The 42,631-nt window shown below is 63.1% G+C and carries 39 protein-coding genes and 1 pseudogene (1 of these 40 cut by a window edge); 14 read left to right on the forward strand and 26 right to left on the reverse strand.

Features of this window, described 5'->3' with window-relative positions; translation table 11 throughout:
• On the reverse strand, positions 1-172 hold the beginning of the coding sequence (locus tag ABIE35_RS19610; RefSeq protein ID WP_354517542.1) for a TetR/AcrR family transcriptional regulator. 491 nt of this gene lie to the left of the window's left edge; the window shows 172 of its 663 coding nt (coding positions 1-172); it begins with the start codon at positions 170-172; its stop codon lies off the left edge, out of view.
• Positions 173-271: 99 nt separating this feature from the next.
• Between ABIE35_RS19610 and ABIE35_RS19615 the strand changes: the two genes are divergently transcribed.
• A complete protein-coding gene (locus ABIE35_RS19615; protein ID WP_354517543.1) occupies positions 272-583 on the forward strand; it encodes a putative antibiotic biosynthesis monooxygenase in 312 nt (103 codons plus the stop codon).
• Positions 584-652: 69 nt separating this feature from the next.
• Here ABIE35_RS19615 and ABIE35_RS19620 read toward each other — a convergent pair whose 3' ends face one another.
• Genes ABIE35_RS19620 through uriH form a run of 3 tightly spaced genes read right to left on the reverse strand, consistent with a single transcriptional unit; the run spans position 653 to position 4,076 of the window.
• Positions 653-1,609, reverse strand: a complete 957-nt coding sequence (locus tag ABIE35_RS19620) for a ribokinase (protein ID WP_354517544.1) — start codon at positions 1,607-1,609, stop codon at positions 653-655.
• Positions 1,606-3,051 carry a uridine transporter UriT gene (gene uriT, locus ABIE35_RS19625; RefSeq protein WP_354517545.1) on the reverse strand — a complete coding sequence of 482 codons (1,446 nt, stop codon included), beginning with the start codon at positions 3,049-3,051 and terminating at the stop codon, positions 1,606-1,608. The genes ABIE35_RS19620 and uriT overlap by 4 nt, the downstream gene beginning before the upstream one ends.
• Complete coding sequence (gene uriH / locus ABIE35_RS19630) at positions 3,051-4,076, reverse strand: uridine-preferring nucleoside hydrolase UriH (protein WP_354517586.1); 1,026 nt, start codon at positions 4,074-4,076, stop codon at positions 3,051-3,053. The genes uriT and uriH overlap by 1 nt, the downstream gene beginning before the upstream one ends.
• Positions 4,077-4,265: 189 nt before the next feature.
• Between uriH and ABIE35_RS19635 the strand changes: the two genes are divergently transcribed.
• The gene (locus tag ABIE35_RS19635) at positions 4,266-5,309 is read left to right on the forward strand and encodes a LacI family DNA-binding transcriptional regulator (protein WP_354517546.1); all 1,044 of its coding nucleotides are present in this window, start codon (positions 4,266-4,268) and stop codon (positions 5,307-5,309) included.
• On the opposite strand, the gene ABIE35_RS19640 is transcribed toward ABIE35_RS19635, so the two are convergent.
• The 3 genes from ABIE35_RS19640 to ABIE35_RS19650 form a co-directional block, all read right to left on the reverse strand.
• On the reverse strand, positions 5,293-5,658 hold the full coding sequence (locus tag ABIE35_RS19640; RefSeq protein WP_354517548.1) for a hypothetical protein: 366 nt from the start codon (positions 5,656-5,658) through the stop codon (positions 5,293-5,295). The genes ABIE35_RS19635 and ABIE35_RS19640 overlap by 17 nt on opposite strands.
• Before the next feature lie 36 nt (positions 5,659-5,694).
• A complete protein-coding gene (locus ABIE35_RS19645; protein WP_207595145.1) occupies positions 5,695-6,318 on the reverse strand; it encodes a LysE family transporter in 624 nt (207 codons plus the stop codon).
• A gap of 145 nt (positions 6,319-6,463) precedes the next feature.
• Positions 6,464-7,324 carry a hypothetical protein gene (locus ABIE35_RS19650; RefSeq protein WP_354517549.1) on the reverse strand — a complete coding sequence of 287 codons (861 nt, stop codon included), beginning with the start codon at positions 7,322-7,324 and terminating at the stop codon, positions 6,464-6,466.
• A 337-nt stretch (positions 7,325-7,661) separates the two neighbouring features.
• On the opposite strand from ABIE35_RS19650, the gene ABIE35_RS19655 reads away from it, so the two are divergent.
• The gene (locus ABIE35_RS19655) at positions 7,662-8,735 is read left to right on the forward strand and encodes a DNA polymerase IV (RefSeq protein ID WP_502921400.1); all 1,074 of its coding nucleotides are present in this window, start codon (positions 7,662-7,664) and stop codon (positions 8,733-8,735) included.
• Between the two features lie 29 nt (positions 8,736-8,764).
• Here the strand turns inward: ABIE35_RS19655 and ABIE35_RS19660 are convergent, their stop codons facing one another.
• The 5 genes from ABIE35_RS19660 to ABIE35_RS19680 all read right to left on the reverse strand — a co-directional run bounded on the left by ABIE35_RS19660 (position 8,765) and on the right by ABIE35_RS19680 (position 12,804).
• Complete coding sequence (locus tag ABIE35_RS19660; RefSeq protein ID WP_354517550.1) at positions 8,765-9,748, reverse strand: aldo/keto reductase; 984 nt, start codon at positions 9,746-9,748, stop codon at positions 8,765-8,767.
• 18 nt (positions 9,749-9,766) lie between these two features.
• Positions 9,767-10,987, reverse strand: coding sequence for an RNA polymerase sigma factor (locus ABIE35_RS19665; RefSeq protein ID WP_354517552.1), 1,221 nt, complete (start codon positions 10,985-10,987; stop codon positions 9,767-9,769).
• Between the two features lie 3 nt (positions 10,988-10,990).
• Positions 10,991-11,350, reverse strand: a complete 360-nt coding sequence (locus ABIE35_RS19670; protein WP_354517553.1) for a YciI family protein — start codon at positions 11,348-11,350, stop codon at positions 10,991-10,993.
• A gap of 102 nt (positions 11,351-11,452) precedes the next feature.
• Positions 11,453-12,268 carry a methyltransferase domain-containing protein gene (locus ABIE35_RS19675; RefSeq protein WP_207595141.1) on the reverse strand — a complete coding sequence of 272 codons (816 nt, stop codon included), beginning with the start codon at positions 12,266-12,268 and terminating at the stop codon, positions 11,453-11,455.
• A 29-nt stretch (positions 12,269-12,297) separates the two neighbouring features.
• Positions 12,298-12,804, reverse strand: a complete 507-nt coding sequence (locus tag ABIE35_RS19680; protein WP_354517554.1) for a MarR family winged helix-turn-helix transcriptional regulator — start codon at positions 12,802-12,804, stop codon at positions 12,298-12,300.
• Positions 12,805-12,968: 164 nt separating this feature from the next.
• Here ABIE35_RS19680 and ABIE35_RS19685 point away from each other — a divergent pair, with 164 nt between their 5' ends.
• Positions 12,969-15,140, forward strand: a complete 2,172-nt coding sequence (locus tag ABIE35_RS19685; protein WP_354517556.1) for an MMPL family transporter — start codon at positions 12,969-12,971, stop codon at positions 15,138-15,140.
• 977 nt (positions 15,141-16,117) lie between these two features.
• Here ABIE35_RS19685 and ABIE35_RS19695 read toward each other — a convergent pair.
• On the reverse strand, positions 16,118-16,975 hold the full coding sequence (locus ABIE35_RS19695) for a prephenate dehydratase (protein WP_354517557.1): 858 nt from the start codon (positions 16,973-16,975) through the stop codon (positions 16,118-16,120).
• 110 nt (positions 16,976-17,085) lie between these two features.
• On the opposite strand from ABIE35_RS19695, the gene ABIE35_RS19700 reads away from it, so the two are divergent.
• Complete coding sequence (locus ABIE35_RS19700; protein WP_354517558.1) at positions 17,086-17,598, forward strand: hypothetical protein; 513 nt, start codon at positions 17,086-17,088, stop codon at positions 17,596-17,598.
• Here ABIE35_RS19700 and ABIE35_RS19705 read toward each other — a convergent pair.
• Positions 17,575-18,291 carry an ArsR/SmtB family transcription factor gene (locus tag ABIE35_RS19705; RefSeq protein WP_354517559.1) on the reverse strand — a complete coding sequence of 239 codons (717 nt, stop codon included), beginning with the start codon at positions 18,289-18,291 and terminating at the stop codon, positions 17,575-17,577. The genes ABIE35_RS19700 and ABIE35_RS19705 overlap by 24 nt on opposite strands.
• Positions 18,292-18,357: 66 nt before the next feature.
• Between ABIE35_RS19705 and ABIE35_RS19710 the strand changes: the two genes are divergently transcribed.
• Complete coding sequence (locus tag ABIE35_RS19710) at positions 18,358-19,002, forward strand: flavin reductase family protein (protein ID WP_354517560.1); 645 nt, start codon at positions 18,358-18,360, stop codon at positions 19,000-19,002.
• Positions 19,003-19,052: 50 nt separating this feature from the next.
• On the opposite strand, the gene ABIE35_RS19715 is transcribed toward ABIE35_RS19710, so the two are convergent.
• A complete protein-coding gene (locus ABIE35_RS19715) occupies positions 19,053-20,465 on the reverse strand; it encodes an aldehyde dehydrogenase family protein (protein WP_354517562.1) in 1,413 nt (470 codons plus the stop codon).
• Positions 20,466-20,626: 161 nt separating this feature from the next.
• On the opposite strand from ABIE35_RS19715, the gene ABIE35_RS19720 reads away from it, so the two are divergent.
• Complete coding sequence (locus ABIE35_RS19720; protein ID WP_354517564.1) at positions 20,627-21,268, forward strand: LysE family translocator; 642 nt, start codon at positions 20,627-20,629, stop codon at positions 21,266-21,268.
• A gap of 210 nt (positions 21,269-21,478) precedes the next feature.
• On the opposite strand, the gene ABIE35_RS19725 is transcribed toward ABIE35_RS19720, so the two are convergent.
• Entirely contained in the window at positions 21,479-22,069 is a 591-nt protein-coding gene (locus tag ABIE35_RS19725) for a TetR/AcrR family transcriptional regulator (RefSeq protein ID WP_354517565.1), read from the reverse strand.
• A 123-nt stretch (positions 22,070-22,192) separates the two neighbouring features.
• Here ABIE35_RS19725 and ABIE35_RS19730 point away from each other — a divergent pair, with 123 nt between their 5' ends.
• Positions 22,193-24,160, forward strand: a complete 1,968-nt coding sequence (locus tag ABIE35_RS19730) for a primary-amine oxidase (RefSeq protein WP_354517566.1) — start codon at positions 22,193-22,195, stop codon at positions 24,158-24,160.
• A 20-nt stretch (positions 24,161-24,180) separates the two neighbouring features.
• Positions 24,181-24,630: a hypothetical protein gene (locus ABIE35_RS19735; protein WP_354517567.1), complete on the forward strand. Its 450-nt coding sequence runs from the start codon at positions 24,181-24,183 to the stop codon at positions 24,628-24,630.
• Between the two features lies 1 nt (position 24,631).
• Here ABIE35_RS19735 and ABIE35_RS19740 read toward each other — a convergent pair whose 3' ends face one another.
• The gene (locus ABIE35_RS19740; protein ID WP_354517568.1) at positions 24,632-25,531 is read right to left on the reverse strand and encodes a sigma-70 family RNA polymerase sigma factor; all 900 of its coding nucleotides are present in this window, start codon (positions 25,529-25,531) and stop codon (positions 24,632-24,634) included.
• 17 nt (positions 25,532-25,548) lie between these two features.
• On the reverse strand, positions 25,549-26,007 hold the full coding sequence (locus ABIE35_RS19745) for a carboxymuconolactone decarboxylase family protein (RefSeq protein WP_354517569.1): 459 nt from the start codon (positions 26,005-26,007) through the stop codon (positions 25,549-25,551).
• A 93-nt stretch (positions 26,008-26,100) separates the two neighbouring features.
• Between ABIE35_RS19745 and ABIE35_RS19750 the strand changes: the two genes are divergently transcribed.
• Complete coding sequence (locus ABIE35_RS19750; protein WP_354517570.1) at positions 26,101-27,138, forward strand: zinc-dependent alcohol dehydrogenase family protein; 1,038 nt, start codon at positions 26,101-26,103, stop codon at positions 27,136-27,138.
• A gap of 10 nt (positions 27,139-27,148) precedes the next feature.
• Here the strand turns inward: ABIE35_RS19750 and ABIE35_RS19755 are convergent, their stop codons facing one another.
• The 3 genes from ABIE35_RS19755 to ABIE35_RS19765 all read right to left on the reverse strand — a co-directional run bounded on the left by ABIE35_RS19755 (position 27,149) and on the right by ABIE35_RS19765 (position 30,819).
• Positions 27,149-28,384 carry a pyridoxal phosphate-dependent aminotransferase gene (locus tag ABIE35_RS19755; RefSeq protein WP_354517571.1) on the reverse strand — a complete coding sequence of 412 codons (1,236 nt, stop codon included), beginning with the start codon at positions 28,382-28,384 and terminating at the stop codon, positions 27,149-27,151.
• A 70-nt stretch (positions 28,385-28,454) separates the two neighbouring features.
• Positions 28,455-29,114 carry a hypothetical protein gene (locus ABIE35_RS19760; protein ID WP_354517572.1) on the reverse strand — a complete coding sequence of 220 codons (660 nt, stop codon included), beginning with the start codon at positions 29,112-29,114 and terminating at the stop codon, positions 28,455-28,457.
• Positions 29,115-29,226: 112 nt separating this feature from the next.
• The gene (locus tag ABIE35_RS19765) at positions 29,227-30,819 is read right to left on the reverse strand and encodes an alkaline phosphatase D family protein (protein WP_354517573.1); all 1,593 of its coding nucleotides are present in this window, start codon (positions 30,817-30,819) and stop codon (positions 29,227-29,229) included.
• A gap of 132 nt (positions 30,820-30,951) precedes the next feature.
• On the opposite strand from ABIE35_RS19765, the gene ABIE35_RS19770 reads away from it, so the two are divergent.
• Complete coding sequence (locus ABIE35_RS19770; protein WP_354517574.1) at positions 30,952-31,362, forward strand: hypothetical protein; 411 nt, start codon at positions 30,952-30,954, stop codon at positions 31,360-31,362.
• Here ABIE35_RS19770 and ABIE35_RS19775 read toward each other — a convergent pair.
• The 5 genes from ABIE35_RS19775 to ABIE35_RS19795 form a co-directional block, all read right to left on the reverse strand.
• Complete coding sequence (locus ABIE35_RS19775) at positions 31,344-33,776, reverse strand: HAD-IC family P-type ATPase (protein ID WP_354517575.1); 2,433 nt, start codon at positions 33,774-33,776, stop codon at positions 31,344-31,346. The genes ABIE35_RS19770 and ABIE35_RS19775 overlap by 19 nt on opposite strands.
• 79 nt (positions 33,777-33,855) lie before the next feature.
• Positions 33,856-34,869 carry a hydroxyacid dehydrogenase gene (locus ABIE35_RS19780; protein ID WP_354517577.1) on the reverse strand — a complete coding sequence of 338 codons (1,014 nt, stop codon included), beginning with the start codon at positions 34,867-34,869 and terminating at the stop codon, positions 33,856-33,858.
• Positions 34,866-35,816 carry a carbohydrate ABC transporter permease gene (locus tag ABIE35_RS19785; RefSeq protein ID WP_354517578.1) on the reverse strand — a complete coding sequence of 317 codons (951 nt, stop codon included), beginning with the start codon at positions 35,814-35,816 and terminating at the stop codon, positions 34,866-34,868. Before ABIE35_RS19785 ends, ABIE35_RS19780 begins: the two co-directional genes overlap by 4 nt.
• Positions 35,813-36,745, reverse strand: coding sequence for a carbohydrate ABC transporter permease (locus tag ABIE35_RS19790; protein WP_026547885.1), 933 nt, complete (start codon positions 36,743-36,745; stop codon positions 35,813-35,815). The genes ABIE35_RS19785 and ABIE35_RS19790 overlap by 4 nt, the downstream gene beginning before the upstream one ends.
• Positions 36,746-36,829: 84 nt before the next feature.
• Positions 36,830-38,143: an ABC transporter substrate-binding protein gene (locus ABIE35_RS19795; protein ID WP_354517579.1), complete on the reverse strand. Its 1,314-nt coding sequence runs from the start codon at positions 38,141-38,143 to the stop codon at positions 36,830-36,832.
• Between the two features lie 289 nt (positions 38,144-38,432).
• On the opposite strand from ABIE35_RS19795, the gene ABIE35_RS19800 reads away from it, so the two are divergent.
• The 3 genes and pseudogenes from ABIE35_RS19800 to ABIE35_RS19810 form a co-directional block, all read left to right on the forward strand.
• Positions 38,433-40,454, forward strand: a complete 2,022-nt coding sequence (locus tag ABIE35_RS19800; RefSeq protein ID WP_354517580.1) for a hypothetical protein — start codon at positions 38,433-38,435, stop codon at positions 40,452-40,454.
• A 129-nt stretch (positions 40,455-40,583) separates the two neighbouring features.
• Positions 40,584-41,663: a substrate-binding domain-containing protein gene (locus tag ABIE35_RS19805; protein WP_354517582.1), complete on the forward strand. Its 1,080-nt coding sequence runs from the start codon at positions 40,584-40,586 to the stop codon at positions 41,661-41,663.
• A gap of 46 nt (positions 41,664-41,709) precedes the next feature.
• Positions 41,710-42,475: pseudogene (locus ABIE35_RS19810) on the forward strand (PDDEXK nuclease domain-containing protein); the annotation flags it as partial.
• Positions 42,476-42,631: the final 156 nt, after the last annotated feature.

Raw genomic sequence — 42,631 nt, forward strand, 5'->3', positions numbered from 1 at the left:
CGGCGTCGAAAAGCGCATTCTTATTGCCGAAGTACTGGTAGATCCGCTCTTTGTTGACGCCGGCCTCTGCTGCGATGCGGTCGATGCGGGCTCCCGCAAGTCCGCGCGCGCAAAACTCGGACGTCGCTGCTTGGAGCAGCAGTCCCTTGGTTCGCTCTGTGTCCCACGCCATAGGGTCATATTACCAGTTTCCAACTGGATGGTTGTAATTGTGGGCGGGTAGGGATATTGTGATCTCAAGCCAAAAGCAACCGTTTAGTTGGAGAACGCCATGACCACCCAAACAACCTCCCAAACCGCCGTAGAACCCACAGCGCCGGCGGCCCGCCCACAAGGACCCTCCGTTCACATGCGGGCGCTGATTACCTGGCTCGCCATCTTCCCGCTAGTGTCCATCGGCATGCTGCTCCTCGGCCCCATCATGGAGCCGCTGCACCCGGTCCTCCGTGCGCTGCTGCTCACGGCACTCGTGGTTCCCGCTGCTGTTTACATCGTGGTTCCCCGGCTGATGGCCGGCCACGGCGCACTGTCCCGCAGGGCAGTGGAGCGCGCAGCACAACGGGCCGCCCGCACCTCCGCTTAACCCAACCGGGTCGCATTTGAGCGCGTTTTGAAGGCTCAAATGCGACCTCGGTTGGGTGCGGCGCCGGGACTAAGCGCCCAGCAGCTGCTCGACGTCGGCGATCCCCGGGTACGCGGTCTGCGTGCCCTTTTTAGTTGCAGCCAATGCGGCGGCAATCGAGGCGAAGGATGCGGCGTCGGCGAGGGATTCCCCGGCTGCCAAACGCGCAGCGACAGCGCCCGTGAAGGCGTCCCCGGCACCCGTAGTGTCAACCGCGGAAACACGAGTCGGGGCAATGCGGGTGATCTGGTCTTCAGTGCCACGCGCCAATGAATCCAACACCACGGAGCCGTGCGCGCCGAGGGTCACCAGGACCCGCTGCAGACCGCGGTCCGCGAACTGGCTCCGGACCGGTTCCCACGCTTCGGTTTGTGCTGCGGCGTCCGGAATGTCCGCTTCGGCGCCAAGGAACAACGACGCCTCGTGGGCATTGACCAACAACACGTCGCTAAAGCCAGCCAGAACTTCCGGTACCTCCGCGTAAGGCGAGAGGTTGAGCAGAACGGTTGCGCCGGCGTCGTGCCCTGCCTGGGCGGCGGCGGTCACCGTATCAATACCCACTTCCAGGCAGAGGCACACCACAGCCGCATCCTGGAAGGCGTCTGACGTGACGTCGGAGGGCCTCAGGGTGCCATTGGCGCCGGCCGAGATGATGATGCTGTTCTCACCGCTCGCGTCCACGGAAATGACGGCAACGCCGGTGGCGACGTCGGAGCGCCGGACGCGTGACACGTCCACTCCGGCACTGGCTGCCGAATCCAGGAGCATGGTGCCGTTGGGGTCGTCGCCCACGGCGCCGATCAGGCTGACCTGACCGCCGAGCTTGCTGGCAGCCACCGCCTGGTTGGCGCTCTTGCCGCCCGGGTTCACCGCGAAACCATTGCCGTGAACTGTCTCGCCGGGTTGGGGAAGACGGTCGCAGTAGATGGTGAGGTCTGCGTTGAGGGAGCCGACGACGACGATTCCCGCCTTGGGTGCGGTGGTCATGCCGTCACCTTCTGGTCCTCGGTCACTTCTGCGTCCACCGGCTTGGGGATCAACAGTGAGGCAGCGAAGGCGGCAAGGGTGATGGCGAGGCCCACCACCACAACGGTCAGGTATGAAGCCTTGGGATCATTAAGCGTGGCCGTGGCCACAAGGACCGCAGGGAGAACCAGGAAGCTCAGCCCGGCGCCGAGGTTAAAGGCGCCCGCGTTCATGCCCGGCAGGAAGCCAGGGTTGCCCTGCGGCGAGAGGACCACGCCCAATCCGTTCAGCATGATGTTGACCGTACCGGCGTACATGATGCCCAACAAGGCCGTGCCCACGATCATCATGGGCAGGTTGTTCAGGCCGAAGAACGCGATGATGGCCAGGGCAACGAGGCTGCCGATCAGGCCGATGCGCAGGACCTTGGTGTAGCCGAGGACGGGGGCCAAGCGGCCACTGATCGGGCCGAACAGCCAGCCCAGGAGCGCGTACGGGGTGAGGATGATCAGCGACATCTCGGTGGGGCCAACGCCGAAGCCGGGGTCGGCGGCCTGAACCCAAGCGGGGACGATGCCGTTGATGACTGCGAAAATGCCCGTCATCGTCAGGGTGGTCGTCAGCAGGGGTGCCCAGGTGGAGCGCTGGCGCAGGTGCACGGTTTCCACCATGGGCTGCTTGGCGCGCTTCTCCACAGTCCAGAAGGCAAAGAACGCGACGGCGGCAATCACCGTGAGCACGATCGCGAGAGTCAGCGTCCCGGCGTCGAAGGCTGTGGCCAGCTTGGCGCCCTCGTTCAGAGCCGTCAGCAGTGCACCAACAGCGACGACGATGAAGAACACGCCCAGCCAGTCCATGGTGGTGCCGGCGGCAGGCTTGCTTTCGCCGGCAAGGACGGCGATCAGGACGGTAGCAACCAAGGCCAGTGCAACCATGAGCCAGAAGATGCTGCGGAACCCGAAGTTCTCAGCGAAGTAGCCGCCCACGAACGAGTCGACGCCGGCCACTCCGCCGTTGACTGCCGTGATGAGGCCCATGAGCGTGCCGTACTTGCGGGGGTTGCTGACCGCTGAGCGGAGCATGATCAGGCACAGCGGAACCGTGGGGCCACTAACGCCCTGGATGATGCGGCCCACGAAGAGCCATGTAACGTCCGGAGCCATTGCAGCGATAACCGATCCAACGGCCATCAGGAGCATCATGCCGACGAGGATCTTCTTGCGGCCCACGATGTCGCTCAGACGCGGGAGGAAGAGTGAGAACAGCGCTGCGGCCGTGAAGAACCACGTTTGGGACAGGCCGATGGTGGCTTGGTCCGTGTTGAGTTCGTTGCCCATGGTGACCAGGGCCGGGCTGAGCATGGAGGCGTTGAGCTGGAAGGCCACGCAGGCCGCCAGCAACGCAACCATGAGGGCTGTGACGTTGCCGCGGGTGGACTTGGATTCGGTTGCGAGGGAGGACATTACTTTGCCTCTCCTGCCAGGATGGCCTCTACGGTGGCGTCCACTTCAGCGGTGGCGGCAGCAACGGCGTCGTGCGTTGGTTCTCCGATCCGTTCAATCGCATCGGTGACCAGGTCCCAGAACTTCTTGTGGTCCAGGTCCACGGCGACCGACGTGTGGCAATCCTCCGGAGCGGGTGCGCGGAAGTCGGCCACTGTCATGCCGAGGGTGAGCTTGCCCTGCAGCTCGATGTCCACAGGGACCTTGCGGGTGGTCATGACGGTGGGGTCGATGACGTAGGCCACGGCGCAGGGATCGTGGACCGGCGGGAAATCGAAGCCCTGGGCGTCCTTATAGGTCTTCTGGAAGAAGTCCATGAGCTCCATGACGAACTTGGCCGGCTTGGTGCCGATTTTTGCTATGCGGTTCACCACCTCGTCCGTGGCCAGCGCCTGGTGAGTGAGATCGAGGCCGACCATCACCACGGGCCATTTTTCGTTGAAAACGATGTGTGCGGCTTCGGGGTCGATGATGATGTTGAACTCCGCCACGGCGCTCCAGTTGCCCACGTGGTAGCCGCCGCCCATGAGGACAACTTCCTTCACCCGCTCCACGATGCGCGGCTCCTTGCGGGCGGCCATTGCAATGTTGGTGAGGCCCGCGGTGGGGACCAGGGTGACAGTGCCCGGCTCGTGTGCCATGACAGTTTCAATGATGAGGTCGACGGCGTGGCGCGGGTCCAGCTCGATGATGGACTCGGGCTGCTCCGGGCCATCCATGCCGGACTCGCCGTGGATGCTGGGAGCGGTTTCGATGGTGCGGACCAACGGGCGGTCGCAACCGGCGGCGAACGGGACGCCCGTGATGCCTGCAATAGTGGCTACCGAGAGGGCGTTGCGGGTGACCTTTTCCAGGGTCTGATTGCCCACCACCGTTGTTACGGCCAGCAGTTCGATGTCCGGATTACCGTGCGCCAGCAGCAACGCCACGGCGTCGTCATGGCCAGGGTCGCAGTCAAGAATGATCTTCTTGCGTGCTGGTGTCATGGTGTTGGGATCCACGTTTCTCTCCACGTCATTGGGGCCTGCCTGGAACTTGCCCGGGGCAGGGCGCTAAGCATTCAGGGGAATTCTGGCACTGCTTTGTGGGCTACGTCAAACGCTTAACGTGTAGAGCGTCAAGCGCTTGATGCCTTGTCGCAGGTCAACGCGGTTTGGGACCGATACGATCGATGCATGGAATCCCTGGATCGGCGCCATGGCCGCGCGCCCCGCTCACCTCGCGTGACGGCTGCGATGGTGGCCGCCCGTGCGGGCGTTTCGACGGCGACCGTCTCCCTGGTGGCCAACGGAAAAACGCAAGGGCGCGTCTCAGAAGACAATATCTCGCGCGTGCGCTCGGCCATTTCAGAGCTGGGGTACGTCGTGGACAGCATCGGCAGTTCCCTGGCCCGAGGTGTTAGCTCCATTGTCATTCTGGTGACGCCGGATGTGTCCAACCCGTTCTTCGCCAACGTGATTGCGGGGGTTCGGGAATCGTTGGGAGCTGAATACCAGTTGCTGCTGTCCGTGACCGACGCCGGTGAGTCGCCCCAGGCTGACGATGTCCGCAAACTTCTGGCACTGCGCCCTGCCGGTTTGCTGGTGGGGGCGCCAAGCGCAGAGTTCCTGGAAGACCTGTCCGCGGCCGGCCCGTTGGTCCTGTTGGATGCGCCAGGCCTTGAGTCCTACGCGCCATCCGTGAACCTTGACGTTGCCCAAGGCGCGCGAGAACTGGCCCGGCATTTGGCGTCATCCGGTCATACCCGCGCCGCCTATGTGGATGGCGTGACGGGAACAACCACTTTCCAGTTGCGCCGCGACGCCTTCCTGGCGGAGGCTGTTTCGTGCGGACTTTCAGTGGCCCCTGGCCATGTCATCAGCACTCCGATCGACGTCGGTGCTGCCGCCGCCGCGTTCGCCGCCGCGTGGCCGGCGTGGCAGCGCGAGGGGGTCACCGCCGTCGTCTGTGGGACCGATACGCACGCTTATGGCGTGCTCCAGGAAGCCCGGGTGGCGGGGGTCCGCATCCCTGAAGAGTTGGCCGTAGCGGGCTTCGACGACCTGCCCTACTCGGCCACCAGCAACCCCGGCCTCACATCCGTGCACCTGCCCGCTACCCCGCTGGGGCGCAAGGCGGGGGAGCAGCTGCGAGGGCTCATGGAAGGCGTGCCGCTGGACGAACCACACGTGACGCTCGGGAGCTCCCTGGTGGTGCGGGGATCTACGTCTGCCGGGTAGGTGACAGTGGGCGAAGCTGGTCCTTCGAGACGGGGTTGGGCACCGTGAAGTAGATCTGGGGAGCGGTCATGTCGCCCCAGTCTTCCTTCTTCACCCGCACCGCAGACGGAGTCACTTCCGCTATCCGCACCCGCAGCCAATCGCCGTCGTCGAGTCTCAATTCATGGGGTTCGGCGAGGTAGCGGAGCCCGAGCTCGTCCAGGGTCTCTTCTGCGCTCATCCAATCCACGACATCCGTGCGCGGGCGTCCCAGCAGGTCAATTGCTACGAACCCGTCGTCAACGGGCTTCATCCACCCCACGTGCTCGCCGTCGTCTGTGCGTCGGTGTTCGATCCAGTCCGGCTCCATGGCCCTCGACGGTAGCACCATGGGTTGTCGCCGTGGCTAGTGGATGACTGCCAGCAAGATGCCCACAAGGACGAACAGGCAGCCAAAGATGCGGTTCAGAATTGTCTGGCCGCGTTGGTCGTGGGTGAACCGCTGGAAGGAACGCGCAGCCAAAGCGAAGAAGAACCACATCACCAGAATGTCGATAACCAGGACTGTGGCGGTGAGCACGGCATATTGCTGGAGCAACGGCTGGTCCGGCCTGATGAACTGCGGCATGAACGCCAGGAAGAAGACGATTGCCTTCGGGTTCAGCAGGTTTACCCAGATGCCTCGCTGGAACATGGACAAGGCCGACTCGTTCTTTTGGCTGTCCACCTTCTCTTTGTCCAGGTCAGGCTTGTGCAGGAACTGCCGGATGCCGAGGTACACCAAGTACGCGGCGCCCGCGTAACGAATGACGTTGAAGATGACCGGCGAGTTGGAAACCAGCACGCCGACGCCCAGCGCCACGATGACGATGTGGATAACCAACGCCACCTGTTGGCCCAGGATGCCCCAGATGGAGCGCCGAAATCCGGAATTGAGCGAGTTGCTCATGGTGAAGATGGCGCCGGCGCCGGGAGTGAAACTGATCAGGGTGCCGGCACCAACCAGGGCCAGCCAAAGTGAAAACTGCACGTCTCAGCTTATGCCCGGCGGGTCCGTGGTTTGGACCCGTTGCTTCCTGACCTTGTTTGGTCCTCGCGACAGCAGAATGAGCCTCAATGAGGTTGATTTCTGTGAACACTGAACCCAGAGCCGGTCAGGAAGTCACAATGCAAGACTAGGGGACCGGCTTTATCAGGCTCAGTACCCAATTAAGGGTCGCGACAACAATGGCTGATGAAGAGACGGCTGTGAACCATCTCTGAACTTTGCTCGGTATGACGTCGCCGATTCCTCTCCGCATCGTCATGGCATGGTCACCTGAGTACACCTCACACACTACCTTCGTGACTTGATTGACGAGGTTCTTATTCACCCTGCTGTGACGCTTACGTCCCTCGTCCGAGAGATGGCGCATGACCTTAGCTATGCGCGGATTTTCCGGCGATATCCCCAGGTCGATTGCGGCCGCAAGGAAAGCCTGACCGGAAGAAACTAAGGATCGCTGGTCGGCTCCGCTCGAGGCCGGGCCATAATTCCTTGCCCCTTGAGCGACAGCCATGGCCGCACGAAGGAGCCGTCTACGCCGAGATACAGTTACTTGTATTGCATAAGTCAGAACTGCTGCCAATACTCCCAAAACCGCTGAAAAGGCTACGGCCGATTCGAACCCGTTCCAGTTTTGAAGTTCTGAAAATTGCCATGCCAATCCAAGAAGTACATACCAGGCGAAAGCCGTCGTCAGGCCAAAGACGCAGGTGGCAAACGCCAGAGAAGTGTTCAGCTTAAGGTCGAGAACAATTTCACGTTGATCCCGAATGGTTCTGGGCATGAAAGGTGCAATCCTGGCCCCATAGCGGTTGCGTAGCCTCGGATAGAACTTCCAAGCGCTCTTGGACGCTTCGGAGCGCAAAACTGTCTGCTGAAGAAACCCCCACACAAAGCCAGCTAAGCCAATGGCCGCCGAGGTTACGAAGATTGCTACCGCAATCGAACTCATTACCTCACTGTCCGGTTGTGTGAGCTGAAGTGTAATCATGCTTATCCTGTCCTTTCTTCGTACCAAGGCACGAGATGAGTTCGTATGCGAAGCTAAAGCAGGGGGCCGACTTTTTAGTGGCTCGTCCTTGAGGGCAGAAACCGCCAATCACCTCCATCGAGGGCAAGGTGCGCCCGCGGAGGTTGGACCCTCATGATGTTCAGTGATGTTTTTGGCGGAGAAATGACGCTGGACCGTAGGGCGAGAAGCCCAGACATGTTGCTTCCTGACCTTGTTTGCGCGCCGCGAGCGGTAAATACGCCCGGAATGGGTTGATTTCAGCGGCGGTTAGGCCCAAAGAGGGTCAGGAGGCCGCTGCTTAGGGCAAACTGGTGCCGTGAGCGGAATCCCGTGGGTGCTGCACGTCGATCTGGACCAGTTCATTGCCGCTGTCGAGATACTCCGGCGGCCCGAGCTCGCGGGCAAACCGATCATCGTCGGAGGCCGGGGTGACCCCACGGAGCGGGCTGTGGTGTCCACCGCATCCTACGAAGCCAGGGCGTTCGGCGTCGGTTCAGGGATGCCGCTCAGGATTGCTGCCCGGAAAGTGCCCGACGCCATCATCCTGCCGGTAGATCAAGAGGCGTATCTGGCGGCCTCGGAGGTGGTGATGACCACGCTGCGCGCCCAGCCGGGAGCCACAGTTCAAGTGCTTGGCTGGGATGAGGCATTTGTTGGCGTCGAAACCGAGGACCCGGACGCCTATGCCCGCCAGATCCAGGCCGCCGTCCTCGAGCAAACGCAGCTGCATTGCAGCGTGGGCATTGGTGACACGTTGGTCCGCGCCAAGAATGCCACGGATTTTGGCAAACCCGCTGGACTTTTCAGGCTGACCAAGGAGAACTGGCTCGACGTCATGGGGGACAAGCCCACCAAGGAATTGTGGGGCGTCGGGAGCAAGGTGTCACAACGGCTGGCGAAGCACGGAATCACCACAGTGGCAGAGCTCGCCGCAACCGACCCCCAGGCTCTGGTCACGGAATTTGGCCCCAAGATGGGCCCTTGGTACGCGCAGTTGGGACGCGGTGAGGGTTCCAGCGAAGTGGACGACACTCCGTGGGTCGCCCGGGCACATGGCCGCGAGACCACCTTCCAGCAGGACCTGACACAAACGGACCAAGTGAAGGACGCCATCAAGGAACTGACCGCCCGCGTCCTGGAAGACGTCGCAGCGGAGGGACGCCCGGTGATCGGGCTGACCCTGAAAGTCCGCTACGCGCCGTTCTTCACCAAGACCTACGCCAGGAAGATTCCCGAGACTTTCGACAGGGAAGAAGTCCTCGCGCAGGCCTTGGATCTCACGGGAAAAATGGAGCCGGACCGTCCCATCAGGCTCCTCGGATTGCGTGCAGAAATGTCCATGCCCGAGGAAGCCCGCAAGGGACACACGCCGACGCGCAGCGGCTGGTAAGAGCAGAACGCCCGACGGCGGCCCGTCAACTACCAGCGCGGGTGGATCGCCTCGCGGAAGTAGCGGTCGTAGATGTCCTGCACCCCGCCAGCCAAGCTTGCCGCAACAGCCTGCAGTCCACCCGCCTCGGCATTCGCCGCAGCCTGCGAAGCCGATCGTGCACCGGGAATGACTGTGGTGACGCCGTCCTGGGCGATGATCCAGGCGAGGGCCGCCTGGGCGGTGCTGACGCCGTCGGGCACTAATCCGCTGAACTCCTGGGCGGCTTTGACGCCAGTTGCGAAATCAACGCCGGAGAAGGTCTCGCCGACGTCGAAGGACGAACCGTCGCGGTTGTAGTTCCGGTGGTCGTTCTCGGGGAACTCGGTGTCCGGCGTGTACTTCCCGGACAACAGGCCGGAGGCCAAAGGCACGCGGGCGATGATCCCGACACCGGCTTCCTTGGCCGCGGGCAGCACCTCGTCCAGGGGCTTCAGCCGGAAGGCGTTGAGGATGATCTGCACGGAAGCGGTGTTCCCGCGCTTGATGGCTTCGAGGGCTTCGTCGGTCCGCTCGACGCTGACGCCGTAGTTGCGGATGGCTCCTTCGCTGACCAAGGTATCCAGCGCGTCATAGACCTCGGAGTTGCTGTAAACGGCGGTGGGAGGGCAGTGCAACTGGACGAGGTCCAAGGTGTCCCGTTGCAGGTTGCGGCGTGAGCGGTCCGTCCAGGCGCGGAAATTGTCCAGCGTGTAATTCTCCGGAACCTGATCCACGCGGCGGCCCATCTTGGTGGCCACCGTGATGTCCAAGTCCGGATTGGCGCGGAGGAAGCGTCCGATGAACTGCTCGCTCCGCCCATCGCCGTACACGTCTGCGGTGTCGAAGAAATTGACGCCGCCTTCCACCGAGGCTTCCAGGACGGCAAAGGCGTCCTCTTCGGTGACGGAACCCCAGTCGGCTCCGAGTTGCCAGGTGCCCAGTCCCATGGTGGAGACGGATCGGCCGGTCTTGCCAAGTATGCGCTGTTCCATGGGTTCGACTATATGGGCTTATTGCTCGTCCATCCGCGCAACTTTTCCCATTAAGTACTTTCGTTCCGGCAGGCTGGCCGTCTTTTTGGCGGCTGACAGGTACGCTGCGCGGGCCTCGGCCCAGGAGCCGGCCGTCTCCAGCAGGTGGCCTCGCACGGCATCCAAGCGGTGGGTCCTGCCCAGTGCCGCGTCCAGTCCGACCAGAAGTTCCAGCCCAGCGACGGGCCCATGAACCATAGCCACAGCTACCGCGCGATTCAGTGTGACCACGGGATTGGGTGCGAGGGCTTCAAGGACCGTGTACAGGGCGAGAATTTGTGGCCAGTCGGTCAGTTCGTCTGAGGCGGCCTCTGCGTGAACGGCAGCGATGGCCGCCTGAAGTTGATACGGCCCGGCCGCCCCACGCCCCAGCACGGAGGACAACAGCGCGATGCCCTCATCGATCTGTCCACGGTTCCACAAACTCCGGTCCTGCTCCGCCAATGGCACCGGTGTTCCGTCCGACAGAGCACGCGCCGGCCGCCGGGAATCGGTCAGCAACATCAGCGCCAGCAGACCGCTCGCCTCAAGCTCACCTGGTGCAGCGGCCACCAGGAGGCGCGTCACCCGGATAGCTTCTGTGGTGAGCTCTTCGCGTTGCAGGGATGGACCCGAGCTTGCCGCGTAACCTTCGTTGAAGATCAGGTACAGGACGTGAAGTACGACGCCGAGCCTCGCCTTGCGCTCGGACGCAGGCGGCATGGTGAAGGTGGCTCCCGCCTTTTGGATCCCCTGTTTCGCTCGGCTGATGCGCTGCCCCATGGTCGCTTCGGGGACGAGGAAAGCCGAGGCGATTTCCGCCGTCGTTAGTCCTCCGACTGCGCGAAGCGTCAAGGCGAGTTGCGATGGTGCAGACAGTGCCGGATGGCAGCACAGGAACATGAGGGTAAGGGTGTCGTCTGCTTCCGGGACCGGACCTGCTTGGACATCGATGGCCGTGGCGCGTTCCTCCCGGACGCGCCGGGCGCTTTCGCTGCGCCACATGTCCACCAGCCGTCGGGATGCGACGGCGGTCAACCAGGCCCGCGGGTTGTCCGGCAAGGCCGTCGGCCACCGGAGGGAGGCTTCAAGGAGTGCTTCCTGGACGGCGTCCTCGCACGCATCGAACTGGCCGTGAGTCCTCGCCAGCACGCCGAGGACCTGCGGAGCCAAGGTGCGCAGCAGGTCCTCGATCCGTGCTTCCGGTGAAGGTCCAGTCAAACGCTAGACCTCCGGCGGTCCGTCGGGGATGGCGCGAAGCTCAACTACCTGCGCGTACTTCACAATGCTTGAACAGATCTCCACCGCGCGCTCCTCGCTCGCGACATCAACCACCCAGTAGCCCACCAGTGATTCCTTGGACTCGGCGTAGGGGCCGTCAGTGGTGATGACGCCGTCCGGGGTCTGCTTGACGAGCTTCGCAGTGCTGCCGTCGGCCAGCCCCGCGTTGAAAACCAGCTCACCGGAGTCGGTCAGGTCCTTGTCGATCTGGATCATGAACCCGATCATTTCCTTGATCCACTCCGGATCGGCAGTCGCCATCATGCCCTCGGCCGACCCGAACATCATGATCATGTATTTCATCTCAAACTCCTTGTGAGGGGCGCCCTTTGTGGGTGCCTTCACTCATGGGTCGGAACTGCGGTGGGCTTTTCTACATGGCTCGGGAAATTCTTTTCAAAAGTTTCAGGCCCGCGCAATGACCTCGCCGTTGGGGATGAGGAAGTACCCGTCGTCGGTGGCTCCCCAGCGGTGCCAGCCCGCGGCGATCCGGGCAAGGTCGGCCTCGTTGGCGAAACCGTACTCCAACGCCTGCTCAGCAAATGCGGAATGGAGCACCCTCTCGCTCCAGACCCGCGACTGCCAGGCGCGCTGCTGGGCCGTGGCGTAGAGCCAGTTGCTGCTGGTGGGAGCCACTTGGGTGAATCCAGCTTGCTGGGCCCACGAAACCAGGCGCCGGCCGGCGTCGGGTTCTGCTCCATTGCGGCGGGCGATCTTCTGGTAGAGCTCCATCCAGTCGTCGAGCTCCGGAACTTCGGGGTACCAGCTCATGCCGTGGAAATCAGCGTCGCGCACGGCAACGATCGCACCGGGCTTGGCCACCCGCCGCATCTCGCGCAAGGCGGCGACGGGGTCGGTGAGGTGCTGGAGGACTTGGTGGGCATGGACGAGGTCGAAGGACTCGTCCTCGAAGTCGAGATCGTAGATGTTGCCGGTCCGGAAGGTCACGTTGTCAACGCCACGCTCGGTGGCCAGCTCGGTGGCCTGGGCGACGATATCCGGCGAACGGTCCAAACCGATCACTTGACCGGGTGCAACCAGCCCGGCGAAATCGCAGGTGATGCTCCCGGGTCCGCACCCGACGTCTAGCACTGAAGTCCCGGCGGTGAGATGGGGAATCACAAACGCGGCCGAATTCTCGACCGTCCGTGAGGCGTGGGCCCGGACAACCGACTCGTGGTGTCCGTGAGTGTAGACATCTTCAGGCTGCTGCGCGTTCATAGGGAAACGCTACAACTTGGAAGTCGGATTTAGGTGGAGCGCGTTGCCTCGGGTTGGGATGCTTCCTCGCGCGCGGCGAGGGTTGCTTCCACCATGTCCGTCATGAAGCGGGTGACAAGCTCCAGTTCCTCGGAGCTGTAGGCAGCCATGGCTTTGCCCATGCGGATGGCCAACGGCATGAACATGGCGCTTCCGTCCCGATAAGCCTTGGGCGTCATCTGCAGCTGGACCTGCCGGCGGTCCGTGCCGAGCCGTTCGCGCACAACGTGCCCGGAGGCGTGCAGGCGATCAACCAATGCCGTGGTAGCGGGGGAACTGAGCCGGAGTTCGGCGCGGAGAACACCCGGTGTAACCACTTTGCCGGCCGCGGAGTGGCGCATGATGACGGCGAGTGCATTGAGGTCCGTACGGTGCATGTCGTTCCGGCCACCGGCTGCGTCAACGTAGTGGTTTGCTTCGAGGGTGAAGTCCTGGAGGAGCCGCACCAGTTCTTGGGGAGCTGCGTTTTCGGGGCGTGTGGCTGCTGTGTCCGACATATCCGCCCTCCTGCCAGCGTTTGTCTGGTGATTACTGCCTTCCGGATATTACTCCAGCAGTGAAGGATTTTGGCATCCTGTGATCCAACCCTTGGAATAGTTCCATCATAGAGATAATCTGTGATGGAATAAAGGCCTCAAGCATCCCCACAGAAGAAGGACTCATGAACTCGCGGAAAGTACCGTTCTGGCTGCGCTGGCTGATCCCCGTGGTCCTGGTCGTCACGTGGCTTGGCATCGCCGGCATTGGCGGCCCTACCTTCGGGCGGCTGGAAGAAGTTTCCTCCAACGACCAAGCCTCGTTTCTCCCCGCAGGCGCCGAAGCCACGGAAGCGGGCGACTGGCAGGCCAAGTTCCGGGACTCTGAAGAGATCCCCGCCGTGGTCATCGTTGAGAGCGATGCTGCGTTCACCCCGGCCCAACTGGGCGAAGCAGCCCAGCTGAAAGCCGACATTGAGGCACTCAAGCTGGGGAGCGCCGTCGTCGGGCCCATTCCGTCGGAAGACGGCAAAGCCGTCCAGTTCGTCGTTCCAATGGCGTCCTCCGATGAACTCCGTGAGAAAGTCCAGGAACTGCGCGACGTCGTCCAGCCCGGGGCGCCCGACGGCATGAAGGCCTTTGTCACAGGACCCGCGGGCTTGACCGCCGACCTCGTCAACGCTTTCGGCGGGATCGACGGCATCCTGCTCCTGGTTGCCTTGGGGGCCGTCTTCGTGATCCTGCTGCTGGTGTACCGCTCCGTGGTGCTGCCGCTGGCGGTGCTCTTCACCTCGGTCTTTGCCCTGTGTGCCGCCATTCTGCTGGTGTTCGGCATGGCCAAGGCAGGCTGGATCCAGCTGAACGGCCAAAGCCAAGGCATTCTGTCCATCCTGGTGATTGGTGCGGCTACCGACTACGCGCTGTTGTACGTGGCCCGCTTCCGTGAGGCACTGACCCACACCGCCAACCGCACGCACGCCGTGATCACGGCGTGGAAGGCATCGTTTGAGCCGATCCTCGCTTCCGGGGCCACCGTGATCATCGCGCTGCTCTGCCTGCTGTTCTCCGACCTGAATTCCAACAAGGCGCTGGGCCCGGTGGCCGCTGCCGGCATCCTTTGCTCTTTGTTCGCTGCGCTCACGCTCCTGCCCGCGCTGATGGCTTTGCTTGGCCGTGCAGCCTTCTGGCCCTTCCGGCCCAAGCTGCTGCCCGACGACGAACGCGAACCTGAGATTGTCACTGGACTTGAAGGGCAAAAGGGACTGTGGCGCGCCACGGGTCGTCTGGTCTCCAAGCGGCCGCGCGTTGTGTGGGTGGCTTCGGTGCTCCTGCTCCTTGCGGCCTCCACCGGTCTGATGCAGTTGAAGGCCAACGGTGTTCCTCAAACGGATGTCATTCTCTCCGCTTCCGACGCAGTGGACGGACAGGAAGCATTGGCGCGCCACTTCGACGCCGGCAGCGGCAGCCCCGCCGTCGTGGTCGCCTCGGAAGGTTCCGCGCAGCAGGTCCTGGACAAGGTCAAAGCGGCCGACGGCGTGGGCGACGCCTACCTGCTGGCTGACGGAAACGTGCCCATCACCGGCGCTCCCGGTGCTCCTGCTGACCCGGCGGTGCGCGACGGCAGGGTCCTGATCAATGCGACGCTGAACTCGGCCGCGGACTCCATTGAAGCGGAAGAAGCGGTGAAGTCGCTGCGGGTGGCCGTCAAGGAAGTCGACGCCGACGCGTTGGTGGGTGGCGTCACGGCCACCGCCCTGGACACGAACACCACGGCGCAGCGCGACCTCGTGGTCATCATCCCGATTGTGCTGATCGTCATCCTGTTTATCCTGATGCTCCTGCTTCGATCCGTGGTGGCACCGGTGTTGCTGGTGCTGTCCGTGGTGCTTTCCTACGGCGCCGCGATGGGTGTCTCGGCATGGGTGTTCAACGGGGTCTTCGGATTCTCGGGTGCCGATGCCACCGTGCCGTTGTTCGGCTTCGTGTTCCTGGTGGCACTGGGCGTGGACTACAACATCTTCCTGATGAGCCGTGTCCGCGAGGAGTCGTTGAAGCATGGGACCCGCCCGGGAATCCTGCGGGGGCTGGCTGTTACTGGGGGTGTCATCACGTCCGCCGGTGTGGTCCTGGCCGCTACCTTCGCCGCACTTGGGGTCATCCCCATCATGTTCCTGGTGCAGCTCGCCTTTATCGTGGCGTTCGGTGTGTTGCTGGATACCGTGTTGGTCCGGTCTTTGCTGGTACCTGCCCTCGCGTACGACATCGGCAGCAAGATCTGGTGGCCGAGCAAGCTGGGGCGTTCGGCTTCCGCGGACGCTGTTCAGCCTCGCGAAGAAGAGGCACCGGTGGGTCGCTAGGTGTTAGCCGTCCACCGGCGAGCGGCGCTCGAGCAGCAGGGTGTCGCGCCATTGTCCGGCGGCGGGTTCGGTGCTCATGCGAGCGATACGGTTCCCGCCGCCCGACGATGGCAAAACGGATGGCCTGATGGTCAACAGCGCCCCGCGGGCACCTTGTTCTGTTTCTGTTTGTCCCGCGACCGGCGCACCTTTTTGCGCTTACGTCGCCGTTTCTCCTGGCTGCTGAACGGTGGCCGGGGTGTGCCCCGAAGCGGGCCGCTCCAATAATGCCCTCCCAAGAGGACACCAGCCAGGGCACCGTACGTCCACACGAACGGAAGAGCCATCTGGCTGGTATTACTTCCCAGGAATGCCAGCAAAAAGAACTCCACGGGGATGATCAAAAGGAGTGCGTTCCTGGTCGCGGCCGATGGTGGAAACCGGAACAATGCCCAGCCGCAGATCAAGGCGCCTGCCAAAACGGCGCCGACTGCCGCCGTCGGGCTCTGGAAGATGAAGTGGGCAAGGCCGGCCCCTATCAAGACGGCCGCGCAGGATCCATTAATTAGCGCCTGACGCTGGCCTCCAACGGATTCCTTGCCGGCTTCGATGCTTCCACTGGGTTTCTTCCCCGCCGGACTCCTTCTTCCTGACCACGGGTATCCACTTGCAATTCCCCCGGCGATGACACCCAAGAACCACGATGCGGCGGCAGGAATCCCTAGACCGTCCTCAAACGAAAGCGCTGAATAGGATGCCAAGGGCAATGCACAGAGCATCAGCATGGAAGCGCGCGATGACTGGGGCAGTACCCGAAAGAGGAGAAAGGTGTAAGTCGCCCCTGGGGCGAAGAACAAGGATGCCCCAAGCAAGGTGCTGTGGGCCATCCACACAAAGGTGGCCAAAATGACCGCGATCATTCCGCCGTAGAGGATCCGCGGATCCCACTGTTTTGACTTCTTCTTCACGTCAGCATTCCCCCCGGGATCAAGGGTAGATCAGACGGTGACGGTGTTCCGTTCCCGGTAACCGTCCGCGGCGTAAACACCCAGAACGCGGACCTCGGTAGTGAAGAACTCCAGTTCTTCCAAGGCCCGGCGGAGACGGGCGTCTTCGGGGTGGCCTTCGACGTCGGAGAGGAACATGGTGGCAGCGAACTCGTCGCCCACCATGTAGCTTTCCAGCCGTGTCATGTTGAGGCCATTGGTCGCAAAGCCACCCAGTGCTTTGTAAAGGGCCGAGGGAACGTTGCGGACCCGGAAGACGAAACTGGTGATCGCAGGGCCGGGCAGCTCGTCCTTGGTAGGGAGCTCGCGTTCCCGGGCCAGGACAACAAAGCGGGTGGTATTGGTGGGATCGTCCTCGACGCCGGAAGCCAGGACTTCGAGACCGTACAGGCCAGCGGCGAGAGGCGGAGCCAGGGACAGCTTGCGGGGATCATTCCAGTCCCGGACCTCGCGGGCTGAACCGGCAGTATCGCCGGCGATCACGGGCTTGAGCCCCGCTTCCCGGATGATCCTGCGGCATTGCCCCAGGGCATGGATGTGGCTGTGGACTTCGGTAGCTCCCTCGATGGTGCTGCCCGGAATACCCAGAAGGTCGAAGCGAATGGGCAGGAAGTACTCGCCAACGATCTGCAGCTTGGACTGGGGGAGCAGGACATGGATATCGGCCACACGCCCGGCGATGGAGTTTTCGATGGGAATCATGGCCAGATCGACGTCCCCGGTGGACACCAGTTCAAAGGCGTCCTCAAAGCTTGCGCACGGCACGCTCTCGAGCTCGGGGAACATTTCCTTACAGGCAAGATCCGAATTGGCTCCGGGCTCACCTTGGTACGCAATCTTCTGGGCCATGGTGCTCATGGTTACACGCGGAGCACCCGGCAACCCAAACGAGTCCACCCTGTGACTGGACAAGTGGGTGCCACCGACCCTAGGTTCGCAACAAGGATTGGGGGCGGCCGATGGCGACTGCGACAGCGTTCAGAAGTAGCGCAACAAACAATGTCAACGAACAGCGGGTTGCAAGGTTTGCGGGCACGTCCATCGGCCTGTTCACGCTCGTTTGGGCCTTCCTGCTATCAGCGTTATTGGGCGAGAATGTGCTGGCATCAGAGCCGTGGCACCTCGCGTCCCATGGGTTGAGCCTTCTTTCAGCGCTCGCCGTCTACCTCTACTGTCGAAGGCTGGCTCACCGGACCGGCGCGTCCGGGCTCATGTGCTTTGTGGCCGTTGCCTTCTTCTTCGCCGACGTCGCCTTGGGGTTCCAGTACAGCCCGTTCTTCGGTGCCTCGCTCCTGGCGTGGGGCGCAAGCGCCCGGCGACCGTTACTCGCAGGGGCCGGAGTCGTTGCTGTGGCAGCGGCGATCCTGATCCGCTGTGACCCGTCGTGGGCCGGCGTTGCAATGGTCGGGTGTGGGGCGGTCATCCTTGCAGCCGCCCTTCTCCCCGCGTCAGTTCGATTCTTCCCGCGCTAGATCGAGGCCGAAGTGCCGTTTCATTTCCGTCACGCCGAGTTCGGTGATCTTCAAGGCCCGGCTTTGAGGAATGGGAAGCACCCAACCGCTGGCAAGGGCATGCCTGCAGATCGCCCCGCCCACCAGCCCAGCTGCATGGTACTGGCGCCCGGTCCAGTCCAAGCAGGTTCGTATCAGCGGTCTTGTTCCTGCTCGCTCGATTGAGATTCCGGCCCGCGCCAGATCCTGCTCACCTTCGGGGGTCAGCCGTACCCCGGAGTCGACGTTAATGATGTTCCTGGCGACGAGGGCGCTCATCAAACTGACCCCCAGGTCCCCTGCAAGGTGGTCGTAGCACGTGCGGGCCCGCCTCAGGGCTTGGTCGCGAGTGATGGATGTGTACGAGCGGCGATTGCTGGGAACCGGCACGACGTGGCTGGCCATGGTCTCGATCAGCTCCGCGATCCGGGCATCTTCCAGCCGCACGTAACGGTGCCTGCCCTGGCGTATCTCCGCAAGTATCCCTGCTCCGATGAGCTTGTTGAGGTGCTCGGTGGCTGAAGACTTCGGCACCTGGGCGTAATGTGCCAGTTCGGAGGCGGTCCATGCGCGCCGGTCCAAGAGCGTCAGGCAGAACGTCGCACGAGTCTTGTCAGCAAACAGTGCAGCCAGGGAAGCAAACCCTTCTCCAGCAGGAAGAACGTCGGTAGCCATGCATCCATTATTGGCCCTGCATGGTTCGGTCAGCGCCGAACCGTTGGCGCCCTACGCTTCTAAACCATGTCATCGCATATTGAATTGGAACCCAAAATCCTTTACTTCGGCACACCCGTGGTCTTGGTTTGCACTGAGAATTCCGATGGATCCTTCAACCTCGCGCCGATCTCCTCCGCCTGGGCCCTTGGCCGCACCATTGTCCTGGGATTAGGGGAAGACGGGCATACCATCAGCAACCTCCGCTCACGCCCGGAGCTGACCTTGAATTACCCCGAGCCCCACCTTTGGCCGGCTGTCGAGCGGCTCGCTTCACTGACAGGAGCGAATCCGGTGCCACCGACGAAACCTGCCCGGACTACCTTCGAGGCCAACAAGTTTGCTGCCGCCCGACTCAGCAGCCAGGGCTCGGTTGGTGTTCGTCCGCCGCGCGTAGAGGAGTGCGGCATTCAACTTGAAGCCCGCGCCACAAGCATCTCTGCATCCGGTGCAGGAGAATTTGCGGTCGTCGAATGCCAGGTGGAGAAGATCCATGTGCACGAATCCTTGGTCCTGCCCAATACCCAGCACATTGATCCGGCTCAGTGGGAACCGCTGATCTACAACTTCAGGCACTATTTCGGGCTCGGGCCGGAACAAGGCTTCTCCTACCGTTCCGAGACCCCGGCCGGGACCCCGGGAACCCCAACCAAGCAGCAGCTAACGCCCTGAGGGGAAAGCCCAAAGGGCGTGAGCTGCTACCTGGTTTCGGGATGGTGCCGTCAGCCGTTGATGACCTGCGGGACCCCCAAAGCCTTGAGGCCCTCGGCTCCGAACTCCAGGCCATAGCCGGACTGCTTCGCGCCACCGAACGGGACGCGGGGATCCACGGCTCCGTGCTTGTTGATCCACACGGTGCCGGCCTGGATACGGGAAGCGACTTCGCGCGCGGCACCCAAGTCTGAGGACCAAACTGAGGCGCCCAGTCCGACGTCGAGCGCGTTCGCCTTGGCGACTGCCTCGTCAACGGTGCTGTACTTGATGATCGGCAGCGCCGGGCCGAACTGTTCCTCAGCTACCAAGGGGTTGTCGTTGTCGATGTCGGCCACCAGCGTGGTGGGGTAGAAGTTGCCCGGCTGGTCGTGTTCGGGGTTGCCACCGATCAGCACGCGGGCGCCGGATTCCTTAGCGGCCTCCACCAGCCTGGCTACGATGTCGTACTGCTGCCGGTTCTGCAGCGGGCCCAGAACGTTGTTCTCATCAAGGCCGTTACCCATCGGCATAGCCGCAGCAACAGCAGTGAGCTCGGAGCACACAGCGTCGTACTGGGACTCGTGCACGTAGAGGCGCTTCAGGGCCGCGCAGGTCTGGCCTGTGTTGATGAATGCGCCCCAGAACAACCCCTCAGCAATGGCCTTGGGATCGGAATCGGGCAGGACGATGCCGGCGTCGTTGCCACCGAGTTCCAGCGTGAGTCGCTTGACGGTATCGGCCGAGGAGCGAATGATCGCCTTGCCCGTGGCGGTGGAACCGGTGAACATGACCTTGCCAATGGCGTCGTGTGAGGCCAGCGCTTCGCCAACGTCGCGCCCGCCGGAGACCACGGAAAGCAGGCCTTCCGGCAGTTCCTGGTTGATGATCGAGGCCAGTGCCAGCACGGACAGCGGGGTGTACTCGGAGGGCTTGACCACCACGGCGTTGCCCATACGCAGCGCCGGCGCGATCTGCCAGACGGTGATCATCATGGGCCAGTTCCACGGGCCAATGGCACCCACGACGCCGATGGGCCGGTAGTGCAGTTCGGCGCGGGTTTCGCCATCGTCCACCACGGTTTCAGGATCAAGCGGCGTGGCAGCGGTGGCCCGAAGCCAGGCGGCGCACGCGCCGACTTCGAAGCGCGCGTTCGGCCCGTTCAGGGGCTTGCCCTGCTCGCGGGAGAGGAGTTGGGCGAGTTCTTCGGCGGAACGTTCGACGGCGTCGGCCGCCTTCATGAGCGCAGCGGACCTGGCGTCGTGGCCCAAGGCAGCCCACGCAGGTTGGGCGGTAGCGGCGTCGGTGATGGCGGCTTCGAGGTCCTCGACGGTGTGAACAGGGGCTTGGCCAACAGCCTCGCCCGTGGCCGGGTCAAGGATGGTACGGCTGTTCTGGCCAGTGGCCGGGGTGATCGAGGCCAGCAGGGCGTCGTAAGTCTCCATTGGTACTCCGCTCGGGTAGTAAGTCTTGGCGGCCAGTGAGGCGCGCGGCGATGTTTACAGTGTGGTCGGCGTCACGCGCCTGGGCCTTGTCTATGCACGAACAGCCCTTGACGGGAAGCGAACGCTTTCCGTGCGTGCCGCCGTGCCCGATAATCGAGCTTGTGACTCTTGCTTCCCTTGCAGCCTTCGCCGGTCTCTGCCTCGTCTTGTCCGTCACTCCCGGTCCGGACACATTCCTCGTGCTGCGGATCGCGCTGAACCGGCCCAGCGCGGGAATCGCTGCGGCCGCCGGGTCTTCAGCGGCGGCGATCGTCTGGGCCGGGCTGGTGGGTGTTGGCCTGGCCGCCATCCTGGAGCAGTCCGCGGAATTGTTCCGCTGGGTCAAGATCGCAGGCGGCCTGTACTTGCTGTATTTGGGCGTTTCCTCCTTCATCAAATCCCGGAAAGCGGCCAAAGCGGGTGTCGACGGTTCTGCCCCGGAGGCGCCCCTCCCGTACAGCCGGCTTTCCGCGCTGGGAGCAGGGGCACTGTCCACGCTCCTCAACCCCAAGGTTGGCCTGTTCTATCTGGCCGTGGTCCCGCAGTTCATCCCGCACGGCGGCGACACCATGGGCACCTCGCTCATCCTCGGCGTCGTGGTGGCTGTCATCGCCTTCGCCTATCTTTCGATGATCGCCGTCGTCGCGTTCAAGGCGATGCGGTGGCTTAAGCGCCCCAAGCTGAGCACCGTCGTCGAGCATGTCAGTAGCGGCGTGATCGCCGGGCTTGGCGTCGGCGTGGTGGCCTCGGGCGCCACCAGCTAAGCCGCTAATTCAGCGAGATCCGCAGACGTTCCACGCCCTCGGCGCCTTCCGGTACCTGTTCCATCAACTCCGGTTCATTTGCAAGGCGACCAAGCATGTTGGCCAGGTGCTATGAATATGTAATGGGGGGCGGCGCTGTGTAGATTTCATATTCATAGCGCTTCCGCTACCAATATGTAATAGGGGCCGGGTAGAGCCCGGCGCTACGAACTAAGCGGCCAGCAGTGCCAGGTAGTTATCCAGCTGTCCGGAAAGATCCTGGGAGAAATGCTCTGCGGGGGAAAGCGCGGCGACGATCTGCGCCCCCAGCATCATGTTCAGCAGGTGATCGGCGACGGCGGCGTCCCCGATGGGGGCTTTGATCTCACCGGCCGCGCGGGCTGCTGCGGTGTGCGCGGTGATGGTGGTGTGCCACTGGCTCATGGACTCGCTGTGGAGCGCAGCCATGTCAGCGTCGTTGAGGGCCTTCTGCCAGAACGGAATCACAATGCGGGCCTCGTTGACGCGTTCCTCATCCAGCGGCAGAACTTCAGCGCAGAATGCGCGGAGTGCCGTCACGCCTGACAGCCCCTCGGTCATGGTGGCGATGCGCTGATTGGTGCGGTTGAAGACGTGGCCGAACGCCGAGGTGAGCAGCAGGTCCTTTGTGGGGAAGTAGGGCTTGAGGGCGCCGTTGGCGAAGCCTGCTTCCTCCGCGATTTCCCGCATGGTGGCACCTTCCATGCCCAACCTGGCGATGATCCTCCAAGTTGCGTCCACCAGTTCGAGGCGTCGTTGATCGTGGTCAACAATCTTTGGCACTGGAGGGGCTCCCAAAAAAATAAATGGCGGACAGGTCTTGTGACCCATCTTACGTTTTGGTTATTCTCTACACCTATAGAAAATAAATCCTGACCCATCATAGGTCCCGGACAAGAGGCAGCCATGACGCCCACAGCAACTGAGACAGTAAACCAGTACGGCCTGGCAACGGGCGCCGAAATTTCGCAGGTGCAGGGGATCTTGCAGGCCGCCGGTCTCCTCGGTGACGGACACCGGATCGCCTACCTTGGGCTGGTGGACCCGTCCCGCAACCAGCCGGAGCAGGACCGCCGCTTCCGCGCCTTCATCCACGACATCTCCGGCGGGGCACCCGCCGACGTCCTGGTCTCCGTGACCCGCGGCGAGATCCTCTCCGCAACAGAACTGGACACCAAGGTCTCCGGCGAACTGCCCGTCCTGGAAGAGGAATTCGAAGTAGTGGAGACGCTCCTCGCTACTGATGAGCGCTGGCTCGCCGCGCTGGCAGCCCGGGACCTGGACGTTGAAAAGGTCCGTGTGGCTCCGCTGTCCGCGGGCGTCTTTGAGTACGCCGAAGAGAAAGGCCGCCGCATCCTCCGCGGTCTTGCGTTCGTACAGGATTTCCCCGAGGACAGCGCCTGGGCCCACCCCGTGGACGGCCTAGTGGCTTACGTGGATGTGGTCAACAGAGAAGTCACCCAGGTCATCGATCTCGGCGTCATGCCCATCCCGGCGGAGCACGGAAATTACACAGACCCCGAACTGACCGGTCCGCTCCGCGAAACCCAGAAGCCCATCAGCATCACCCAACCAGAAGGCCCCAGCTTCACGGTCACGGATGGGAACCACGTGGAGTGGGAGAAGTGGAGCGTGGACGTAGGCTTCGATGTCCGCGAAGGAGTGGTCCTCCACAACCTCGCGTTCCAGGACGGCGACCGGCTCAGGCCCATCATCAACCGTGCCTCCATCGCGGAAATGGTGGTGCCCTACGGAGACCCTTCACCCATCAGGTCCTGGCAGAACTACTTCGACACCGGCGAATACCTCGTAGGCCAGTACGCCAACTCTCTGGAACTGGGTTGCGACTGCCTGGGCGACATCACCTACCTCAGCCCCGTCATCAGCGACGCCTTCGGCAACCCCCGCGAAATCCGCAACGGCATCTGCATGCACGAGGAAGACTGGGGCATCCTTTCCAAGCACTCCGACCTCTGGACCGGTATCAACTACACCCGCCGCAACCGCCGCCTGGTGATTTCCTTCTTCACCACCATCGGCAACTACGACTACGGCTTCTACTGGTACCTCTACCTGGACGGCACCATCGAGTTCGAAGCCAAGGCCACCGGCGTCGTGTTCACCAGCGCGTTTCCTGAAGGCGGATCGGACAACATCTCACAGCTGGCCCCGGGACTGGGTGCGCCCTTCCACCAGCACCTCTTCAGCGCGCGCCTGGACATGGCCATTGACGGGTTCACCAACCGCGTGGAGGAAGAAGACGTGGTCCGCCAGGCAATGGGCGAAGGCAACGAGCGCGGCAACGCGTTCTCCCGCAAGCGCACACTCCTGGCCAGAGAAACCGAAGCCGTCCGTGAAGCCGATGCGCGCGCAGGCAGGACGTGGATCATCTCCAACCCGGAGTCCAAGAATCGTCTTGGCGAGCCCGTCGGCTACAAACTCCATGCAGAGAACCAGCCCACGCTGCTGGCTGACCCTGGCTCGTCCATCGCGAAGCGCGCTGCTTTCGCCACCAAGGATCTGTGGGTCACGCGCTACGCCGACGAGGAGCGCTATCCCACGGGCGACTTCGTGAACCAGCACTCCGGCGGTGCCGGCTTGCCGGCCTACGTCGCCCAGGACCGCGAGATCGACGGCCAGGACATCGTGGTGTGGCACACCTTCGGCCTCACGCACTTCCCGCGTGTGGAAGATTGGCCCATCATGCCCGTGGATACTGTCGGCTTCAAGCTACGCCCGGAAGGCTTCTTCGACCGCAGCCCGGTGCTGGACGTGCCGGCCAGCGCCTCGGGTTCGAGCTGCCACAGTTCCGCTTCAGCCGCCCACGCCGAAGGGCGTGGCGAACATGGCGAGCCCGCTGGGCATTGCCACTAAAACGCAATGGGACATCCACAATGACAACAACGGCAGGACGGGTCCGGGGCTCCGGGCCTGTCCTGCACCCCCGGATCTGCGCGGCCCTCACGGCTGTCTCCTGCCTGGTGCATCTGTGGCTCGCAGGCGCGGGACACCACCAGGCCTGGCTGGGCATCCTGATGATCGGTTTGGCGGCCGTCTGCATTCCCTGCACCGTTCACATCTGGCGCCACAGCAAGGTGGGAGCGCTCCATCAAGTGACCATCTCGGCTCTGGCGATGGTGGGGCTCCATGCTGTCCTGCTGTTGGGCGCGGGCGGTTCCGGACACGCTCACGGTGGGGGACCGTCGTCGAACGTTGGTGACACGTCCGGCGCCGTCGGACTTTTGCTGGTCATCGGACTGGAAATCACGACGGCGTTACTCGCCGCCACGCTGGTAGCACGCCTGCGGCGCTCGCGAATGACCAGAGTAGCTGTAGCCTCCTGAGCTACCCGTGCAGCGAGACCCGCGTCAGCTTGTCCGGGTTGGACACTTGGCGCAGTTCACGGATGCTGCCATCCGATCCGGTGTTGATCACCAGGATGTCGGAGCGGCCATGATGCCTGAGCACCAAGGCCGCATCGCTGTTGACCTCGATGACCCAAGCACGTACCGGCTGCACGGGATCGAAAAGCACCGCTTTCCCGAGGATGCCCGCAAAAAACCGCGCAATCCTGGCCGCCCCGAACAGCGGGTTCATGGCGCTCTTGACCTTGCCGCCGCCGTCGGCCCAGAGAACGGCGTCCCGATCCAGCATGGCGACAACCGTGTCAATCTCACCCAGCTCGATGGCACGAACCAGCTTCTCCAAGGCTGCACGATCCTTGGCCCGGGGAGCGGGGGCTTCAGGATCGATCTCGAGGCGACGTTCGGCCCGTGAAATCATCTGGCGGATGGCGGCAGGGGATTTTTCCAGGATGTCCGCGATTTCCGGGGCGGACATTGCGAAGGCCCGGTGCAACACGAGCGCCGCCCTGGCCTCAGGCGCCAATTGCTCGGCCAGGTGCAGCAGGGTCAAGGACAGGAGTTCGCGGTTGGCTACGGTTTCTTCCGGAAGTTCGGACGCATCCACTGGTTCGGGCAGCCAAGGCCCGGTGTACTCCTCGCGCACTGCGGCGAGTTGTCGAACCCGGTCAATAGAGCGCCGCACACAGACAGTTGTCAGCCACGCCGGCCAGGAATCCACGCCGACCGCATCGGGTTTGCGTTCCCGCTGCACGGCGTCGATCGCCACCTCGGAAACGACGTCCTCCGCATGCCCGAAGTCGCCGAGCATTCTGTAAGCGATCCCCAGGAGGCGATTCCGTTCGCTCTGCCACGCCGACGTGGCTGACACCGCAAGAGTCATGCTGCCAACGCTACCGTTCAGACCAGCGGATTCTTCTCATCTACCGGCGGCTCCATTTGCGTGCTGACGGCGATCCTGTTCCACACATTGATGGTCGAAATTGCCAGAATCAGGCCACCCATCTGGCTGTCGTCGAAATGGGTGGCAGCAGCGTTCCAAATCTCGTCCGTGACTGTCTCCGGGCCCAGCTGGGTTACGGCATCCGTCAGGGCAAGTACGGCCTGTTCGCGAGCGTCGAAGAACACTTTCGAATGCTGCCACGCCGCCACGGCATGCAGCTTCCTCTCCGGAATCCCGCGCTTCCGGCCGTCCGTGGCATGCATGTCCACGCAGAAGCCGCAGCCGTTGAGTATGGAGGCGCGAAGTTTGATCAGTTCATAGAGATCTGGATCGACCGACTTGCGGGCATAGCCTTCCAGCCCGATGACGGCGGCGTAGCCGAGTTTGTTGCTGCGGCCGATATTGATGCGGGTCATGCTGACGTCCCTTCAGAGATGGTGCCTTACAACAGGGATGTCGGATACTGGGCCGAAAGTGTGACAGCTGCGGCAAATTGTTAGAGTCAGTCGATGCGCGCAGTAGTTTTTGATGAGGTCCGGACCCAGCCCGACGTCAGGGAAGTAGCCAAGCCCAAGGCCCCCGTTGGAGGCGTGGTGGTGAAAGTGCTGGCGACAGGCATGTGCCGCAGCGACTGGCACGCCTGGGCAGGCCACGATGACATCGCAATGCCCCACGTACCGGGTCACGAGCTCGCAGGTGTCATCGACGCCGTCGGGGAAGGCGTCCAGCACTGGAAGGTGGGCGACCGCGTCACCGTGCCCTTCGTCTGCGGATGTGGCACCTGCGAATGGTGCCTGGCCGGCGATGCTCAGGTCTGCCCGGACCAGCAGCAGCCTGGTTTCACCCATTGGGGTTCCTTCGCCGAATTTGTGGCCCTGCACGCCGCCGACAGCAACCTGGTTGCCATTCCTGACAGCGTTGAATATACGACGGCGGCAAGCCTCGGCTGCCGCTTCGCCACCGCTTACCGTGCGTTGGCAGCCCGTGCGCAAGTGAAAGCCGGAGAATGGGTCACTGTAGTTGGCGCCGGCGGCGTAGGGCTGAGCGCTGTGATGATCGCCAAGGCCATGGGCGCACGGGTGATTGCCGTGGACCGGAACCCTGAGGCTTTGGCCGTGGCCGCACGCTTGGGCGCCGAACATACTGTCCTTGCTGATGGTGCGGATATTCCGGCCGCAGTCAACGTCCTTTCCGGTGGGGGCAGCCACGTGGCGGTGGACGCCGTCGGGAGTGAACAGACCTGCGCCGACGCGATCCTTAGCCTCCGAAGGCGCGGCCGCCACGTCCAGATTGGTTTGTTGCCGTCCATCGACGGCAACCCGCAAGTTCCCATGGCGCGGGTGATCGGTTGGGAACTGGACCTTTTGGGCAGTCACGGAATGGCCGCTGTGGACTATCCGGGCATGCTGGCGCTCATTGAACAGGGTGCGCTCCAGCCGCAGATGCTCATCGAACGCACCATTGGCTTGGAAGAAGCTGCTGCACTGCTGCCTGGCTTCGACAAGGCCAGCCCTGCCGGAATGACCATGGTGGACCCGGCTCTGTAAGTGCTTCCCCCTAGTTGGGTGAGTCCGCAGGGCGGTTCCGGTAGGCGGCGAGGAAATGGTCGATCCGGCGCACTGCTTCCTCGATGTCCTCCACGGCGGGCAGGATCACGAAGCGGAAATGGTCGGGCGTGGGCCAGTTGAAAGCGGTGCCGTGTGAGACCAGGATCTTCTGCTCCTGCAGGAGCTGGAGGACAAACTTCTCGTCGCTCTCGATGGGATAGATCTCCGGATCCAGCTTCGGGAAAAGGTACATGGCACCGGCTGCCGGAACGCAGCTGACGCCCGGGATCGCGGTGAGGAGTTTCCAAGCCAGATCCCGCTGATCGCGGAGCCGGCCGCCGGGACGAATGAGCGCTTCGATGCTTTGGTATCCACCCAGGCATGTTTGGATGGCGTGCTGGGCAGGGACATTGGCGCACAATCGCAGCGAGGCCAGCAGCTCCAAGGATTCCCGATAGGCCGCGGTGGCCGTTAGAGGGCCGGTGACGGCAACCCAGCCGGCGCGGTACCCGGGCATTCGGTACGCCTTGGACAACCCGCTGAACGTCAGGACGCAGACGTCGTCAGCAACAGCCGCCGTATGAATATGCGGTGCGTCCACGTACCGGATCTTCTCGTAGATCTCGTCCGAGAACAGGACGAGGTCGTGCTTCCTGGCAAGCGCGGCGAACTGCTCCAGAATGTGGCGCGGATAGACAGCGCCGGTGGGGTTGTTTGGGTTGATGATGACGATACCCTTGGTGCGCGGGGTGATCTTGGCTTCGACGTCGGACATGTCCGGCCACCAGTTCTCCTCCTCATCGCACAGGTAATGCACGGGGTTGCCGCCGGTGAGCGTCACGGCCGCGGTCCACAGTGGGTAGTCCGGGGCGGGGATAAGGATCTCGTCACCGTTCTCCATGAACGCCTGCAGGGTCATGGAAATGAGCTCGCTGACGCCGTTGCCAATGAAGACATCCTCGACGCCGATGGTCATCAGTCCGCGCGTCTGGTAGTACTGCGAGATGGCGGTGCGGGCTGAGAAGATGCCCTTGGAATCGCTGTACCCCTGAGCTCCGCGGAGATGGTGGATCATGTCCACCACAACAGACTCCGGTGCCTCCAGCCCAAATGGTGCTGTGTCCCCGAGGTTCATCTTGAGGATGCGATGCCCCTCGGCCTCCATGGCCTTGGCCGCTTGGAGGATGGGTCCACGGAGTTCGTAGCGGACATTCTGGAGTTTGCTGGAGTGCTGCATCGGACGCATGGTTGATCATTTCATGGGAGCGGCCTGCCCGAGTAAATGGTTCCGGAATCAGTGCCCAATGATGCCAGTATCAGAGCCAACGAATGGTCACAGGAAGTCTCCTAATGCTGGCCGAAACTTCCCGTTCAGTGCCGTCCACCGCAACAGCGAAGTGCTGAAGCTCGTCGGCGGACGCCAAAACCTCAAAGTGCCCGGTCGCATCACTGACCGCGGCCGTAGCCGATGAATGGGCGTGGATATAAGCGTCGGGGATGCCTTTGTTGTGTGCGTCCACCAGCCTTCCCCGGATCCGGCGGCCAGCAGCCGGTTTGCCCGTGACAGGTTGGGCGGGAAGGTCGGAAGGTTCTTCGAATCGGAGGGATACCGGGATGCGCACCAGGAACCCCAGACCTTGCTGGATGGCCCCGGAGTACTCCTCGGGCCGAAACTCGCCGTTGGACACTACGGAGTACTGGCTGTGGAGTTCCACGGCCAGCAGCAATTGCTCCATGTTGTCCAGCTGTTCCGGACCGTGACATTCCACGGCCACCCTCAGCTCAAGATCCAGGACAGGCCCTTCGCGCCGGGACCTGCCCACGCGGTTGAGCGTGACGGCCCGGACGGTGACCGGAGCGTCAGGTGGGGGAACGACGGCGGTGGGGGACCCGTCGTCGAACCGTACATGCTGAGGGGCGACGGCGTCGGAAAGTACCCCCAGGAGGTCGGACAGCGACGAACGCACATGGCCCACGGCAGAACCCCAGCCGGACAGAGATCCACTACTTCAACTGGAACTAGGCTACTCCCGCTGTTCTCCGTAGTCACTGGGATTCAGGGGTAACTCCAATCGATCGAGGGGTGGATCAGGCGAGGCCGGGGACTCCGTCGGTGATCGTGTAGGACGACTTGGTGCTGACCGGAGCGCCCGGGGTGGTGACGTAGTCCAACACACGGAAGTCCGCGGTCATGGCGTCCTTGGTGATGCGGGTGTTCACGTAGCCGCGGTTGTCGTTGTAGAACTTCAGGTGGGGGTTCCAGGCCATGGTGGGATCGGTGGTGGACCCCGTGCCATCGCCCGTGGAGGTAATGGACGAGCACACCAGCTCCGTGCCCACCACTGCTGCCGCCGGGTCCTTGTAATCCACCTTGAGCTCTGCGGCCCAGTGCCGGTGAACGTCGCCGGTGAGTACGACGGCGTTGCGCACCTTCGCGTCAATCCACCCTTGGGTGATGCGGCGGCGGGAGGAAGCGTACCCGTCCCAGCCGTCCATGGAGACGTCATCAATGTCCGGTGCCTTGTCCCGGTCCCGCTCGGCGAAGAAAACCTGCTGGCCCAGGATGTCCCACCGCTGGGTGGAGTTCTTGAAACCGTCCAGCAGCCACTTCTCCTGCTCGGCGCCGGTGATGGTGCGGTTCTCGTCCAGGCGTTCGGCCACGTTCTTCCGCCAGCCGTCGCCCGCGAGTTGATCGTCGCGGTACTGGCGGGTGTCCATCATATGGAAGTTGGCCAGCTGGCCCCATTGGATGGTGCGGTAGATCTTCATGTCGAATCCAGCGGGGACCGATGACCGGCGCAGCGGCATGTTCTCGTAGTACGCCTGGAATGCTGCCGAGCGGCGCTGCCGGAAATGCTCCGTGGTGTCGTTGAGCTGGCTCGCGTCGTTGTTCTCGGGGATCTCGTCCGCCCAGTTGTTGTCCACTTCGTGGTCATCCCACACCACCAGCCACGGTGCGATCGCGTGCGATGCCTGGAGATCGGCGTCGGACTTGTACTGCGCGTGCCGCTGGCGGTAGCCCGCCAACGTGCTGGTCTCGGGACCCTCGTGATCGCGCGGGTTGCCCCCGCCGATCACGTAGCTGTCCTTCTTGTATTCGTAGAGGTAGTCGCCAAGATGCAGCACCAGGTCCGGGTGGTCCTCGGCCAGCCGCTTGTACGCAGTGAAGTAGCCGTGCTCGTACTGGGCGCAGCTGGCGAACGCCATGGCCAAGGCAGCGGGAGTCTCACCGGGCGCCGGGCTCGTCAGCGTGCGGCCAACCTCGCTCAGGTGCCGCCCGGTGCGGAAACGGTAGAAGTATTCGCGGCCCGCCCGGAGGCCCTTGAGCTCTGCGTGCACCGAGTGGGCGGTTTCGATCCTGGCCTGTTCGACGCCGCGGGCTACTACCCTGCGCATCGCCGGGTCTTCGGCAACTTCCCATGCGACAGCGACCGGGCGGGAAGGCATGCTGCCCAGTCCGTCCTCGGCCACGGGATTCACCGCCAGGCGGGTCCAGATGACGAAGCCGTCGGGCCACGGTTCGCCCGAGGCGATGCCAAGCGTGAACGGATCGGTGCGGAGACCGGCGTCGTCCGCTGTTGACACCGCGACGGCGGCCTGCGGCATGGCGGCTGACACGCCGGCGACGAGTCCGGCACCCAAGCCGGCTGAAATGAGGGACCTGCGGGAGATTTTTTCCATAAGGTCGAGCCTAGGAAACCGGGGTTGACTGGACCCAAGGACAGCGTGAATGCGTGGTTAATAGTGTGACAAGAGGTGTCACCCCGTCTGGGGCGGTGTCAGCCCGCGTGGAGGCTCGTCTATGCTCAGTTCATGATCAAGGGGGAGCGTCCTCAGCGGCCGGGTGTGGTGACGTTTTCGGTGGTGCTGATGTACATCGGTGGCATTGCCCAGATCCTGCTCGGGATCCTGACGATTTTCCTGCGCTATACCCCGGAAGCCCAGTCCGGCGGCATCGCCTTGCCTATCACCTTGTTGGGTGCCGGAATGATCCTGTTCGGCCTGTTGGTGATCGGGCTGGCCTCCGGCGTGGCGCGGGGAAGCGAGGCTGCCCGCCGTGGCGCAACTGCGGTGATGCTGCTCGGATTGGCTTTTGCCGTGCTGGACCTCACCATCGCCGGGGATGGAGACTGGTCGGCCGTCATCTCCCAGTCCATTGCCACGGTCGCCGTGCTGGTGCCGGTCTGGGTAGGACGCGGACGCCGCTACTTCGAGACCCGCTGATGCAGTGCCTCCTGGGCATCCCGGTAGGCAACGCGGCGATGAACGAAGCGGACGATCTCAATAAGCGCGATGCAGGCTACGGACGTTCCCAAGACGAGTAGTGCAGTGGGCAGCGTTGGGTCAGTGAATTGGAGGAAGTCCCGGGCGATCGGAACCGAATAGACCAGGATCAGCCCGATCATCATGGCGCCGATGACCAGCCCCTTAAAGCGTGTGACCGGACGTGAGAGCACCACCAGGATCCAGATGCCGATGATCGTCAGGATGAGTGTTGACCCGGTCCTGATCTCCGCTTCCGGGATCTGCAGGTTCGCGGCGAGACGGGCGTAGGACGCAAGCCCCAAGGTCACGGAGACACCGGCCGGCACGGCGAACGTGAGTGACCGTCGAAGGAACCCTGGAATATAGCGCTGGGCGTTGGGCAGCAAGGCCAGGAAGAACGCCGGAATGCCGATGGTCAAACCATCAGTGACTGAGAGCTGCCGGGGAAGGAACGGGAAAGGCAACAGGAGAATGCCGAAGGCGATGGCCAGGAACGTGGCGTAGGCGGTTTTCGTCAGGAACAGCATTGAGACGCGCTCGATGTTGGCGATGACCTGCCGGCCTTCCGCCACCACACTGGGCAGGTGCGAGAATTTTCCGTCCAGGAGCACCAGCCGGGCCACCGCCTTGGTGGCTGCAGCACCGGAGTTCATGGCGACACCGATGTCGGCTTCTTTGATGGCCAATGCATCGTTCACGCCGTCGCCGGTCATGGCCACCGTGCGGCCTGCGGCCTTGAGCACCACCACGATCCGCTTCTTCTGGTCCGGGGTGACACGGCCGAAAACCACGTGGTTGTTGATGATCTCCAGGAGTTTCCGGTCGTCGTCCGGCAGTTCGCGGGCGTCAAAGCCGTGGGGCGCGTCGAGCCCAACCTCCCGGGCGATAGCGGCTACAGTCTGCGGGTTGTCCCCCGAAATGATGCGGACATCCACGTCCTGTGCCGCGAAGTAGGTGAGCGTCTCCGCAGCATCAGGGCGGATGTTCTCCTTGAAAGTCAGGAGCGTAACCGGGACGGCGTCTGTTGGCACGGTCTCGTCATCGGTGGGCGTTCCGTGGGCCAGGACCAGTGTGCGGCGACCGGTGGTGGCCAACTCTGCGGCTTGAGAGGCCAGCTGCTGCCGCACAGGATTGGTGGAGTTGTCCCCCGGGAACACCATCTCGGGGCCGCCCAGGATCCACATTCCGTCGTCGAAAATCACCGCGCTCCATTTGCGCGCTGACGAGAACGGCACCCGGTCTGTCGGGGGCTCGGTTGGTGGCTCGGTGAAATGCCCGGCGAGGCTGCGGGCCGTGGCGTTTGCGTCGTTCTGCACCCCGTACCAAGAGAGGACGGCCTCCCAACCAGGGCGGTTGGTCAGGGGATGCGCGGCGTCGAAAACGATGTCGCCCTGGGTGAGGGTACCGGTTTTGTCGAGGCAGATGATGTCCACCCGAGCCAGGCCCTCCACTGCGGGAAGCTCCTGCACCAGCACTTGCTGCCGGGCCAGCTTCACCGCCCCCACGGCAAAGGTAATGCTGGTCATCAGCACCAGTCCCAGCGGAACCATAGCGACGACGGAGGCAATGGTCGCCGTCGCAGCGTCACGCCAGGCGCCACTCGCCGAAGCCTCGGCCCACCCGCCCTGGGCGATCATCTGGGCATTCAGAACCAGCAATGCCACAGGACCCACAAACCAGGTGACCCATTTCAGGACGCGGTCTATGGAGGACCGAAGTTCCGAGGCCACCAGGGAGAAGCGCTTGGCTTCGGCCGCCAGGGAGTTGGCAAAGGAATCCGCGCCCACCCGGTCCACCACTGCTATGCCTTCCCCGGCCACCACCACGGAACCAGACAGGACGCGATCGCCGTCGGCCTTTTCCACGGCGTCTGATTCCCCGGTCAGCATGGACTCGTCCACTTGGAGGCCCCGGGTTCCGGCCACCAGCCCATCCGCGGGCACCTGGTCACCGGCCCGGAGGACCAGGGTGTCATCCAGCACTACGTCGTCCAGGTCGATTTCGGCCTCGGAGCCGTCGCGCATCACCCTGGCGTGCGGGGCGTTCAGGAGGGCGAGGCGGTCCAGGGCACGTTTGGCCCGGTACTCCTGGACGCTGCCGATCACCGCGTTGGCAATGGCACTGAACCCGAACAGGGCATCCTGCCAGCGACCGATTGCGAACAGGACAATGAAGCAGGCCAGAATGATGCCGTTGAACAGGGTGAGCACGTTGGCGCGGACAATGCTCCACACGCTGCGGCTGGTGTCCTGGACGAACGCGTTGGTTTGTCCCGCGGCGACCCTCTCAGCGACCTCGGCAGTGCTCAATCCCTGCACCGATGACCCCACGAAGCGGACGCCTACCCCTGTGAGGTCTTTATCGTTTGGCACTCATGCCCCCATTGTTGAGCCGGTGGAGCGATGGGATTGAGTATGCCAGCCGCGGCGGGTTATGTCGCCGTCGTGCGTGTCAGGCCGTGAAGGCGAGGTCCCTCTGATGGAGCCTGTGGAGGAGTGGTTGACCCTGTGAGATGCGACGGGCTTCCTCGATGGTACTGACAGCCATCCGCTCAAGTTCCACACCCAGCGAGCCGGCCAGATGCGGTGTCAGCAACACGTTGGGGTGGGTGTAGAAGCCCGAATCCGCCGGGAGCACCCACGGTGTGGTGACGTCCAGGACGGTGTACAGGTCGCCTTCCTCGACGCGCCGAAGCAACGCGTCCTGATCAACCAGTTCACCGCGGGCGGTGTTGATGAATGTGGTTCCGGGTTTGAAGCTGGCCACCAGGCCTTGGTGGATCAGGTTGCGGGTGGACGGGAGCGACGGCGCGTGGAGGCTGACGACGTCGGAAGTCGCCACGAGCTCTTCCAGGGAGATACGTTCGACGCCAAGGGCCGCGGCCCCTGCATCGTCCAGAAACGGATCGGCTACTACTACCTGGACGTCGTAGGACTTCAGGAGTCGGATGACGTGCCTGCCGATCCTCGAGGCGCCGATGATGCCCACCCGTTTGCCGAAGTTGCCCATGTCCTGGAACACCCGGTCTGGCTCTATCCCGGTCTTCTCCGTGTGCAGCTTCCGGGCGATCTGGAGGACCCGCTTGTTGGCCAGGATGATCATGGCCACGGTGTATTCGGCCACGGGGATGGAGTTGGCATCGGCGGCTGTGCTGATTTCGATGCCCCTGTCCCAACATTCGTCGCCCACGTGGTGCTTTACCGTGCCGCCCGCGTGGAGGACATGGGTCAGACGCGGGGCCGCGGCCAGGGCGGCTGCGTCGAGCCTCGGGCAGTTCCACCCGGTGATGAGGATGTCCGCCTCCGCCAGGAGCTCCAATGAACGTGGGGAGGTGAAGTCCTCCATGGGCTCCGGGCTGAGCAGCCGCAAGCCGGACGGCATGGTCTCCAACCTGCGCCGGGGAAAGACCCGGGATACGACGCCGGGACCCATGGCGAGCGCGACGTTCAGTGGAGTGGTAGTCACTTGACGCTCCCTGCGGTGAGGCCGGACTTCCAGAAGCGCTGCAGCATGATGAACGCCACCAGCAGCGGAAGGATGGACAACAGGGAACCCGTGATGACCATCGGCGTGAATTCGGGCTGCGGGACGGAGTAGCCCTGCCAGATGGAGATGCCGACGCTGACGGGCAGCAGCTTCTGGTCCTGGAGCATCACCAGCGGGAGCATGAAGTTGTTCCAGACGCCCACAAATTGGAACAGTGCGATGGTGATGTAGCCGGGCATCATCATGGGAAGGCCCAGGGAGAAGAAGGACCGGACAGGTCCGGCGCCGTCCATGCGTGCGGCCTCGAGTGTTTCGGCCGGCACGTAGCTGGCGGAGTAAACCCTTGCCAGGTAGACGCCGAACGGGTTGCACAGGACCGGGATGAGGATGGCCCAGATGGTGTTGGTCATGCCCACCAGGGAGGCCAGGAGGTACATGGGCAGCACTGTGGCGGTGTTGGGAATCAGGACGCCCACCAGCACGAAGCCGAACAGTGAGTCCTTCCATCGGAACTGGAACTTGTCGAACGCATACCCGGCCATGACCGATATCAGGCTGCCGAAGACGGCACCAACGCCGGCATACATCACGGAGTTTCCCAGCCAGCGGAAGAAGAGGCCGCCATCCTGGTTGGCCACGTTTGCGATGTTCTCGAACAGGGAGAAGTTCCCCAAGGCATAGGCGCTGGTGCCGTAGAGGTCGGCTGCGTTCTTGGTGGAAGCGAAGACCAGCCACAGGACCGGAACCACCATGTAGGCGGAGCCGATGATCAGGAGGCCGTTAACAGTGAGCTTGCTGGCAAACCGGCCGCTGCGGTTGGAACTGCTCCCATTGGAACTGCCTCGGTTGGAACGGGAGCCGTGGCGGCGGAGAGCCTGCTTGGAAGGAGTGGTGTTGCAGGGGCGGGAGAGTGTTGGGGTGCTCATGATTTGTTCATCCTGGAGCTAAGGCGGGTCACGGCCAGGGACAGGATCGCGGCCAGTCCGGCAATGATGATGGAAGCCGCCGCGGCCTGGTTGAGGTTGTGGCGGATAAAGGCTGCGTCATAGGCCCAGAGGTTGGGAACCCAAGTACTGGTGACTGATGCTGTGGCCTTGGAGATGATGTTGGGTTCCGTGAACAGCTGCAGGGTGCCGATGATGGTGAACAGCATGATGACGCTCAAGGCTGGAAGGATCAGCGGGAACTTGATGCTCACGGCGGCGCGGATTTCGCCGGCACCGTCCACACGTGCGGCTTCCAGGATTTCCCGGGGTACGGCCTGAAGGGCGGTAAAGAGGATGATCACGTTGTAGCCGGTCCACTCCCATACGCCGATGTTCACGATGGAGGGGAGGACCATGTGCGCATCCAGGAAGTTGATCTGGATGCCGCCGCCCTGAAGCGCCTGGACCAGTGGGCTGATGCCCGGAGTGTAGAGGTACGCCCAGATGAGCGCCGCAATGACGCCCGGAACTGCGTGCGGTAGGAACACCAGGAGCTGAAACAGTTTGCGGGCCTTTGCCACCGTCGCATCCAGGAGAAGGGCAAATATCACGGCGCCGCCCACCATGCAGGGAATGTAGATCAGGCAGTACAAGCCAAGGCGGGCGATGCCCTCCATGAACGTTTCGGACTGGAAGACCTGCACGTAGTTCTCAAGCCCGACGAACACGGTTTTGGCTTCCCCAAAGCCCAGCCCGGACTTCTGTTGAGAGTGGAAGCTCAGCACCAGGGAGTAGATCACCGGCGCGATCATGGCGATCGCGAAGACCGCGAAGAAGGGGACCAGGAACAGTGCGGCAGTCCGTCCGCCGGTTCCCGCCAGTGCACGGCCTCGGCGGCGCACTGTGGTGGTGAGGGCCTGGGTGGCCATGGGTTTCTCCTAGCTGGGAGAGGGCCTCCGGAGAGGCCCCCTGCCTGTGTGGCTACTCGGTGACGGAGCTACTCTTTGGCGGAGTTACTCTTTGACGGACAGGCCGGCCTGCTTCAGGCTGGCTACCGTGGCGTCCTGGGCGGTATCGACGGAGCCAAGGATGGTGCCGCCGGTGGTGAGCTTGCCGTAGGCGTCCTTGAGGGCGGTGTTGGTGATGTCCCAGTTGGGTCCCCACTGCCAGCCCGGGGTGATGGTGCCGTAGGCCTTGGTGAAGACCTCGTAGATGTCGTTGCCGAAGTAGCTGGCGTCATAGGCCTGCTGGGCCACGGGCGTCAGGCCCGGGAAGGCAAGGAACGCGGAACCGGTGTTGCCGCGGGCCTTGATGGCGTCCTGGTTGGTGGTGAGGAACTCGACAAACTTGGCGGCCGCAGCCGGGTTCTTGCTGCTCTTGGTCACGTTGAAGCTGGAACCGCCGTAGAACGCGCCGGATTCGTTGCCCCAGTTGGGCAGTTCGGCAGCGATCCACTGGCCCTTCTGACCGCTGGCTTCGGTGCGCTTCTGGATGCCAGTGGCACTCCAGTTCGCGCCCACGACGCCAACCACTGTGCTGTTGGCGAGGTCCAGACTCCACTCGTCGCTGTAGGCCTGGGTGACCTTGACGATCTTCTGGTCAATCAGTTTCTGCCAGTAGTTGGCAACCTTCTGGGTTGCCTCGTCGTTCACTCCGACTTTCCAGCTGTCGCCTTCGGTACCAAACCACTTGGCCCCTGCCTGCCAGGCCAGACCTGCGCTCGCCGCTACCTCGTTGGGGTTGAAACTGGCCAGGTAGGAGTCAGGCGCTACGGCCTTGAGCTTCTTTCCGGCCTGTTCGAATTCGTCCCAGGTCTTAGGGACCTCGACGCCGGCTTTCGCCAGCATGTCTTTTCGGTACCACATGAGCATGGGGGCTGCATCGTACGGAAGCGCGTAGGTCTTCTCGTCGAACTGGACCAAAGCCTTGGTCTCGTCCGTGAGCTTGTCCACGGTTTCGGCCTTGTTGATGAGGCCATCGAGCGGAATCACCTGGCTGTTGCTGACGAACTGGGGCAGTTGCGGGTATTCGGTGGTGGCGACGTCCGGGCCATTGCCTGCCGTGATGGCGGTGGAGAGTTTCGCATAGCCTCCGTTGGCACCGTTGGGGATGGTCTCGAAGCTGACCTTGATCTTGTCCTGGCTGGCGTTGAACGCTTCAGCAACTTTGTCCATGCCTGCCAACGAGGACCAGAAGGTGATGGATCCTGAGGGATCTTCCGTGGGTGTGGGGGCAGCGGAAGTGCTGGGGCCCGTGCCGCAGGCTGCGAGCAGCAGGGTGCTGGCGGCCAGGCCAGCCATCCCTGCAAAGAGGTGACGACGCTTCATGGTGTTCTCCTTTGAAGACTTGCGATGCGAAGAGGGAGGAGATGTGGTTGGGGCCACACGGTGATGGATCCATGTAATCCGCAAGTTCGAACATCTTCAACATTTCAAACAAATTCAAACATCCTCTTGCCGAAGAAAGGGTGGTTTTACAAAGCATGCCAATGAGAGTGGCCGAGCATTTCTGTTTGAACGAACAAGGAAGCTGGACGTTGTTCGCTTGACGCTGCTATGAATTCTGGATACCCGAACGGCGACTCATCAAAGTCACTACCTAAGAACAGGGATTCCAATGGAGAAATCGAACATCAGCAGGCGGGCAGTCCTACAAGTGGGAGGCGCGGCTTCGCTTGCGGCAGCCTTCGGGCTGGCAGCCAGCCACCCGGCGTCGGCGTCCACCTTCCTGGGATCCAAGCCCAAGGCGACGGAAATCCTGGACCTGGGTCCCGGCGTCGTACAGTTCTCCCTCATGAGCGGGCTGCTGGTGGGCGAGACGCTTTACATTGGTTCGCGGAACCTGGATCCGGTGCGCATCGTGGCGTTCCATGTCCCCACCGGCAAAGTCACCGGCGTCACCGATCTGGAGAACGGCTACGCCATCCAAACCCTGGCCGCCGATGCTTCCGGTCGCTACCTCTACGCCGGCGTGCTGCAGAACGCCACCGGCCCCAAGCCGAACCTCTTCCGCTGGGACCTGTCCACTCCGGGCGCGAAGGCCACGCCCGTCGGGCGGATCGGAGACCGCGACGTCCGCGACCTGAGCGTGGCCCCCAACGGTCGGCTCTACGCCGTGGGCGGGGGCAGCGGGACGGCACCGGCGCTGTGGGAATACGATCCCGCTACCAGGCTGGTCACCAATCTGGGCATTCCGGATGCCGGAGCCACCTTGGCCCGTGCAGTTGCGGCCACGGATTCCACCATCTTCTTCGGCGCCGGCAGCACGCTGGGCGGAGGAGGCAGCGCCAGCCGCGCGTGCCTTTACGCGTACAACCATGCCGCCAAGACCTTCACCAATGTCACGCCGGCCCAAATGGTCACAGACCCCAGTATCCGGGACCTCGCGATTGTGGGGGACAAAGTCATGGTGAGCTCGGCGGCGTCGACATCCACGTCCAAGATCGCCGCCGTGAGCGTGACCAATCCGTCCTCGTCGGCAGTAGCAGTGTCCCAGGGGAAGACCGCCAAGAACTTCGCCGCGATCGGGGACAAGGTCTACTTCGCCAACGAATCCGGGCTGCTGGCATACTCACTTTCCGCCAACACAGTTTCTGAGGTGCCCTATCAGGGCCCGTTCCTGGGCGAGATCTGGGGTGTTGATGCCCTGAACGGCAAAGTCTTGGTGACGTCCGCGTTTGGGTTCGTGGCGGAGATCGATCCTACGTCCGGGACATACAAGACCACCGATCTCGGCGACGCAGGTGCGCCGTCGGATGCGCAGGAAGCCATGGGCCTGGCAGCGGGAGGCGGCCTGGTGTACGTCGGCGGCAACGGTGTCATATCGCGGCGGTCACTGAAGGACGGTCAGGTCACCAACATGACCGTCCCGGGTGAAGCTAAGGACGCCGTAGTGGTGGACAACGTCCTCTACACCGGTCAGTACAGCTCGCAGGGCATTTGGAGCTACGACCCCCGCAGCGGCAAGCCCATGAGCCAGGTGGCCAAGTTCTCCTCCGAGCAGAACCGGCCGTTGGATGTCCACTGGGATGAGGTCAACAAGCTGGTCCTTGTCTGCGCACAGGCGGACACCGAAGGCGGCGGTTCGCTGTGGACCTACGACCCAGCCACGGGCAAGTCGGGCTTCTTCCTCAACCCCATCGACAACGTTCAGTTGGTGCGAGCCGTGACAGCGCGCGACGGCTTGGCTTACCTGGGCGGCGGGAAGCCCGGTACCGAGGGACCCGGCACCGTTGTGGCCTTTGATCCTGTGGCGGGCAAGGAACTGTGGCGCATCGATCCCGGGTTGGGTGCCGGCATTTCCGCGTTGGCGGTGCAGGGCAAGTACCTCTACGGGATTGTGAGGACCGGGCGCGTGTTTGTGATCGACTTGCCGAAGCGCACCCTGGTGCACCAGGCGGACATCAGCTCGGTCTGCACAGGATTCGCCGCCTTGGTGACCAACCGCGGCGCCGTTTACGGTGTCTCGAATACCAACGTCTTCCGCTTCGACGCCAAGACGTTCGAGCTCGCCACCGTGGTGGCAGATATCGACGGCGGCTGGTACAGCGGGTCCCACATCACCAACGACGAAGATGGTTACCTCTACACCATGCGCGGCCGGAACGTGGTCCGCATCGACGACCACCCCCGGCGGTAGTGGCTGGCGTTGCGGGGCCCGCTCTGCGTGCTCTGGCGAGTGTTTTACGCGCAGGGCAGGCCCCGCAACGTTGTTTGTATTCGGTCACTTATGCTTGTTTGAACATTGGGATTCCGGAAGAGGATTGGCATGCTCAGCGGGGAACGCCACGAGAAGATACTCCGTGAGTTGGAGCTGCGCGGGACCCTGACCGTGAACGAGTTTGCCGAAAAGAGCGGCCAGTCCACTATGACCATCCGCCGGGACCTGACGCAGCTTGCTGCCCAGGGCCTGCTGCGCCGGGTCCATGGCGGAGCAGTCCGGATGGTGGTGGAGCGGCCTGGCGACACTGTCCACAGGAGGCTGCGCCAGCCGTTGGCCACCTTGGGGCTCATCGTCCCGACCACCGGCTACTACTTCCCTGAGGTTATCCGTGGCGCTGAAGCCGCAGCCAGGGCGTTGAATGCGCGCCTCATCCTCGGCGTCAGCAATTACTCAGCAGAGGACGAATTCCGGCAGCTCCAGCGCATGGTGGCCAACTCCGTGGATGGGATTCTCCTGGCGACCGCAGGCCCCCTTGAACCCGGTTCGCCCACCTTCGAGTTGCTGTCCGGCCTGCGGATCCCCTTAGTGCTCGTGGAACGCTCAAGCCGGGTGTTCGAATCAGTGATGTCCGATCACAGCTACGGCGCCGAACTTGCCATCGAGCACCTTGCTTCCCTGGGCCACCGCAGGATCGGGCTGGCCATTGCCACCAGTCCCACGGCCCCTTGGCTCCGTGAAAGCCATGAGCGCATGGTGGCCAAGTTGGGCCTCGAAAGTGATGGCCCCGTCATGGAGTACGTCCGGTCAGTGGTGGGTGCAGGCAACAACCAAAAGGAGTTTGCCAAGTTCCTGAAAGATTGCCGCCGGACCGATACCCATGCAGTCCTGGTGCTGCCGGATGAGGAAGCCATCACGCTGATCAACCTTGCCGAGGAGTCCGGCGTCGACGTACCGGAGGACCTGGCGATTGTTGCCTATGACGACGAAGTGGCCGACCTCGCCCCCGTGCCCCTGACGTCCATCGCCCCACCAAAACACGACGTCGGATACGCGGCCGTGACCATGTGCATGGAACGCCTTGCGGGAAAGACAGGGTCTGTGGTTTCGCCTGCCCTCCGCCGCGTGAGCCTTGCCCCGAAGCTGATCATCCGGGAGTCAACCGTGCCGGGGGAGGACATGGAGTAGGGGAGGCCAGCGCCAAATGTCAGTGGCCGCAAATAGGTTTGTGGCCATGACTGATTCGAGTGCCCTAGCCTTGCCCGCGGATTACACAGATCTTTTGGACGCGCTCAAGGAACGTGTCCGTGACGCGCGTCGGACGGCCCTTCGTACAGTCAACACACAGTTGATCGAGTTGTATTGGTCGATCGGCAAGACAGTGCTGGAGCGCCAGCAGGTGGAGCAGTGGGGGAGCGGGGTCATGGGACGCCTGGCCGAGGACCTCCGTGCAGAGTTCCCGGAGATGAAGGGCCTGTCGCGATCGAACCTCTTTTACATGCGGGGATTCGCAAACTCCTGGCCGGATCCAATTGTCCAACAAGCTGTTGGACAATTGCCGTGGGGCCACATCACGGTGCTTTTGGACAAACTGCCGGACAAGGTGGATCGGGATAGATACGCGGCTGCAGCACTGGAACACGGCTGGACCCGCAATGTCCTGCTGAATATGATCATGAACCGCACCCTGGAGAGGACGGGTGCGGCACCGTCCAACTTTGTGCAACAGCTAGTTGGACAAGATTCTGAGCTGACCCAGCAGATCGCCAAGGACCCCTACAATTTCGGGTTTCTCGTTCGTTGGTCGGCAGGTTCACTTCGATGTCGACGGCGACGATTACTTCGTTGACATGCTGTTCTTCCACATGGACCAGAACCGATATGTGGTTATCGAACTGAAGACGGCGAAGTTTCAGCCTGAGTACGCCGGCAAGCTCAACTTCTACGTTGCCCTCGTCGATGACATTCTTCGCCGTGAGCATCACAACGAAACGATTGGCAACAGAAGCGTGGGGGGGGGGGGGCCCCCCCCCCCCCCCCCCCCGGGGGGGGGGGGGGGGGGGCGCGGGGCCCCCCCCCCCCCCCCCGGGGGGGGGGGGGGAGCGGCGGGGGGGTGGGGGGGAGGGGGGGGGGGGGGAGGGCCCCCGCGGACACCA

Source organism: Paenarthrobacter sp. 4246 (assembly GCF_040546855.1).
GTDB lineage: Bacteria > Actinomycetota > Actinomycetes > Actinomycetales > Micrococcaceae > Arthrobacter.

Coding starts and splice junctions, on each gene's coding strand:
- ABIE35_RS19650 (WP_354517549.1), bottom strand. CDS start 7,324: ATGATTACACTTCAGCTCACACAACCGGACAGTGAGGTAATGAGTTCG.
- ABIE35_RS19680 (WP_354517554.1), bottom strand. CDS start 12,804: ATGTCGGACACAGCAGCCACACGCCCCGAAAACGCAGCTCCCCAAGAA.
- ABIE35_RS19735 (WP_354517567.1), top strand. CDS start 24,181: ATGACAACAACGGCAGGACGGGTCCGGGGCTCCGGGCCTGTCCTGCAC.
- ABIE35_RS19695 (WP_354517557.1), bottom strand. CDS start 16,975: ATGGCCCAGAAGATTGCGTACCAAGGTGAGCCCGGAGCCAATTCGGAT.
- ABIE35_RS19710 (WP_354517560.1), top strand. CDS start 18,358: ATGTCATCGCATATTGAATTGGAACCCAAAATCCTTTACTTCGGCACA.
- ABIE35_RS19805 (WP_354517582.1), top strand. CDS start 40,584: ATGCTCAGCGGGGAACGCCACGAGAAGATACTCCGTGAGTTGGAGCTG.
- ABIE35_RS19620 (WP_354517544.1), bottom strand. CDS start 1,609: ATGACCACCGCACCCAAGGCGGGAATCGTCGTCGTCGGCTCCCTCAAC.
- ABIE35_RS19790 (WP_026547885.1), bottom strand. CDS start 36,745: ATGGCCACCCAGGCCCTCACCACCACAGTGCGCCGCCGAGGCCGTGCA.
- ABIE35_RS19615 (WP_354517543.1), top strand. CDS start 272: ATGACCACCCAAACAACCTCCCAAACCGCCGTAGAACCCACAGCGCCG.
- ABIE35_RS19705 (WP_354517559.1), bottom strand. CDS start 18,291: ATGGCTACCGACGTTCTTCCTGCTGGAGAAGGGTTTGCTTCCCTGGCT.
- ABIE35_RS19660 (WP_354517550.1), bottom strand. CDS start 9,748: ATGGAACAGCGCATACTTGGCAAGACCGGCCGATCCGTCTCCACCATG.
- ABIE35_RS19800 (WP_354517580.1), top strand. CDS start 38,433: ATGGAGAAATCGAACATCAGCAGGCGGGCAGTCCTACAAGTGGGAGGC.
- ABIE35_RS19700 (WP_354517558.1), top strand. CDS start 17,086: ATGGCGACTGCGACAGCGTTCAGAAGTAGCGCAACAAACAATGTCAAC.
- ABIE35_RS19795 (WP_354517579.1), bottom strand. CDS start 38,143: ATGAAGCGTCGTCACCTCTTTGCAGGGATGGCTGGCCTGGCCGCCAGC.
- ABIE35_RS19730 (WP_354517566.1), top strand. CDS start 22,193: ATGACGCCCACAGCAACTGAGACAGTAAACCAGTACGGCCTGGCAACG.
- ABIE35_RS19750 (WP_354517570.1), top strand. CDS start 26,101: ATGCGCGCAGTAGTTTTTGATGAGGTCCGGACCCAGCCCGACGTCAGG.
- ABIE35_RS19715 (WP_354517562.1), bottom strand. CDS start 20,465: ATGGAGACTTACGACGCCCTGCTGGCCTCGATCACCCCGGCCACTGGC.
- ABIE35_RS19785 (WP_354517578.1), bottom strand. CDS start 35,816: ATGAGCACCCCAACACTCTCCCGCCCCTGCAACACCACTCCTTCCAAG.
- ABIE35_RS19640 (WP_354517548.1), bottom strand. CDS start 5,658: ATGGAGCCGGACTGGATCGAACACCGACGCACAGACGACGGCGAGCAC.
- uriT (WP_354517545.1), bottom strand. CDS start 3,051: ATGTCCTCCCTCGCAACCGAATCCAAGTCCACCCGCGGCAACGTCACA.
- ABIE35_RS19745 (WP_354517569.1), bottom strand. CDS start 26,007: ATGACCCGCATCAATATCGGCCGCAGCAACAAACTCGGCTACGCCGCC.
- ABIE35_RS19670 (WP_354517553.1), bottom strand. CDS start 11,350: ATGAAATACATGATCATGATGTTCGGGTCGGCCGAGGGCATGATGGCG.
- ABIE35_RS19635 (WP_354517546.1), top strand. CDS start 4,266: ATGGAATCCCTGGATCGGCGCCATGGCCGCGCGCCCCGCTCACCTCGC.
- ABIE35_RS19765 (WP_354517573.1), bottom strand. CDS start 30,819: ATGGAAAAAATCTCCCGCAGGTCCCTCATTTCAGCCGGCTTGGGTGCC.
- ABIE35_RS19755 (WP_354517571.1), bottom strand. CDS start 28,384: ATGCGTCCGATGCAGCACTCCAGCAAACTCCAGAATGTCCGCTACGAA.
- ABIE35_RS19770 (WP_354517574.1), top strand. CDS start 30,952: ATGATCAAGGGGGAGCGTCCTCAGCGGCCGGGTGTGGTGACGTTTTCG.
- ABIE35_RS19675 (WP_207595141.1), bottom strand. CDS start 12,268: ATGAACGCGCAGCAGCCTGAAGATGTCTACACTCACGGACACCACGAG.
- ABIE35_RS19685 (WP_354517556.1), top strand. CDS start 12,969: ATGAACTCGCGGAAAGTACCGTTCTGGCTGCGCTGGCTGATCCCCGTG.
- ABIE35_RS19740 (WP_354517568.1), bottom strand. CDS start 25,531: ATGACTCTTGCGGTGTCAGCCACGTCGGCGTGGCAGAGCGAACGGAAT.
- uriH (WP_354517586.1), bottom strand. CDS start 4,076: ATGACACCAGCACGCAAGAAGATCATTCTTGACTGCGACCCTGGCCAT.